At 72.3% G+C, this 55349-nt stretch carries 52 protein-coding genes and 8 tRNA genes (1 of these 60 only partly in view); 17 read left to right on the forward strand and 43 right to left on the reverse strand.

The window, feature by feature from the left end; genetic code table 11:
* Window positions 1–3: 3 nt before the first annotated feature.
* Window positions 4–1233: a DUF349 domain-containing protein gene (locus ACIG36_RS22390; RefSeq protein ID WP_399930500.1), complete on the forward strand. Its 1230-nt coding sequence runs from the start codon at window positions 4–6 to the stop codon at window positions 1231–1233.
* 75 nt (window positions 1234–1308) lie between these two features.
* Here ACIG36_RS22390 and ACIG36_RS22395 read toward each other — a convergent pair whose 3' ends face one another.
* From ACIG36_RS22395 to pgsA, 15 genes are all read right to left on the reverse strand, one after another.
* Complete coding sequence (locus tag ACIG36_RS22395) at window positions 1309–3840, reverse strand: RelA/SpoT family protein (protein WP_399930503.1); 2532 nt, start codon at window positions 3838–3840, stop codon at window positions 1309–1311.
* 182 nt (window positions 3841–4022) lie between these two features.
* Window positions 4023–4589: an adenine phosphoribosyltransferase gene (locus tag ACIG36_RS22400; RefSeq protein ID WP_399930506.1), complete on the reverse strand. Its 567-nt coding sequence runs from the start codon at window positions 4587–4589 to the stop codon at window positions 4023–4025.
* Window positions 4586–5698 (reverse strand): protein translocase subunit SecF, encoded by a 1113-nt coding sequence (gene secF / locus ACIG36_RS22405; RefSeq protein ID WP_399930508.1) that lies wholly within the window; start codon window positions 5696–5698, stop codon window positions 4586–4588. Before secF ends, ACIG36_RS22400 begins: the two co-directional genes overlap by 4 nt.
* A gap of 1 nt (window position 5699) precedes the next feature.
* On the reverse strand, window positions 5700–7505 hold the full coding sequence (secD, locus tag ACIG36_RS22410; protein ID WP_399930511.1) for a protein translocase subunit SecD: 1806 nt from the start codon (window positions 7503–7505) through the stop codon (window positions 5700–5702).
* A 149-nt stretch (window positions 7506–7654) separates the two neighbouring features.
* Window positions 7655–8170 (reverse strand): preprotein translocase subunit YajC, encoded by a 516-nt coding sequence (yajC, locus tag ACIG36_RS22415; protein ID WP_399930514.1) that lies wholly within the window; start codon window positions 8168–8170, stop codon window positions 7655–7657.
* 164 nt (window positions 8171–8334) lie between these two features.
* Entirely contained in the window at window positions 8335–9393 is a 1059-nt protein-coding gene (gene ruvB, locus ACIG36_RS22420) for a Holliday junction branch migration DNA helicase RuvB (RefSeq protein WP_399930517.1), read from the reverse strand.
* Between the two features lie 38 nt (window positions 9394–9431).
* Window positions 9432–10040 (reverse strand): Holliday junction branch migration protein RuvA, encoded by a 609-nt coding sequence (gene ruvA, locus ACIG36_RS22425; protein WP_399930519.1) that lies wholly within the window; start codon window positions 10038–10040, stop codon window positions 9432–9434.
* Window positions 10037–10585 carry a crossover junction endodeoxyribonuclease RuvC gene (ruvC, locus tag ACIG36_RS22430; RefSeq protein WP_399930522.1) on the reverse strand — a complete coding sequence of 183 codons (549 nt, stop codon included), beginning with the start codon at window positions 10583–10585 and terminating at the stop codon, window positions 10037–10039. The genes ruvA and ruvC overlap by 4 nt, the downstream gene beginning before the upstream one ends.
* A 122-nt stretch (window positions 10586–10707) precedes the next feature.
* On the reverse strand, window positions 10708–11460 hold the full coding sequence (locus tag ACIG36_RS22435) for a YebC/PmpR family DNA-binding transcriptional regulator (RefSeq protein ID WP_399930525.1): 753 nt from the start codon (window positions 11458–11460) through the stop codon (window positions 10708–10710).
* A 62-nt stretch (window positions 11461–11522) separates the two neighbouring features.
* The gene (pdxT, locus tag ACIG36_RS22440) at window positions 11523–12116 is read right to left on the reverse strand and encodes a pyridoxal 5'-phosphate synthase glutaminase subunit PdxT (protein WP_399930527.1); all 594 of its coding nucleotides are present in this window, start codon (window positions 12114–12116) and stop codon (window positions 11523–11525) included.
* 81 nt (window positions 12117–12197) lie between these two features.
* Window positions 12198–13109 (reverse strand): pyridoxal 5'-phosphate synthase lyase subunit PdxS, encoded by a 912-nt coding sequence (gene pdxS / locus ACIG36_RS22445; RefSeq protein ID WP_399931208.1) that lies wholly within the window; start codon window positions 13107–13109, stop codon window positions 12198–12200.
* A gap of 81 nt (window positions 13110–13190) precedes the next feature.
* Window positions 13191–13733, reverse strand: a complete 543-nt coding sequence (locus ACIG36_RS22450; RefSeq protein ID WP_399930530.1) for a hypothetical protein — start codon at window positions 13731–13733, stop codon at window positions 13191–13193.
* A 67-nt stretch (window positions 13734–13800) separates the two neighbouring features.
* On the reverse strand, window positions 13801–14961 hold the full coding sequence (locus ACIG36_RS22455; RefSeq protein ID WP_399930534.1) for a glycosyltransferase family 4 protein: 1161 nt from the start codon (window positions 14959–14961) through the stop codon (window positions 13801–13803).
* On the reverse strand, window positions 14958–15890 hold the full coding sequence (locus tag ACIG36_RS22460; RefSeq protein ID WP_399930537.1) for a phosphatidylinositol mannoside acyltransferase: 933 nt from the start codon (window positions 15888–15890) through the stop codon (window positions 14958–14960). The genes ACIG36_RS22455 and ACIG36_RS22460 overlap by 4 nt, the downstream gene beginning before the upstream one ends.
* A complete protein-coding gene (pgsA, locus tag ACIG36_RS22465; RefSeq protein ID WP_399930540.1) occupies window positions 15887–16552 on the reverse strand; it encodes a phosphatidylinositol phosphate synthase in 666 nt (221 codons plus the stop codon). Before pgsA ends, ACIG36_RS22460 begins: the two co-directional genes overlap by 4 nt.
* Window positions 16553–16829: 277 nt before the next feature.
* Between pgsA and ACIG36_RS22470 the strand changes: the two genes are divergently transcribed.
* Window positions 16830–19037, forward strand: a complete 2208-nt coding sequence (locus ACIG36_RS22470) for an elongation factor G-like protein EF-G2 (RefSeq protein ID WP_399930542.1) — start codon at window positions 16830–16832, stop codon at window positions 19035–19037.
* Window positions 19038–19203: 166 nt separating this feature from the next.
* A complete protein-coding gene (locus tag ACIG36_RS22475; RefSeq protein WP_399930544.1) occupies window positions 19204–20859 on the forward strand; it encodes a hypothetical protein in 1656 nt (551 codons plus the stop codon).
* Window positions 20860–20886: 27 nt separating this feature from the next.
* On the opposite strand, the gene ACIG36_RS22480 is transcribed toward ACIG36_RS22475, so the two are convergent.
* The 6 genes from ACIG36_RS22480 to ACIG36_RS22505 all read right to left on the reverse strand — a co-directional run bounded on the left by ACIG36_RS22480 (window position 20887) and on the right by ACIG36_RS22505 (window position 27620).
* The gene (locus tag ACIG36_RS22480; RefSeq protein WP_399930547.1) at window positions 20887–22119 is read right to left on the reverse strand and encodes a hypothetical protein; all 1233 of its coding nucleotides are present in this window, start codon (window positions 22117–22119) and stop codon (window positions 20887–20889) included.
* On the reverse strand, window positions 22116–22976 hold the full coding sequence (locus ACIG36_RS22485; protein WP_399930550.1) for a polysaccharide deacetylase family protein: 861 nt from the start codon (window positions 22974–22976) through the stop codon (window positions 22116–22118). Before ACIG36_RS22485 ends, ACIG36_RS22480 begins: the two co-directional genes overlap by 4 nt.
* A gap of 107 nt (window positions 22977–23083) precedes the next feature.
* Window positions 23084–23644, reverse strand: a complete 561-nt coding sequence (locus tag ACIG36_RS22490) for an HIT family protein (RefSeq protein ID WP_399930552.1) — start codon at window positions 23642–23644, stop codon at window positions 23084–23086.
* A 79-nt stretch (window positions 23645–23723) separates the two neighbouring features.
* Complete coding sequence (gene thrS / locus ACIG36_RS22495; protein ID WP_399930555.1) at window positions 23724–25703, reverse strand: threonine--tRNA ligase; 1980 nt, start codon at window positions 25701–25703, stop codon at window positions 23724–23726.
* A gap of 94 nt (window positions 25704–25797) precedes the next feature.
* Entirely contained in the window at window positions 25798–26991 is a 1194-nt protein-coding gene (locus ACIG36_RS22500; protein ID WP_399930557.1) for a hypothetical protein, read from the reverse strand.
* Window positions 26991–27620, reverse strand: a complete 630-nt coding sequence (locus ACIG36_RS22505) for a DUF4365 domain-containing protein (RefSeq protein ID WP_399930560.1) — start codon at window positions 27618–27620, stop codon at window positions 26991–26993. Before ACIG36_RS22505 ends, ACIG36_RS22500 begins: the two co-directional genes overlap by 1 nt.
* Before the next feature lie 165 nt (window positions 27621–27785).
* Between ACIG36_RS22505 and ACIG36_RS22510 the strand changes: the two genes are divergently transcribed.
* Window positions 27786–28511, forward strand: a complete 726-nt coding sequence (locus ACIG36_RS22510) for a 3'-5' exonuclease (protein ID WP_399930563.1) — start codon at window positions 27786–27788, stop codon at window positions 28509–28511.
* A gap of 71 nt (window positions 28512–28582) precedes the next feature.
* Here ACIG36_RS22510 and ACIG36_RS22515 read toward each other — a convergent pair.
* The 3 genes from ACIG36_RS22515 to ACIG36_RS22525 all read right to left on the reverse strand — a co-directional run bounded on the left by ACIG36_RS22515 (window position 28583) and on the right by ACIG36_RS22525 (window position 29405).
* Window positions 28583–28654, reverse strand: a tRNA-Val gene (locus tag ACIG36_RS22515).
* A 173-nt stretch (window positions 28655–28827) separates the two neighbouring features.
* A tRNA-Val gene (locus tag ACIG36_RS22520) sits at window positions 28828–28899 on the reverse strand.
* A 74-nt stretch (window positions 28900–28973) separates the two neighbouring features.
* A complete protein-coding gene (locus ACIG36_RS22525; RefSeq protein ID WP_399930566.1) occupies window positions 28974–29405 on the reverse strand; it encodes a TIGR02611 family protein in 432 nt (143 codons plus the stop codon).
* Between the two features lie 191 nt (window positions 29406–29596).
* Here ACIG36_RS22525 and ACIG36_RS22530 point away from each other — a divergent pair, with 191 nt between their 5' ends.
* Together ACIG36_RS22530 and ACIG36_RS22535 are read left to right on the forward strand one after the other, a co-directional pair.
* Window positions 29597–30010, forward strand: coding sequence for an SsgA family sporulation/cell division regulator (locus tag ACIG36_RS22530; protein ID WP_003959770.1), 414 nt, complete (start codon window positions 29597–29599; stop codon window positions 30008–30010).
* 216 nt (window positions 30011–30226) lie between these two features.
* Entirely contained in the window at window positions 30227–30760 is a 534-nt protein-coding gene (locus ACIG36_RS22535) for a CGNR zinc finger domain-containing protein (protein WP_399930568.1), read from the forward strand.
* 20 nt (window positions 30761–30780) lie between these two features.
* Here the strand turns inward: ACIG36_RS22535 and ACIG36_RS22540 are convergent, their stop codons facing one another.
* Both ACIG36_RS22540 and ACIG36_RS22545 read right to left on the reverse strand, forming a co-directional pair.
* Window positions 30781–30924: a hypothetical protein gene (locus ACIG36_RS22540; protein WP_399930571.1), complete on the reverse strand. Its 144-nt coding sequence runs from the start codon at window positions 30922–30924 to the stop codon at window positions 30781–30783.
* Window positions 30925–31013: 89 nt separating this feature from the next.
* Window positions 31014–31460, reverse strand: a complete 447-nt coding sequence (locus ACIG36_RS22545) for a hypothetical protein (protein WP_399930573.1) — start codon at window positions 31458–31460, stop codon at window positions 31014–31016.
* 167 nt (window positions 31461–31627) lie between these two features.
* Here ACIG36_RS22545 and ACIG36_RS22550 point away from each other — a divergent pair, with 167 nt between their 5' ends.
* Window positions 31628–32143, forward strand: coding sequence for a DsbA family protein (locus tag ACIG36_RS22550; RefSeq protein ID WP_399930575.1), 516 nt, complete (start codon window positions 31628–31630; stop codon window positions 32141–32143).
* A 21-nt stretch (window positions 32144–32164) separates the two neighbouring features.
* Here the strand turns inward: ACIG36_RS22550 and ACIG36_RS22555 are convergent, their stop codons facing one another.
* From ACIG36_RS22555 to ACIG36_RS22565, 3 genes are read right to left on the reverse strand one after another with little or no spacing between them, the layout of a single operon-like run.
* The gene (locus tag ACIG36_RS22555) at window positions 32165–32986 is read right to left on the reverse strand and encodes a GNAT family N-acetyltransferase (protein ID WP_399930577.1); all 822 of its coding nucleotides are present in this window, start codon (window positions 32984–32986) and stop codon (window positions 32165–32167) included.
* 40 nt (window positions 32987–33026) lie between these two features.
* On the reverse strand, window positions 33027–33848 hold the full coding sequence (locus ACIG36_RS22560; protein ID WP_399930580.1) for an aminotransferase class IV: 822 nt from the start codon (window positions 33846–33848) through the stop codon (window positions 33027–33029).
* On the reverse strand, window positions 33845–34897 hold the full coding sequence (locus ACIG36_RS22565; RefSeq protein WP_399931211.1) for a chorismate-binding protein: 1053 nt from the start codon (window positions 34895–34897) through the stop codon (window positions 33845–33847). Before ACIG36_RS22565 ends, ACIG36_RS22560 begins: the two co-directional genes overlap by 4 nt.
* A 168-nt stretch (window positions 34898–35065) precedes the next feature.
* Between ACIG36_RS22565 and ACIG36_RS22570 the strand changes: the two genes are divergently transcribed.
* The 6 genes from ACIG36_RS22570 to ACIG36_RS22595 all read left to right on the forward strand — a co-directional run bounded on the left by ACIG36_RS22570 (window position 35066) and on the right by ACIG36_RS22595 (window position 35621).
* Window positions 35066–35138, forward strand: a tRNA-Gly gene (locus ACIG36_RS22570).
* Between the two features lie 34 nt (window positions 35139–35172).
* Window positions 35173–35246, forward strand: a tRNA-Cys gene (locus tag ACIG36_RS22575).
* A gap of 1 nt (window position 35247) precedes the next feature.
* A tRNA-Val gene (locus ACIG36_RS22580) sits at window positions 35248–35322 on the forward strand.
* A 21-nt stretch (window positions 35323–35343) separates the two neighbouring features.
* Window positions 35344–35415 (forward strand) — tRNA-Val (locus tag ACIG36_RS22585).
* A gap of 38 nt (window positions 35416–35453) precedes the next feature.
* Window positions 35454–35528, forward strand: a tRNA-Val gene (locus tag ACIG36_RS22590).
* Between the two features lie 21 nt (window positions 35529–35549).
* Window positions 35550–35621 (forward strand) — tRNA-Val (locus ACIG36_RS22595).
* A gap of 232 nt (window positions 35622–35853) precedes the next feature.
* Here the strand turns inward: ACIG36_RS22595 and ACIG36_RS22600 are convergent.
* Entirely contained in the window at window positions 35854–36072 is a 219-nt protein-coding gene (locus tag ACIG36_RS22600) for a hypothetical protein (protein WP_399930582.1), read from the reverse strand.
* 682 nt (window positions 36073–36754) lie between these two features.
* On the opposite strand from ACIG36_RS22600, the gene ACIG36_RS22605 reads away from it, so the two are divergent.
* Window positions 36755–38014: a serine/threonine-protein kinase gene (locus tag ACIG36_RS22605; protein ID WP_399930585.1), complete on the forward strand. Its 1260-nt coding sequence runs from the start codon at window positions 36755–36757 to the stop codon at window positions 38012–38014.
* Window positions 38015–38033: 19 nt separating this feature from the next.
* Here ACIG36_RS22605 and ACIG36_RS22610 read toward each other — a convergent pair whose 3' ends face one another.
* The 8 genes from ACIG36_RS22610 to ACIG36_RS22645 form a co-directional block, all read right to left on the reverse strand.
* Complete coding sequence (locus ACIG36_RS22610) at window positions 38034–38852, reverse strand: TrmH family RNA methyltransferase (RefSeq protein WP_399930588.1); 819 nt, start codon at window positions 38850–38852, stop codon at window positions 38034–38036.
* Between the two features lie 64 nt (window positions 38853–38916).
* Entirely contained in the window at window positions 38917–40128 is a 1212-nt protein-coding gene (gene cobA, locus ACIG36_RS22615; RefSeq protein WP_399930591.1) for a uroporphyrinogen-III C-methyltransferase, read from the reverse strand.
* Between the two features lie 316 nt (window positions 40129–40444).
* A complete protein-coding gene (cobT, locus tag ACIG36_RS22620; protein WP_399930594.1) occupies window positions 40445–43960 on the reverse strand; it encodes a nicotinate-nucleotide--dimethylbenzimidazole phosphoribosyltransferase in 3516 nt (1171 codons plus the stop codon).
* A gap of 218 nt (window positions 43961–44178) precedes the next feature.
* A complete protein-coding gene (gene cbiE / locus ACIG36_RS22625; protein ID WP_399930596.1) occupies window positions 44179–45396 on the reverse strand; it encodes a precorrin-6y C5,15-methyltransferase (decarboxylating) subunit CbiE in 1218 nt (405 codons plus the stop codon).
* Between the two features lie 106 nt (window positions 45397–45502).
* Complete coding sequence (locus ACIG36_RS22630; RefSeq protein WP_399930601.1) at window positions 45503–46156, reverse strand: GNAT family N-acetyltransferase; 654 nt, start codon at window positions 46154–46156, stop codon at window positions 45503–45505.
* A gap of 167 nt (window positions 46157–46323) precedes the next feature.
* Complete coding sequence (locus tag ACIG36_RS22635; protein WP_399930604.1) at window positions 46324–47193, reverse strand: MetQ/NlpA family ABC transporter substrate-binding protein; 870 nt, start codon at window positions 47191–47193, stop codon at window positions 46324–46326.
* Between the two features lie 97 nt (window positions 47194–47290).
* Window positions 47291–48052, reverse strand: coding sequence for a methionine ABC transporter permease (locus ACIG36_RS22640; RefSeq protein WP_399930607.1), 762 nt, complete (start codon window positions 48050–48052; stop codon window positions 47291–47293).
* On the reverse strand, window positions 48049–49098 hold the full coding sequence (locus tag ACIG36_RS22645) for a methionine ABC transporter ATP-binding protein (protein WP_399930610.1): 1050 nt from the start codon (window positions 49096–49098) through the stop codon (window positions 48049–48051). The genes ACIG36_RS22640 and ACIG36_RS22645 overlap by 4 nt, the downstream gene beginning before the upstream one ends.
* A gap of 478 nt (window positions 49099–49576) precedes the next feature.
* Between ACIG36_RS22645 and ACIG36_RS22650 the strand changes: the two genes are divergently transcribed.
* Window positions 49577–49936, forward strand: a complete 360-nt coding sequence (locus ACIG36_RS22650; RefSeq protein ID WP_399930614.1) for a hypothetical protein — start codon at window positions 49577–49579, stop codon at window positions 49934–49936.
* A 1-nt stretch (window position 49937) separates the two neighbouring features.
* Entirely contained in the window at window positions 49938–50378 is a 441-nt protein-coding gene (locus ACIG36_RS22655; protein ID WP_399930616.1) for a hypothetical protein, read from the forward strand.
* A 201-nt stretch (window positions 50379–50579) separates the two neighbouring features.
* On the opposite strand, the gene ACIG36_RS22660 is transcribed toward ACIG36_RS22655, so the two are convergent.
* The 3 genes from ACIG36_RS22660 to ACIG36_RS22670 form a co-directional block, all read right to left on the reverse strand.
* Window positions 50580–51092 (reverse strand): GNAT family N-acetyltransferase, encoded by a 513-nt coding sequence (locus ACIG36_RS22660; protein WP_399930618.1) that lies wholly within the window; start codon window positions 51090–51092, stop codon window positions 50580–50582.
* 27 nt (window positions 51093–51119) lie between these two features.
* Window positions 51120–51635, reverse strand: a complete 516-nt coding sequence (locus ACIG36_RS22665; RefSeq protein WP_399930621.1) for an RNA polymerase sigma factor — start codon at window positions 51633–51635, stop codon at window positions 51120–51122.
* A 103-nt stretch (window positions 51636–51738) separates the two neighbouring features.
* Entirely contained in the window at window positions 51739–52902 is a 1164-nt protein-coding gene (locus tag ACIG36_RS22670; RefSeq protein ID WP_399930624.1) for a glycerophosphodiester phosphodiesterase, read from the reverse strand.
* 211 nt (window positions 52903–53113) lie between these two features.
* Here ACIG36_RS22670 and ACIG36_RS22675 point away from each other — a divergent pair, with 211 nt between their 5' ends.
* Window positions 53114–53791: a lysophospholipid acyltransferase family protein gene (locus tag ACIG36_RS22675; protein ID WP_399930626.1), complete on the forward strand. Its 678-nt coding sequence runs from the start codon at window positions 53114–53116 to the stop codon at window positions 53789–53791.
* A gap of 63 nt (window positions 53792–53854) precedes the next feature.
* Here the strand turns inward: ACIG36_RS22675 and ACIG36_RS22680 are convergent, their stop codons facing one another.
* Together ACIG36_RS22680 and ACIG36_RS22685 are read right to left on the reverse strand one after the other, a co-directional pair.
* The gene (locus ACIG36_RS22680) at window positions 53855–54685 is read right to left on the reverse strand and encodes an alpha/beta fold hydrolase (RefSeq protein ID WP_399930629.1); all 831 of its coding nucleotides are present in this window, start codon (window positions 54683–54685) and stop codon (window positions 53855–53857) included.
* A 205-nt stretch (window positions 54686–54890) separates the two neighbouring features.
* A protein-coding gene (locus tag ACIG36_RS22685) for an MFS transporter (protein WP_399931214.1) crosses the window boundary here: on the reverse strand, window positions 54891–55349 show its 3' portion. 1083 nt of this gene lie beyond the right edge of the window; only the last 459 of its 1542 coding nucleotides appear in the window; its start codon lies beyond the right edge, outside the window; it ends in the stop codon at window positions 54891–54893.

Here is a 55349-nt window from a genome sequence, read left to right on the forward strand (position 1 = left end):
GCTGTGAGCAGCGACCCGTGGGGCCGCGTCGATGAGACGGGGACCGTGTACGTGCGTACCGCCGACGGCGAGCAGGTCGTCGGATCGTGGCAGGCGGGGTCTCCCGAGGAGGCCCTGGCTTACTTCGAGCGCAAGTACGAGGGCCTGGTCGTCGAGATCGGCCTCCTCGAGCGCCGGGTCAAAACCACCGACCTGTCCGCCAAGGACGCGATGACCGCGATCGACCATCTGCGGGTCCAGGTGGACGAGCACCATGTGGTGGGCGACCTGGAGGCGCTGCGGAAGCGGCTGGACAAGCTGGTGGCCGACGTCGAGTCGCGCCGCGAGGAGCGCAAGGCGGCCAAGGCCAAGCAGTCCGAGGAGGCCCGCACGGCCAAGGAGGCGCTGGTCGCCGAGGCCGAGGAGCTGGCGGCGAGCGAGCAGTGGCGGTCGGCGGGCGAGCGGCTGCGCGCCCTGGTCGACATCTGGAAGGGCCTGCCCCGGCTGGACCGCAAGACCGACGACGAGCTGTGGCACCGCTTCTCGCACGCCCGCTCGGCGTTCTCCAAGCGGCGCAAGGCGCACTTCGCCTCGCTGGACGCCCAGCGCGAGGACGCCCGCAAGGTCAAGGAGAAGCTGGTCGCCGAGGCCGAGGGCCTGTCGGGCTCCACGGACTGGGGTCCGACGGCCGCGCGCTACCGCGACCTGATGTCCGAGTGGAAGGCCGCCGGGCGCGCCCAGCGCGAGGCGGAGGACGAGCTGTGGGCCCGCTTCCGGGGCGCCCAGGACGTCTTCTTCCAGGCGCGCAGCGAGGTGTTCGCCGAGCGCGACGCCGAGCAGCAGGGGAACCTCACGCTGAAGGAGGAGCTGGTCGTCGAGGCCGAGAAGCTGCTCCCGGTGACGGACCTGAAGTCGGCGCGGGCGGCGTTCCGTTCGATCAACGAGCGCTGGGAGGCGATCGGCCATGTGCCGCGCGACGCCCGCCCGAAGATCGAGGGCCGGATGCACGCGGTGGAGCGCGCCATCCAGGAGGCCGAGGAAGCCGAGTGGCGGCGGACGAACCCGGAGGCGCGGGCCCGTGCGGCCGGGCTGACCGGGCAGCTGCAGTCGGCGGTCGACAAGCTGCAGGAGCAGGTCGACAAGGCGCGTGCCGCGGGTAACGACGCCAAGGCCGACAAGCTGGCCAAGGAGCTCGAGGGCCGCAAGGCGCTGCTGGACCAGGCCCTGAAGGGCCTGGAGGAGTTCGGCGGCTGACGCCGCAGGACCCGGCGTAGCGAACGTAAGGGGCTCCGGCAACAACCGGAGCCCCTTACACATGTCCGCCGACGGTTACGGCCTGCGGGCCGACGTCACGCGGTAGACGTCGTAGACGCCCTCCACGCCCCGTACCGCCTTCAGGACGTGCCCCAGGTGCTTGGGGTCGCCCATCTCGAAGGTGAACCGTGAGGTGGCCACCCGGTCGCGGGAGGTCTGCACGGCGGCGGAGAGGATGTTGACGTGCTGGTCCGACAGGACGCGGGTGACGTCCGACAGCAGCCGGGAGCGGTCCAGCGCCTCCACCTGGATGGCGACGAGGAAGACCGACGACTGGGTGGGCGCCCATTCGACGTCGAGGATCCGCTCGGGCTGCTGCGAGAGCGAGTCGACGTTGACGCAGTCGGCGCGGTGGACGGAGATGCCGTTGCCGCGGGTGACGAAGCCGATGATCGGGTCACCGGGGACGGGGGTGCAGCAGCGGGCGAGCTTGACCCAGACGTCGTCGACGCCCTTGACGACCACGCCGGGATCGGCGCTGGTGCGGCGCTTGGAGCGGCCGCGGATCGGCGCCGCCTCCTCCTCGATGTCCTCGGTGGCCGCGTCCTCGCCGCCCAGGGCCTGCACCAGCTTCTGCACCACGCCCTGGGCCGCGACATGGCCCTCGCCGATGGCGGCGTAGAGGGAGGAGATGTCGGGGTAGCGCATCTCGTGGGCGAGGGTGACCAGCGAGTCGCCGGTGAGGATCCGCTGGATGGGCAGGTTCTGCTTGCGCATGGCGCGCGCGATGGCATCCTTGCCCTGCTCGATGGCCTCGTCGCGGCGTTCCTTGGAGAACCAGGCGCGGATCTTGTTGCGGGCGCGGGGCGACTTGACGAAGCCCAGCCAGTCCCGGGAGGGTCCGGCGCCGGGCGCCTTGGAGGTGAAGACCTCGACCAGGTCGCCGTTGTCGAGGGTCGACTCCAGCGGCACCAGCCGCCCGTTGACCCGGGCGCCTATCGTGCGGTGGCCGACCTCGGTGTGGACGGCGTAGGCGAAGTCGACGGGGGTAGCGCCGGCCGGGAGCGCTATGACGTCGCCCTTGGGCGTGAAGACGAAGACCTCGTTGCGGGAGAGGTCGAAGCGCAGGGACTCCAGGAACTCGCCCGGGTCCTCGGTCTCCTTCTGCCAGTCCAGCAGCTGCCGCAGCCAGGCCATGTCATTGACGGTGTCCTGGTTCTTGCCGGCGTTCTTCGGCACGTCCGTGCGGATCTTGGAGGCGCCGGCGACGGCCTCCTGCTTGTACTTCCAGTGCGCGGCGATGCCGTACTCGGCGCGGCGGTGCATGTCGAAGGTGCGGATCTGCAGCTCGACGGGCTTGCCGCTGGGCCCTATGACCGTCGTGTGCAGCGACTGGTACATGTTGAACTTGGGCATCGCGATGTAGTCCTTGAACCGCCCCGGCACCGGGTTCCACCGGGCGTGGACGGTGCCGAGCGCCGCGTAGCAGTCGCGGACGGTGTCGACGAGGACGCGGATGCCCACCAGGTCGTAGATCTCGGCGAAGTCGCGGCCCCGCACGATCATCTTCTGGTAGACGCTGTAGTAGTGCTTCGGGCGGCCGGTGACGGTGGCCTTGATGCGGGCGGCGCGCAGGTCGGCCTGGACCTCGTCGGTGACGACGGCCAGGTACTCGTCGCGCTTGGGGGCCCGCTCGGCGACGAGGCGGACGATCTCGTCGTACATCTTGGGGTAGAGGATCGCGAAGGCGAGGTCCTCCAGCTCCCACTTGATGGTGTTCATGCCCAGCCGGTGCGCCAGCGGGGCGTAGATCTCGAGGGTCTCGCGGGCCTTCTTCTCCTGCTTCTCCCGCTTGAGGTAGCGCATGGTGCGCATGTTGTGCAGGCGGTCGGCGAGCTTGATGACCAGGACGCGCGGGTCCTTGGCCATGGCGACGACCATCTTGCGCACGGTCTCGGCCTGGGCGGCCTCGCCGAACTGCACCCGGTCGAGTTTGGTGACGCCGTCGACGAGCAGGGCGACCTGGTCGCCGAAGTCGCGGCGCAGGTCCTCCAGGCCGTACTCGGTGTCCTCGACGGTGTCGTGCAGCAGGCCGGCCATCAGGGTGGCCGGATCCATGCCCAGCTCGGCGAGGATCGTGGTGACGGCGAGGGGGTGGGTGATGTACGGGTCGCCGCTCTTGCGCTTCTGGCCGCGGTGCCAGCGCTCGGCCACCTGGTAGGCGCGCTCGATCTGGCGCAGCGTGGTGGTGTCGGCCTTCGGATCGTTTCCGCGCACGATGCGCAGCAGCGGCTCGAGCACCGGGTTGTACGGGCTGGAGCGCTGGACGCCGAGGCGGGCGAGGCGGGCGCGGACGCGGCTGGAGGAGCCGGAACGGGCCGGGGCGCCCTGCGGGGCCGCGGAGCGGGCCGGGCCGGCGGCAGGGGGCTGCGGTGCGGCCTTGCGGTGCGCGTCGCCCGTCCGGTGCGCGGCGCCGCGGGGGTCGGCCGCAGGTGCGGGGCCCGTCGTGCTCCGGGTGGGGCCGGTGGGCGTGCCGGTGCCGGCCGCGGTCTCGGGAGACGGCTTGTCCGGTTGGGCGGCGGTGAGCGGCTGGACCTCGTCTGGCAAGAGCACTCCTCATGCGTTCCGGCCCCCCGATCAGGTCCGGACTGCCATGGTATCGATCCCGGCCACCGGACCGCCTACGCGCCTGCTCCGCGACGGGGGCCTGCCGCCATAACGCCGGACGGGCACCGGGAGCTTCCCCGGTGCCCGTCCCTGCGGTTCGGTGCGTGGTGCCGCGCGGCCGGTCAGACCGTGATCAGCGCCTCCAGCGGGGCGCCGCCGAGCTCCGCGGCCAGGCGCTCGCGGCCCGGCAGGAAGCCGAGCTCCATCAGCACGGCGACGCCGGCCACCTCCGCGCCGGCCCGGCGGATCAGCTTGAGCGAGGCCTCGGCGGTGCCCCCCGTGGCCAGGACGTCGTCGATGACGAGGACCCGGTCGCCGGGGACGAGCGCGTCGGCGTGCATCTCGATCTCGGCGGTGCCGTACTCCAGCTCGTAGGCCTGGGCCAGCGTGGCTCCGGGCAGCTTGCCGGCCTTGCGGACGGGCACGAAGCCGAGCCCGGCGCGCACGGCGACGGGGGCCGCGAGGATGAAGCCGCGCGCCTCCAGGCCGACGACCTTGGTGGCGCCGTACAGCCGGCACAGCTCGGCGAGAGCGTCCGTCAGCGCGGTGAACGCCTGGGCGTCGGCGAGCAGCGGGGTGATGTCCTTGAACATCACGCCCGGCTTGGGGTAGTCGGGAACGTCGTGGATGCGGCTGAGCAGCAGCTCGCGCAGCTCCTGGTCGGCGCCGGAGGCGCGGGTGGCGCTCATCGGCGCTTGCCCGAGGGACGGCCGCGGCCACCGCGGTTGCGGCCGGCCTCCTCGCCGCGCTGGCCGACCACGCCCGCGGCGTCCTGGACGTCGTCGTCCTCGGCCGCGGGGCCCCGGTCCCCGGCGGACTCGCCCTTGGCGGCGTCCGCGGCGCGGCGTGCCCGCACCCGCTTGGCCAGGGCCTTCATCTGCGGGTCGCGCTCCTTGAGGTCGGCGACCAGCGGGGTGGCGATGAAGATCGAGGAGTACGCGCCGGCCGCGAGGCCGACGAACAGGGCGAGCGAGATGTCGTTGAGCATGCCCGCGCCGAGGAAGCCGCCGCCGATGAACAGCAGGCCGGCGACCGGCAGCAGCGCCACGACCGTGGTGTTGATCGAGCGCACCAGGGTGCTGTTGAGGCTGCGGTTGGCGATCTCGCTGTAGGTGAAGCGGGTCTGCTTGGTGATGTCCTTCGCGCCCTCCTTGAGACCGTCGAAGACGACGACGGTGTCGTAGAGGGAGTAACCGAGGATGGTCAGCAGACCGATCACGGTGCCCGGGGTGACCTCGAAGCCGACGAGCGCGTAGACGCCGACGGTGATGGTGAGGTCGTGGATCAGCGCGATCAGGGCGGCCAGCGCCATCCGCCATTCGAAGGCGATGGCCAGGTAGATCACCACGAGGATCATGAAGATCGCCAGGCCGGTCCAGGCCTTGTTGGCGATCTGGTCACCCCAGCTGGGGCCGACGATGTCGGTGTTGATCTTGTCGACCGGGACGTCGAGCTTCTTGGCCAGCGCCTCCTGGGTCTTGCGCGACTGCTCGGTGGTGAGCTCGCTGACCTGGACGCGCAGGGTCTTGTTGCCCAGCTTCTGGACGACGGCCGCGTGGCCGGAGGTGTCCTCCGCCACGCGCTGGGCCTGGGAGGCGGAGACCGAGGTCGCGGGCGAGGTGAAGACCGCGCCGCCGGAGAACTCGATGCCCATGTTCAGGCCGCGCACCGCCAGGCCGACGATGGCCGTGATGGTGATCAGGATCGAGATGCCGTACCAGATCTTCCGCTTGCCGACGAAGTCGTAGCCGACCTCACCGCGGTACAGCCTGGCGCCGAGGGTGCCGAGTCGCGACATCTCACGCCTCCTTCGGGTCGACGGGGCCGGTGGAACGGCGGCGGGAGGCCCGCAGCGGCGGCTTGACGCCGAGCCGGGTCGGGTCCAGCCCGGACCAGGGGTGGCCGCCGGCGAAGAACGGGCGGCGGGCGAGGATCGTCATGAGCGGCTTGGTGAAGAAGAAGACCACGACGACGTCGAGGAGCGTGGTCAGACCGAGGGTGAACGCGAAGCCCTGCACCTTGCCGACGGTGACGATGAAGAGCACCGCGGCGGCGAGGAACGACACGAAGTCGGACACCAGGATCGTGCGGCGGGCGCGCGGCCAGCCGCGCTCCACGGCCGGACGCAGGGTGCGGCCCTCGCGGATCTCGTCCCGGATGCGCTCGAAGTACACGATGAAGGAGTCGGCGGTGATACCGATCGCCACGATGGCGCCACAGACGGCGGGCAGGTTCAGCGCGAAGCCGATGGCCGGGCCGAGCAGCACCATGATCGTGTAGGTGAGGACGGCCGAGCAGGCGAGGCTGGCCAGGGCGACGAGCGCGAGGCCGCGGTAGTACGCCACCAGGTAGACGATCACCAGGGCGAGGCCGATGGCGCCGGCGATCAGGCCGGCCCGCAGCTGCTCACCGCCGAGGGCGGCGGTCACGGTGGTCTCGGTGACGACGTCGAAGGACAGCGGCAGGGCGCCGTAGGAGAGCACGTTGGCGAGCTCGCTGGAGCTCTGCTGGGTGAAGCCGCCGGAGATCTCCGCCTGGCCGCCGCCGATCGAGGTGGACACGGACGGGTCGGAGACGACCTCGCCGTCCAGGACGATCGCGAACTGGTTCTGGGGGGACTGCTTGGTCGCCAGCTGGCCGGTGACGTCGGCGAACTTCTTGGCGCCGGTGGAGTCGAACTTCAGCTGGACGATCCAGCCCTTGCCCTGCTGGGTGTCGAAGACGGCGTCGGCGTCCTTGACGTTGGTGCCCTCGACGGCCACCGGGCCGAGGATCTCCTTGACCTGGCCGTCCTTGCGGCACGCGACGATCAGGTCGGTCGGCTTGGCGGCGGCAGCGGCCTCGTTGGCCTTGGCGCGGCCTTCCTTGGTGGTGCACTCGAGAGCGTCGAGCTTCTTCTGCAGCCCGGCCATGTCGCCGGCGCCCGGCGCCGGGGTGGGCGTCGGGGCCTTCTTCTCGTCCTTCTTCTCGTCGGCCTTGCCGGACGAGGAGGCGGAGGCTCCGGGAGTGGCGTCGGCCTTGTCGGCCTTCAGGGCGTCGGTGACCGGCCGGCCCTGGGGGCTGGCGCTGGCGGTCGGCGAGGGCGAGCCGGACGGCTTGGTCGTGGCGTCCTGCTTGGCCTTGTCGTCCTTGGCCTTCTCGTCCTTCGCCTTGTCCTTGTTGCCCGCGCTGGGCGCGGGCTCGGGGGCCTTGGCACCGGCGGTGGCGGTCAGCACCGGCCGGAAGCCGAGCTGGGCGGTGGTGCCGACCTGCTGGCGAGCCTGCTTCGCGTCCGTCCCCTTGGGGATGTTCACGATGATGTGATTCTCGCCCTGCGTCTGGACCTCGGCCTCGGTGACACCGAGACCGTTGACACGCCGCTCGATGATGCCGACGGCCGTGTTCATGTTGGTCGGGTTGATCGCGTTGGGCTTGCCGGGCTGGTTCTTGGCCTCCAGCGTGAAGCTCGTGCCGCCCGCGAGGTCGATGCCCAACCGCGGCGTGGTGTGCCCGGAGGCGAACATCCCCCCGGTGAGCGCCACCATGGCGATCAGGATCAGGGCCAGGACACGGCCCGGCCTCCCCTGGCCGCCCGGGGACCTGCGGCCCTTCTTCGGTGCTGCCACCTTGTCGTTTCTCCCTGTCCAACCGCCGGGCGTCGGGTGTTCGCCGGACGGCCACGATGTGTTGTGGGGACCTGCCCCCCGCCGGAGCCTAGACCGTAACGGAACCGCGGCGCACCGCTCGGTGGGTGCTCCGCGGTTCCGGAAAGGGGCTACTTCGCGTCGGTGTCGCCGTCCCGCTTGGTGTCCTTGGTGTCGGACTTGCCCTCGGCGTCGGACGTGTCGGCCTCGTCGGCCTTCTTCGTCTCGCTCTTCGCCTCGCCCTCGGCGGCCGGGGCGGCGTGCTTGCCCAGGTCGATCTTCTGCTCGGCCGGCGGCTCGCCGTGCTCGACGGCCTCGGTCAGCGCGGAGGCGTCGTCCGGGACGACCGGGGTCTCCTCGGGCTCCAGGCCGTGGACGATGCGGTTGTACTCCGCGTCCTCCAGCACGGCGCCGATGGCGTTCTTCGCGTAGATCGCGTGGACGCTGGGAGCGACCTCGAGGAGGACCGTGTCCTCGTGGATCTCCTTGACGGTCGCGTACATGCCGCCGATCGTCCGCACGCCGGTACCCGGCTGCATCTGGTCGCGCATCTGCATCGCCTGGCGCTGCTTGTTCTTGGCCGACCGGGTCATCAGGAACATGGCCCCGATGAGCACGATGAACGGCAGGAGAGTCACGATATTCACGGGACGGGGTTTCCTTCACACGACCGCTGGGGACGCGGCCTGGTCTACGGGGGTGGTATGCCGCACCGGTACGGACGGCATCGGCGGAGTCTAAGCGAGTCCGCACCTATGGAACAACGCCCAGCATGGCACCGTGGTTCCTGACCGGACCAGCCCCCGCGCCGTCACCGGGTGAAGAGTCCTTGCTGGCCGGGGGCCGGTCCGCCGTGCTGCGGCGGGGTCAGTCCCAGGTGCGACCAGGCCGCCGGTGTGGCGACGCGGCCCCTGGGCGTACGGGCCAGCAGCCCCTCGCGCACCAGGAAGGGCTCGGCCACCTCCTCGACCGTCTCGCGCTCCTCGCCCACGGCAACGGCCAGGGTGGACAGCCCGACCGGGCCGCCGCCGAAGAGCTTGAGCAGGGCGGTGAGCACGGCCCGGTCCAGCCGGTCCAGGCCGCGGGAGTCGACCTCGTACACCCGCAGGGCCTGGGCGGCGATCTCCTGCGTGACCACGCCGTCGGCCTTGACCTGGGCGTAGTCGCGCACCCGGCGCAGCAGGCGGTTGGCGATGCGGGGCGTGCCCCGGGAGCGGCCGGCGATCTCGGCGGCGCCCGCGTCCTCTATCTCCACGTCGAGCAGGCGCGCGGAGCGGTGGATGACGCGCTGCAGCTCGAGGGGGGCGTAGAACTCCATGTGGCCGGTGAAGCCGAAGCGGTCGCGCAGCGGGGGCGGCAGCAGGCCGGCCCGGGTGGTGGCGCCGACGAGGGTGAAGGGCGGCAGCTCCAGGGGGATGGCGGTGGCGCCGGGGCCCTTGCCGACGACGACGTCGACGCGGAAGTCCTCCATCGCCATGTAGAGCATCTCCTCGGCGGGCCGGGACATGCGGTGGATCTCGTCGAGGAAGAGCACCTCGCCCTCGGTGAGCGAGGACAGGATGGCGGCCAGGTCGCCCGCGTGCTGGATGGCGGGGCCGGAGGTGATGCGGATGGGGGCGCCCATCTCGGCCGCGATAATCATCGAGAGGGTGGTCTTGCCCAGGCCGGGGGCGCCGGAGAGCAGCACGTGGTCGGCGGTCGCGCCGCGGGCGCGGGCGGCCTTGAGCACGAGGTCCAGCTGTTCGCGCACGCGCTCCTGGCCGACGAACTCGGCCAGGTCCTTGGGCCGCAGGGCGGCTTCGACGGCCCGGTCCTCGCCGTCGGCGACCGTGCCGACGAGGCGGTCGGTCGTCGCGTCGTCCCAGTTCACGGGGTGTTCCTCACGCTCGTAGGGGTGGCGGCGCCGGGTCAGCGGGCCCGGTTGAGGGTCTGCAGGGCGGCGCGGAGCAACTGGCCGACCTGGGGGGTGCCGCCGGCGGCCTCGGCCTGGGGGGCGACGGCCGCGACGGCCTCGTCCGCCTCGCGGGGGGCGTAGCCGAGGCCGACGAGTGCGGCGTGCAGTTGGTCCTGCCAGCCGGCGGTGGCCGCCGGGGCCGGCGCTGCCACCGCGCCCCTGGGCGCGCCGAGCCGGTCCTTGAGCTCGAGCAGCAGCTTCTGGGCGCCCTTCTTGCCGATGCCGGGGACGGCGGTGAGCGCCTTCTCGTCGCCGGAGGCGAAGGCGCGGCGCAGCGCGTCGGGGCTGTGCACGGCGAGCATGGCCTGGGCGAGGCGGGGGCCGACGCCGCTGGCGGTCTGCAGCAGTTCGAAGGTCTGCCGCTCGTCGTCGTCGGCGAAGCCGTAGAGCGTCAGGGAGTCCTCGCGGACGACGAGCGAGGTGGCCAGCCGGGCCTGCTCGCCGACCCGGAGCGTGGAGAGGGTGCCGGGGGTGCACTGGACGGCCATGCCGATCCCGCCGACCTCGACGACGGCGGTGTCGGGGGCGAGGGCCGCGACCGGGCCGGAGACAGAGGCGATCATCGGGTGCCCTTCGGGAGTCGTACGGCGGTGGTGCGGCGGTGGGCGGCGGCGATCTCCTGGAGGCGGTTGGCCGCCGGGGCCCGCCAGATGTGACAGATGGCCAGCGCCAGCGCGTCGGCGGCGTCGGCCGGCTTCGGTGGCGCGTCGAGCCGCAGCAGGCGGGTGACCATGGAGCCGACCTGGGCCTTGTCGGCCCGGCCGGAGCCGGTGACGGCGGCCTTGACCTCGCTGGGGGTGTGCAGGGCGACGGGCAGTCCGCGGCGCGCGGCGCATAGCATGGCGACCGCGCTGGCCTGGGCGGTGCCCATGACCGTACGGACGTTGTGCTGGCTGAAGACCCGCTCCACGGCGACGTATTCGGGGCGGTGGGCGTCGAGCCACTCCTCGATGCCGCGCTCTATGAGGACGAGGCGGTCGGCGACGTCGGCGTCGGCGGGCGTGCGGACCACCCCGACCCCGATCATGCGCAGCGGACGGCCCGCGACGCCCTCGACCACTCCGACGCCGCACCGCGTCAGCCCCGGGTCCACGCCCAGCACCCGCATCGCGCCCCTCCCTCCGATCGCCCGGTCACCTGCCGCAGCAGGCTATCGGCTGCCACTGACAACGCGACGGGCCGGCGGGACCCGTGTCCCGCCGGCCCGTCGGCCGACCTCAGCCGGAACGCCTACGCGTCGACCTTCGCCATGACGTCGTCGGAGACGTCGAAGTTGGCGAAGACGTTCTGCACGTCGTCGCTGTCCTCGAGCGCGTCGATCAGCTTGAAGATCTTGCGCGCGCCGTCCTCGTCGAGCTCGACCTGCATGGTGGGCACGAAGTTGGCCTCGGCCGAGTCGTAGTCGATGCCCTGCTCCTGGAGCGCGGTGCGGACCGCGACCAGGTCGGTGGCCTCGCTGAGCACCTCGAAGTTCTCACCGAGGTCGTTGACCTCCTCGGCACCGGCCTCCAGGACCGCGCCGAGGACGTCGTCCTCGCTCAGCTCACCCTTGGGGACGATGACGACGCCCTTGCGGTTGAAGAGGTAGGACACCGAGCCCGGGTCGGCCATGGAGCCGCCGTTGCGGGTCATGGCGACGCGCACGTCGGAGGCGGCGCGGTTGCGGTTGTCGGTGAGGCACTCGATGAGCACCGCGACACCGTTCGGGCCGTAGCCCTCGTACATGATCGTCTCGTAGTCGGCGCCGCCCGCCTCGAGACCGCCACCGCGCTTGACCGCGGAGTCGATGTTCTTGTTCGGCACCGACTGCTTCTTCGCCTTCTGGATGGCGTCGTACAGCGTCGGGTTGCCCTCGATGTCGGTGCCGCCCATGCGGGCCGCGACCTCGATGTTCTTGATGAGCTTCGCGAAGAGCTTGCCGCGCTTGGCGTCGATCACGGCCTTCTTGTGCTTCGTCGTAGCCCATTTAGAGTGGCCGGACATCCGCCTGTCTCCTTCGCGTAACCAAATTCGTAACGAACGACAGAGATCCTACCGGGATCCCGCTACCGGGCCGCGCGCACCATCTCGACGAACAGGGCGTGCACCCGGTGGTCGCCGGTGAGCTCCGGGTGGAAGGACGTGGCCAGCACGTTTCCCTGGCGCACCGCGACGGTGTGGCCGTCGTAGGTGGCGACGACCTCGGCCGCGGCGCCCACGGACTCGACCCAGGGGGCGCGGATGAAGACGCCCTCGACGGGGCCGCCGTCGATGCCGGCCATCTCGACCGACGCCTCGAAGGACTCGTTCTGCCGGCCGAAGGCGTTGCGGCGCACGATCATGTCGATGCCGCCGAGGGTCTCCTGGTCCTCGCGGCCGTCCAGGATCTTGTCGGCGAGCATGATCATGCCCGCGCAGGTGCCGTAGACGGGCATGCCGGCCCGTACCCGCTCGCGCAGCGGCTCCAGCATCCCGAAGACGACCGCGAGCTTGGACATGGTGGTGGACTCGCCGCCGGGTATGACCAGGCCGTCGACCTCGGCGAGCTCCTCGGGGCGGCGGACCGGGCGGGCGAGGGCGTCGGCCGCGGCGAGGGCGACGAGGTGTTCCCGGACGTCGCCCTGGAGGGCGAGGACGCCGATGGTGGGGGTGGTGGACACGGGTGCGTACCTCTCAGGATCTACGACGCCGGTGGGCGGCCCGCGGACTGCCGCGGACCGCCCACCGGGACGAACGTGGTGTTACCAGCCGCGGTTGGCGTAGCGCTCGGCCTCGGGGAGGGTGTCGCAGTTGATGCCGACCATGGCCTCGCCCAGGTTGCGGGAGGCGTCCGCGATGATCTTCGGGTCGTCGTAGAAGGTGGTGGCCTTCACGATGGCGGCGGCGCGCTTGGCCGGGTCGCCGGACTTGAAGATGCCGGAGCCGACGAAGACGCCCTCGGCGCCGAGCTGGCGCATCAGCGCGGCGTCGGCGGGGGTGGCCACGCCGCCCGCGGAGAACAGCACGACCGGCAGCTTGCCGAGCTCGGCGACCTCCTTGACGAGCTCGTAGGGGGCGCGCAGCTCCTTGGCGGCGGCGTAGAGCTCGTTGTTGTCGAAGCCGCGCAGCTTGGCGATCTCGTTCTTGATCTGGCGCAGGTGACGGACGGCCTCGACGACGTTGCCGGTGCCGGCCTCGCCCTTGGAGCGGATCATGGCCGCGCCCTCGGCGATGCGGCGCAGGGCCTCGCCCAGGTTGGTGGCACCGCAGACGAAGGGGGTGGTGAAGGCCCACTTGTCGGAGTGGTTGATCTCGTCGGCCGGGGTGAGGACCTCGGACTCGTCGATGTAGTCGACGCCGAGGGACTGCAGGACCTGGGCCTCGACGAAGTGGCCGATGCGGGACTTGGCCATGACCGGGATGGAGACGGCGCCGATGATCTCTTCGATCATGTTCGGGTCGGACATCCGGGCCACGCCGCCGTCCTTGCGGATGTCGGCCGGAACCCGCTCCAGCGCCATGACCGCGACGGCGCCCGCGTCCTCGGCGATCTTGGCCTGCTCGGCGTTGACGACGTCCATGATCACGCCGCCCTTGAGCTGCTCGGCCATGCCGCGCTTGACGCGCGCGGTGCCGGTCTCGGGGTTCTGGGCGGAGGTGGGGGTGGACACGATGTGACCTCGCTATCAAGGGCGGTGAAGCTGCAGCGTCATCAAACCCAGGGCGCGAGGGCCGGGAAAAGGGCCAATTCGGGGTCAGTGGCCTGTGCGGTCGGCGAGCACGGCCGGAGGCTCGTCGTCCATCTCGAAGGCCATCGGGAACGGCGCGTGACCGGCCAGGCGGAACCAGCGCACCTTGCGGTGGCGGCGCAGCGCCCGCGCCGCGCGGACCGCGTCGTTGTGGAACCGCCGGGCCATCGGCACCCGGCGCACCGCCTGGGTCAGCTCCAGCAGCGACTCCTCGCCGCCGGGCGCCTGGCGCACCGCCTCGACCTGCGGCGCCTCGCCGAAGACGGCGCGCAGCGCCTGGCTCAGCTCGCTCTCGGCGACCTCGCGGTGCTCCTCCTCCGCCTGCCGCGCGGCGTGCGCGGCCTGGTAGAGGACGATCGAGGCGGCGGGATCGAGGACGCCGGCGGTGCCGAGCTCCTGGGCGACCGAGGCGCGCCGCAGCAGCTGGGCGTCCAGGGCCGCCCGCGCGGCGTCGATGCGGCTGTGCAGCCGGTCAAGCCGGCCGGCGGTCCAGCTCAGGTAGACGCCGATGACGACCAGGGCGGCCGCGATCCAGATCAAAGTGGTCACGCGAGGTCACGTTACCGGCGCGGACCGGCGGCCCGTGCCGCCGCCGGCCGCGGGGCGGGAGGCGGGATCAGTCCCGGGCGAGCCCGAAGCGGGCGCGCAGGCCGGTGCGTTCGTCGGCGGCCACCGACGCCGCGCCTGCGGTGACCGTCTCGTAGACGGCCAGGATGTCGGCACCGACCGTGGACCAGTCGAAGCGCCGCACGTGCCTGCGCCCGCGGTCGCTCAGCTCCGCCCGGCGCCCGGGGTCGCCCAGCAGCCGCAGGGCCGCGGCGGCCAGCGCGTCCGCGTCCTCGTTGGCGAACAGCTCGCCCGCCGCGCCCCGGTCCAGGACCTGGGCGAACGCGTCCAGGTCGCTGGCCAGGACGGGCGCGCCCGCCGACATGGCCTCGACCAGGATGATGCCGAAGGACTCGCCGCCGGTGTTGGGCGCGACGTAGACGTCGACGCTGCGCAGCAGGCGGGCCTTGTCCTCGTCGCTGACCATGCCCAGGAACTCGACACGGGCACGCATCTCGGGGGGCAGCGCGGCGACGGCCTCCTCCTCGTCGCCCCGCCCGGCGACCAGCAGCCGGACGTCGGGGCGCTCGGCGAGGATCCGCGGCAGGGCGCGCATCACGACGGGCAGACCCTTGCGGGGCTCGTCGATGCGGCCGATGAAGCCGATGGTGGCGCCCTGCCACTCGGGCCGCGGCTCGGCCCGTGCGAAGAAGTCCACGTCGACGCCGTTGGGGATGACGACGGCGTCGCCGCCCAGGTGCTCGACCAGGGTGCGGCGGGCGTACTCGCTCACGGCGATGCGGGCGCTGATCTTCTCCAGCGCCGGCTGCAGGATCGGATAGGCAGCGATCATGGCCCGGGAGCGCGGGTTGGAGGTGTGGAACGTCGCCACGATCGGGCCCTGCGCGGCCCAGCAGGACAGCAGGCCCAGCGAGGGCGAGGTGGGCTCGTGGATGTGGATGACGTCGAAGTCGCCCTCGTGCAGCCAGCGACGCACCCGCGCGGCCGACAGGAAACCGAAGTTCAGGCGGGCCACCGAGCCGTTGTACGGCACGGGCACGGCCCGGCCGGCGGAGACGACGAACGGCGGCAGCGGCGTCTCGTCGTCCGAGGGCGCCAGGACCGACACCTCGTGGCCCAGCCGGATCAGGTGCTCGGCCAGGTCACGGATGTGGAACTGCACGCCCCCGGGGACGTCCCACGCGTACGGGCAGACGATCCCGATCCTCACGGCTTCTCCCCTCCGGAGCTCTTCTCGCGGCCGGGCCGCGGCCGCCGGTCGACGTCGGCGAGCCACAGCCGCTGGAGCATGTGCCAGTCCTGCGGGTGCTCGGCGATGCCGGCGGCGAAGGCGTCGGCCACCCGCTGGGTCATCACCGCGGCCCGCTCGGCCCGGGTGCCGTCGGCGGGCATCTCGACGGGGTCGTGTATGCGGCCCCGCATCACCGGCGAGTCGTCGTACCAGAGCGTCACCGGCAGCAGCACGGCGCCGGTCCGCACGGCGAGCATCGCCGGCCCCGCGGGCATCTTCGCGGCCTCGCCGAAGAACTCCACCTCCACCCCCGAGGAGGACAGGTCCCGGTCGGCCACCAGGCACACCAGCCCCCCGGCCCGCAGCCGCCGGGCCAGAGTGCCGAAGGCGCTGCCGCCGGCGTGCGGCAGGACCTCCATGCCGAGCGCCTCGCGATAGGCGACGAACCGGTCGTAGAGCGTCTCGGGCTTCAGCCGCTCGGCGACGGTGGTGAAGGGCACCCCGAGCCGGGTGGTGACCCAGGCGCCGGCCAGGTCGTAGTTGCCCATGTGGGGCAGGGCGACGACGACGCCGCGCCCGCTCGCCAGGGCCTTCTCCAGATGGTGGACGCCCTCCGGCGCGAAACCGGCGCGGATGCGCTCCTCGCTCCACACCGGCAGCCGGAAGGACTCCATCCAGTAGCGCATGTACGAGCGCATGCCCGCCCGGGACAGCCGGGCCAGCCGCTCGGGCCCGGCGTCGGGCACCACCCGGGCGAGGTTGGCCTCCAGGCGCAGCACGCCCTGGCCGCGCCGCTTCCAGGCGGCGTCGGCGATGCGTCGCCCCAGGGCGTCGGCCACCGGCTCGGGGAGCCGCTTGACCGTGCCCCAGCCCAGCCCGTACAGCGCGTCCGTCAGCCGTTCCCTCACCCGGCGTCGCCCCCGCCCGCGGTGAGCGCCGCCGCGTCCGCCTCGGCGGACTCGCGGCGCACGGTCACCACCCGCTGGATCAGGGTGACCAGGCTGCCGGCGGCCACCGCCCACAGCGCGATGGGCAGCAGGATGTCGATGTGCGGCACGCCGAACTTGTGCAGCCCGGAGAAGCCGCAGGCCACCAGCGAGATCACCAGCCGCTCGGCGCGCTCGACCAGGCCGTTGACATTCACCGGCAGGCCGATGCTCTCGCCGCGCGCCTTGGTGTACGACACCACCTGGCCGCTGGCCAGGCAGAAGATCGCCACCGCGCACAGCGCCACGTCGTCGCCCCGCCCCGCGTACCACAGGGCGAGACCGCCGAAGATCGCCGAGTCGGCGACGCGGTCGAGGGTGGAGTCGAGGAAGGCGCCCCAGCGGCTCGAGCGGCCCAGCTGGCGGGCCATGTTGCCGTCGACGAGGTCGGAGAAGACGAACAGCGTGATGACGACCGTGCCCCAGAAGAACTCCCCCTGGGGGTAGAAGACCAGCGCTCCCGCCACCACACCACCGGTACCGATGAGGGTCACCGCGTCGGGGCTGACCCCCAGGCGGATGAGCAGGGCGGCGAACGGTGTGAGAACACGCGTGAAGAAAGCACGCGCGTACTTGTTCAGCATGGCCTTCCCGGAAGGTAGTGATCGGGCCGGGTGGTCGGAAGGCCACCGGCTGGCCCATCGTAGCCAGCCCGCCCCACGCCACCGCGCACGCGTCGCTCCCCCGGCCCACGACGCAGGTCACGCACGTGACGCCCGCCTCCCGGCGGCGGCTCACTCGGGGGGCGGACGGTTGCGCCGCCGTGTGCGACGTATGGACGCAGCGTGACCACGGTGGAAAGCTCGAAGGACCGCAGGTAGAGCTCGAAGGACCGCAGGTGTCGACCGGAAGGCGGGACACATGGGCGAGAAGACGAGTACACACCCAGGGGCCGCGGGCAGAGCAGTGGCGGCCGACCGGCCGGGCAATATCCGCAACGTGGTGCTGGTCGGCCACAGTGGCTCCGGCAAGACCACGCTGGTCGAGGCGCTGGCCCTGGCCACCGGGGCGCTCAACCGGGCGGGCCGGGTCGAGGACGGCGCGGCCGTGTCCGACTACGACGAGATCGAGCACCGCCAGCAGCGCTCCGTGCAGCTGTCGCTGGTGCCCGTCGAATGGGCCGGGATCAAGGTCAATCTGCTCGACACACCCGGCTACGCCGACTTCGTCGGCGAACTGAGGGCCGGTCTGCGCGCCGCGGACGCGGCCCTCTTCGTCGTCTCGGCGGCGGAGGGCATCGAAGGCGTCACCGGCGCCACCCGCCTGCTGTGGGAGGAGTGCGCGGCGGTCGGCATGCCGCGCGCCATCGTCGTCACGCACCTGGAGGCGGCGCGGGCGGACTTCGACCAGATGACGCGGACCTGCCGCGACGCCTTCGGCGGCGACTCCCCCGACAGCGTGCTGCCCCTCTACCTCCCGCTGCACGGCACGGAGGGCCCCGACGGCCACAAGCCGGTGGCCGGGCTGATCGGGCTGCTGACCCGGCGCGTCTTCGACTACTCCTCCGGCACCCGCACCGAGGCCGAGCCGGGCGAGGACCAGCTCCCGCTGATCGAGGAGGCCCGCAACCGGCTCATCGAGGGGATCATCGCCGAGAGCGAGGACGAGACCCTCATGGACCGCTACCTCGGCGGCGAGGAGATCGACGTCAAGACCCTCATCGAGGACCTGGAACGGGCCGTGGCCCGCGGCAGCTTCCACCCGGTCCTGGCCGCCGCCCCCGCGGCCGAGGGCACCCGGCAGGGCCTGGGCACCGTCGAGCTGCTGGAGCTGGTCACCGGCGGCTTCCCGACCCCGCCCGAGCGCACGCCCCCCGAGGTCACCACCCCCGACGGCACCCCCCGCCCCGCACTGACCTGCGACCCGGCCGGACCCCTGGCCGCCGAGGTCATCAGGACCGCCTCGGACCCCTACGTCGGCCGCATCTCCCTGGTCCGCGTCTTCTCCGGCACCCTGCGCCCCGACGAGACCGTGCACGTCTCCGGGCACGGCCTGGAGGACCGCGGGCACGAGAGCCACGACGTCGACGAGCGCATCGGCGCCCTGTCCTCACCGTTCGGCAAGCAGCAGCGGCAGCTGGCCCAGGCCATCGCCGGTGACATCGCCTGCGTCGCCAAGCTCGCCAGCGCCGAGACCGGGGACACCCTCTCCGCCAGGAACGACCCCCTGCTGATGGAACCCTGGCTGATGCCCGACCCGCTGCTGCCCGTCGCCATCCAGGCGCACAGCAAGGCCGACGAGGACAAGCTCTCCCACGGCCTGGCCCGGCTGGTCGCCGAGGACCCCACCATGCGCCTCGAGCACAACCCGCACACCCACCAGGTCGTCCTGTGGTGCCTGGGCGAGGCCCACCGGGACGTGGCCCTGGAACGGCTGCGCACCCGCTACGGCGTCCAGGTCGACGTGGTGCCCCACCGCGTCTCCCTCCGCGAGACCTTCGGCTCCCGGGCCACCGGGCGCGGCCGGCACGTCAAGCAGTCCGGCGGCCACGGCCAGTACGCCATCTGCGAGATCGAGGTCGAGCCGCTGCCCGGCGGCAGCGGCATCGAGTTCGTCGACAAGGTCGTCGGCGGCGCGGTCCCCCGCCAGTTCATCCCCTCGGTGGAGAAGGGCGTACGGGCCCAGGCGGCACGCGGCGTCGCGGCGGGCTACCCGCTGGTCGACGTGCGGGTGACCCTCCTCGACGGCAAGGCGCACTCGGTGGACTCCTCGGACGCCGCCTTCCAGACCGCGGGCGCCCTCGCCCTGCGCGAGGCCGCCGGCGAGACCCGCATCCACCTGCTCGAACCGGTCGCCGAGGTACAGGTGCTGGTCTCCGACGAGTTCGTCGGCCCGGTCATGAGCGACCTGTCCGGGCGGCGGGGCCGCGTCGTCGGCACCGAGCAGTCCGGCTCCGGACGGACCCTCGTCCGCGCCGAGGTGCCGGAGATCGAGATCGGCCGGTACGCGGTGGACCTGCGCTCGCTCTCGCACGGCACCGGACGGTTCAGCCGCTCCTACGCCCGGCACGAGCCCATGCCGCCGCAGCTCGCGGACCGCATTCGCGAACAGGCCGAGAACGGCGCATAGTTCGCAAGCCGCCCGTCCCAACTCGCTTGGGGCGGGCGGCTTTCCGATCTCCCACGACAGGCGGCACCCCACCCCATTACGCTGAGCACGCGGCCCATGACACAGACAGTGGGCGGTAGTCGGGAGCAGGCCGGCGCACCGGAAGCGCACGGCATTGGGGGCAGCAGTGGCAGGAGACGGGTACGACTTCAGCCCGGGTGCGCAGATCCCGGTCTCGGGCGGCGCCGGCGGCACCGCCGCGACACAGGCCCTGGCCTCGGCCGCCTACCGGGACGGCCCGGTCGACGAACTCCTCAAGGCCAACTCCGACTGGGCCACCTCGGAGGTGAAGAAACCCCGCATCTCCCTCTTCGAGCCCAACCTGGGCGAGGCCTTCGCCCGCGCCGTCCAGACCCGCATGCTCGGCGGCGGCCGCAAACCCCTCATCCAGTCCTTCGGCCTCGAACCCCAGGTCATCGTCGAGCACTGCCTGGCCGCCTCGCGCATCCGCAAACTGCGCGACGCCCGCCTCACCCTGATCATGGCCGTCTTCGGGCTGCTCTTCCTGCCCGGCGTCCTGCTCTGGTTCGGCGCCTTCCAGCTGCGCCGCAGCCTCGCCGGCGCCCAGAACAAACGCGCCGGCGCCCTGGGCACCACCCTGCTGACGGCCCTCGCCGTCGTGGTCGTCATCGCCATGGTCAAATCACCGGTGCACGGCTTCTGGGGCCTCTACCTGCGCGCCATGGTCATCGCCCCCGTCATCGGCGGCGTCTGGGCCAAGGCCGTCTGCGAACGCACCGCCAAGGACCTGCGCGAGCGCTGGACCGGACTGCTCGACGGCGGCGCAGTCGCCGCCAAGATCCCCGAGAGCGTCCCCAGCGCCCCGGGCGAGAGCGCCGCCGAACAGCTCCGCCAGAACCTGGAGAAGCTCTCCGCCGAGCAGCAGAGCAACGTCGTCTTCTACGCCGGCCCCAAGGGCATACTCGGCATGGGCACCCGCTGGGGCAGCTGGCAGCTCGCCGAGGACCTCGTCCCCCTCGACCCCGGCCGGGAGATCAACCCCTTCCGCAGCTGGGACATCGCCCGCGCCGTCCACGACCAGCTCAAGCTCCTCGAGCGCACCCCCATCAACACCGGCGGCCTCACCGCGCCCCACGTCGAGCACTGGGTCGTCGTCCCCATCGGCGAGGGCGCCTCCGCCGTCTCCCGCCCCGGCGGCAACGACGCCGCCTCCTACCGGACAACGGGCGCCAAGCTCCAGGAGATCTGCGACAAACAGCACTTCGGCAGCGGCGACCGCCACTACCTCGGCGTCCAGTTCGTCCTCTGGGACGGCCAGCTGGTCATCAACCTCCTCATCAACGTCACCGTCCTGCACAAGACCCTGCGCATCGAGGTCACCGGCTACGCCCTCGGCCCCACCCACGCCGTCTTCAACGGCCGCCCCAAGAACCGCACCAAGACCTTCAAAAAGGGCCTCAAGTTCTGGGAGACCTACACCCGCACCCTGCCCGTCGTGCCGCCCAAGGAGGTCGTCCGGCTCGCCGCCCGCGCCCCCCTCACCTGGTACCCGCCCCTCCTCGAGTACTGGGGCGGCAAGCTCGTCCTGCCCGAACCCTTCGGACTGCGGCACGCCTGGGCCGACAAGCCCTGGCGCCACCGCTTCATGGCCGACGACGCCCTGCGCGCCGCCACCCCCGTCCTGCGCGTCGTCCACGAGGCCGCGCTACGGGTCCTCAAGGAGAACGGCGTCGACACCGCCAAGTTCGACTCCCGCGCCGGCAGCCTCAGCGGCTCCGTCCAGGACGCCAAGCCGGGCAAGGTGGACGTCTACGACGCCTGACGCCCACCCGCCCGCCCTCGCTGGGCCTCACCGGAAGATGCCGGTGTGGCCCAGCGAATACCGCCCCGGCTGCGGATAGACGGCCAGGCCGTGCGGACCGTCACCCACCTTGATCCGGGCGATCTGATGCCCGTCGGTGGTGTCGATGGCGTACACCTCACTGTTGTAACGGCCCGACAGCCACAGCACCTTGCCGTCCGCCGACACCCCGCCCATGTCCGGACTACCGCCGTCCGGCAGCTCCCATTTCTTCACCAGCTTGCGACTGGGCAGGTCCAGCACCGAGATCGAGCCCTCGCCCCGGTTGGAGATGTACATCGACTTCGAGTCCCGGCTCACATACAGCCCGTGCGCGCCCTTGCCCGTCGGCATCAGCCACGGCTCGGTGAACTTGTCCCCGTTCAGCACCCACACACCGTCGGCCATCATGTCCGCGACGTACCAGGTCTTCCCGTCCGAGGCGATCTTCACGTCCTGCGGCATCGCCCCGTCGAACGGCAGCTTCTGCTGGGCGATCACCTTCATCCGCGCCGTGTCGACCTTCAGCAACTCCCCCGAGAACTCGCACGAGACGATGAAGTACCGCCCGTCCGGCGAGAAATCGGCGTGATTGACCCCCAGGCAGTTCACATGCTCGGTCTTCATCCGCTTCATCGTGTGCGCGTCCCGGAAGACCAGCTCCCGGTCCATCGACGCCATCACCACTGCGTACTTGCCGTCCGGCGTGAAGTAGAGGTTGTACGGGTCGTGCACCTCCACCGTCTTGCCCGCCTTGCCGGTGGCCGGGTCGATCGGCGTGAGCGTATGACCCCGGTCGTTGTTGACCCACAGCGTCTTCATGTCCCACGACGGCACCACATGCTGCGGCTGCTCGCCCACCGGGATCGTCTCGATCACCTTGTACGTCTTCGGGTCGATGACACTGACCGTGTCGGACTCCGTGTTCGGCACGTACACCCGCGACGGGAAGTCCTTCACCACCGGCGACAGCGCGTTGGGCCGGTCCGCCGCGTACAGGTCGTTGGGGTCCAGCAGCGGCGGCATCCCCGGCAGCCCCTGCGGAACACCCCGCGCCGCGCCCTGGCTGTGCGTCCCCTGACGCGGCTGACGGTCGGCACCGGAATCCCCGCCGCCGCCACAGCCGGCCGCCGCCAGCATCGTGCAGGCGACCGCGAACAGCGCGGCCCCGTGCCGCCCGCGCGAGCGGAAGGGGAAGCCGGGGAGAGAGCGTCGAGGACGGTGATGCGAGAACGGGATCATCGTGTCAGCAGCTCCGTAGTCGTCACCGCGCGCAGGCCGCGGCGGTGCAGGCCGTCGAGGATCGCGGGCATCGCGGCGACCGTGCCGGCGTGCCCGAAGTGCAGACTCACGACCGACCCTGGCCGTACCGCGTTCAACACGGTACGCCGGACCACCTCGGCACCGGGGTCGGTGAAGTCGAGAGAGTCCACGTCGTACGACAGGACGTGCGGGTAACCGGCCTTTCGCGCCAGACGCACCACCTGGTCGGTGGCCCGCTGCGCGCGCGAGGGCCGGAACCAGCGGCCGATCCCGCCCGTGAGCCTGCGCAGCCGGTCGGCGCACTCGGTGATCTCGGCGTAGGCCGCCTTCGCCGGCATCGAGCAGATGTTCAGATGCCGCATGGTGTGGTTGCCCAGCTCGTGTCCGCCGTCCAGCACCCGCCGGGCCATCCGCGGCTCGGCGTCGAGCCAGTCGCCGACGGCGAGGACCGTCACCCGGGCCCCGGCCCGCTCGGCCTCGCTCAGTACCGCGGTGGCCGACCTGGCGTCGCCCCGGCCGTGAAAGGTCAGGGCCACCGAGCGGCCGCGCCGGGGCCCGTGGTCGATCTGCGCCGGCAGCCCGGACGGCAGCCTGGCCAGCAGCAACGGCGGACCGGGCGGTGGTCCGGGCGGCACCGACGCCCGCGCCGCCGCGGCCTTGCGGGACGCTCCAGCCGATGACCCGGCCGACGGTCCCGCCGACGCGGACGCCCGCTGCCGGGCCTCCTGGGCGGCGGACCGCTCACTGTCGCAGCCCGCGACGGCGGCCCCGGCGACACCACTGAGGGCGCCACCGGCGGCCGCGCGCAGCACGGTACGACGGTGAAGAAAGGTCACCGTCCTATTAGAGCTTCTTTAAGAAGAATTGGTGAGATTTGCCCGTTTTTGAGCGGGGTGTGTCCTGTCCGGTCGTCATACGACCGGATCTGCCAAGGTCTACCGGCTCAGACAGTGGGCCACACGTCGGCCAGCATCTTCCGGGTGTCGGCAAGGAGTTGCGGCAGCACCTTGGTGTGCCCGATGACGGGCAGGAAGTTGGTGTCGCCACCCCAGCGCGGCACGACGTGCTGATGCAGATGGGCGGCGATGCCGGCACCGGCTACCCCACCTTGGTTCATCCCCACATTGAAACCGTGCGCCCCGGAAGCCTCACGAAGGGCACGCATCGCGCGCTTGGTGAACGCGGCCAGCTCGGCGGTCTCCGCCTCGTCGAGATCCGTGTAGTCGGCGATGTGCCGGAACGGGACGACCATGAGGTGGCCCCCGTTGTACGGGTAGAGGTTGAGGACCGCGTAGACGAGCTCGCCCCGGGCGACGATCAGCCCGTCCTCGTCGCTCTTGGCAGGGATGGAGCAGAAGGGACAGCCGTCTTCGGCACCCGGGCCGGTCGGCTTGCCCTCGCCCTGAATGTAGGCCATCCGGTGAGGCGTCCAAAGGCGCTGAAAGGCGTCTGGCGTCCCCACCCCGAACTGCTGCTCCGGCTCACTCGTCATGTTGTGCAGCATATGCGCCCGGGTGGGGGTGAACGCGAAGAGGGGCGGCCCTTGGGGGCCGCCCCTCACCTCCGCCTGCGCGGAGACTGCGTCACACCTGGACGCGGCGCTCCACCACGTCGAGGAGCTTGGCGATCGCCTGCTCGCGCGGGATGCCGTTCTCCTGCGAACCGTCGCGGTAGCGGAAGGAGACGGTACCGGCGTTCATGTCGTCGTCACCGACGATGACCATGAAGGGGACCTTGGCCTTCTGGTGGTTGCGGATCTTCTTCTGCATCCGGTCCGACGAGGCGTCCACCTCGACCCGCAGGCCCTTCTGCTTCGCCTCGTCGGCGAACGTCCGCAGGTACTCGACGTGGGCGTCACCGACCGGGATGCCGACAGCCTGGACCGGGGCCAGCCAGGCCGGGAACGCGCCCGCGTAGTGCTCCAGCAGCACACCGAAGAACCTTTCGATGCTGCCGAAGAGCGCACGGTGGATCATGACCGGCTGCTGGCGCGAGCCGTCCGCCGCCGTGTACTCGAGACCGAACCGCTTGGGCTGGTTGAAGTCGACCTGGATGGTCGACATCTGCCAGGACCTGCCGATCGCGTCGCGAGCCTGCACGGAGATCTTCGGGCCGTAGTACGCGGCGCCACCCGGGTCCGGGACCAGGGGCAGCCCCTGCTTCTCGGCCGCCAGGCGCAGCGCCTCGGTGGCCTCCGCCCAGTCCTCGTCGGAGCCGATGAACTTGTCCGACTCGGGGTCGCGGGTGGACAGCTCCAGCTCGAACTCGTTCAGACCGTAGTCGCGCAGCAGGTCGAGCACGAAGGTGAGGAGCGTGTCGAGCTCCTCCGGCATCTGCTCCTTGGTGCAGTAGATGTGCGAGTCGTCCTGGGTGAAGCCGCGCGAGCGGGTCAGGCCGTGGACGACGCCGGACTTCTCGTACCGGTAGACCGTGCCGAATTCGAACAGCCGCAGCGGCAGCTCACGGTACGAGCGCCCGCGCGACTTGAAGATCAGGTTGTGCATCGGGCAGTTCATGGCCTTGAGGCGGTAGTTCTGCCCGTCGAACTCGATGGGCGGGAACATGCCCTCCGCGTAGTGCGGAAGGTGCCCGGAGGTCTCGAAGAGGTGCTCCTTCGAGATGTGCGGGGTGTTCACGAACTCGTAGCCGGAGACCTCGTGCCGCTTGCGCGAGTAGGTCTCCATCTCCTTGCGGACGATGCCGCCCTTGGGGTGGAACACCGCGAGGCCCGGACCCAGCTCGTCGGGGAAGGAGAAGAGGTCGAGCTCGGCGCCCAGCTTGCGATGGTCCCGCTTCTCGGCCTCGGCCAGGAACTCCAGGTACGCCTTCAGCTCGTCCTTGGTCGGCCAGGCGGTGCCATAGATGCGCTGGAGCTGCGGGTTCTTCTCGCTGCCGCGCCAGTACGCCGACGCGTTCCGCATCAGCTTGAACGCCGGGATGACCCGGGTGCTCGGCAGGTGCGGACCCCGGCAGAGGTCCTTCCAGCACAGCTCGCCGGTCTTCGCGTCCAGGTTGTCGTAGATGGTGAGCTCGCCCGCGCCCACCTCCACGTCCGCGCCGTCGTCGTGCGAGGCGGAGCCCTTGAGGCCGATCAGCTCGAGCTTGTACGGCTCGTCGGCCAGCTCCTCGCGCGCCGCCTCGTCGGTGACCACGCGCCGCGAGAAGCGCTGGCCGCGCTTCTGGATCTCCTGCATCTTCTTCTCGATGAGCTTGAGATCCTCGGGCGTGAACGGCTTCTCGACATCGAAGTCGTAGTAGAAGCCGTCCTTGACCGGCGGGCCGATGCCCAGCTTGGCCTCGGGGAAGAGCTCCTGCACGGCCTGGGCCATAACGTGGGCGGTCGAGTGGCGCAGGATGTTCAGGCCGTCCTCGGAGGTGATCTCGACGGGCTCGATCTCCTCGCCGTCGGCGACCGCGTACGCCAGGTCCTTCAGCTCGCCCCCGACGCGCGCGGCGACGACGGTGCGCTCACCGGCGAAGAGCTCGGCGGCCGTAGTGCCCGTCGTCACCACGCGCTCTTCCCGCTCGGAATCGCGTTGGATGATCACACGGACGTCTGACACCGGTCTCTCCTGACTTATGGGGCGCGGTAGCGGTCGCTACGCGCCTGAATCGTACCGAGCCCGGCGCCTTGGTCGCTAAACGGTTTCCCGGTGGTCAGACGGTGTCCTCCCCGTCGTCCTCCCCGCCATGCTTCTCGCCGAGGAGATCGAGGTTCTCGTGGAGGGTCTTGAGCAGCCGGTCGCGCTCGGCCTCGTCAACTGCGACGGGTGCGAGGTCCCGGGCGCCGGCCAGCCTGCGGAAGCCGCTGCGGCTCTCCAGCCGCCCGCTCACCCTGACGGGCAGCCCCGCCAGGTGGGCGTGGCCGGCGGTGCGGTAGTCGTCCTCGTCGAGGACGGCCCGCACCTGGGTGACGTCCGCGCCCTCGAGCACGCGCAGCCGTACGGTGCCCGGCCCGCCCGGGGCCTCGCGGCGCAGCCGCAGCACGGTGCCGGTCAGCCGTACGGGCTGGGCGGGCTCGTCCCGCACGTAGCGGGCTCCGGCCTCGCGCAGAGCGGGGAGGTCGCCGGGGGAGAACTCCACGGGGCCGGGCCGGGCGGCGAAACCTTCCGGCGGTCCGGCGGCGGGGGCCCACTCGACGGTGATCCGGATGCCCTGTGTCCCTGTGGTCAGGGTGACGAGGGCGTCGGTGAGCTCCTTGCAGACGCCCGCCGCCACGGCGGCGTCGAAGGCGTCCGTCCTGCCGGTGGCCCGCCGGTAGTCGGTGGCGTCCCGGGCCGTCTGCAGGGCGCGCAGCAGGCCGGCGGCGAGCCGGGGGGCTTCCGCCGGGCCGCCGGGCGGGGTGACGGGCACGAAGACGGTCAGTTCGCGGCCGCCGGGGGCGCGCCCGGCGAGCAGGGGTTCCAGGGCGGTTCCGGCGCGGCGGCGGTGGCGGGCGCCGTGGTGTCCGGCGGGGGCGGTGGTGGCGAGGGCCGCGGCGATCAGCATGGCGCGTGCTCCGGTGCGCAGCCTCTCCTGGGCGGTCCAGGCGGCGGGGGCGGTGGTTCCGGGGATCTCGCGGTGCCAGCGGATCTCGTCGCTGGGGGTGCGCAGGGCGGTGAGGACGTCGCGCGCGGAGGGTGCGGGGCAGTGTTCGAGGGCGGTGAGGGCCTCGGTGAGCAGTTCGCCGCTGTCGGGGAAGGCGCGGCCGGTCGGTACGAGGAGGCTGGTGCCGGCGCCGGGGCCCTCGGGGGGTGTCCAGCGGCTGTAGCGCCCGGGTTCTCCGCCGCGTCGCCGCCAGCCGTGGCGGGCGAGCAGGGCGCCGAGGACGGCGGGGTCGGGCTGGTGGGGGTCGTCGGTCGGCCGGTGCATCAAGGTCTCCCTCCCGCCCCGACCCGGGTCATGATCTCGCAGAGCGCGCGGTCGTCGAAGACGCGTGAGGTCGGGATCCGCACGGTGGTCCTGCGCCGGCCGGTGACGGGGTGGCCGGCGAGGTTGGTCCAGTAGCAGCAGTGCCGCAGTGCGAGGTGGTCGTGGCCGGCGCGCAGCCAGTCGTCCCGGTCGCGGGGGACGATCATCACGACGAGGATCTTGTGGACCGAGACGGGGGTGCGGGCCAGCTTGGCCAGGTGATCGTTGTCGAGGGTGAAGCCGAAGGTCCGGGCCGGCGGGTGGGAGCCGGCGGTACCGGAGGGGCGGGGGCCGGGTCCGGTCGCCGGGTGGTGGGGGCCGAGCTGGTAGGTGCTCTTGAGCTGGACCTTGATGGTGACCTCGTCGTCGGCGCGGTGGCCGGGGGCGCTGTGGCTGACGTGCCAGTCGATGCCGTTGTCGGGGAAGGGCTGGGCGAGGGAGCAGCCGGCGGCGGCCGCGACGGCGTGCAGGTAGGCGATCTGGAGCGTCTCCATGCACGCGGTGACGGCGAGGGTGCCGCGTGAGGGTGCGAGCTGCCCGAGGGGCCGGCCGCCGAGGGGCGTGGCCGGGTCGGGCTGAGCGAGCGCCATGTCCGAAAAACCTTCCGGGCTCGCCGGTGCGTTGGCCGTACATCTGTGTTGTCTCCACGTGAACTGCCCGGCAAACAGCGGCGGTTCGGGCATCGGTGTGGCCGGGTATCACCTGGCGGGGAGGGCAATCCCGCCATCTGCCGGACGAGCGCGAGGAGTTGTGTCATGCCGTGCTGGCTCGAGGGGCCGCTGGCCGCCTTCGACACCGAGACGACCGGGGTGGACGTGGAGCACGACCGGATCGTGTCGGCTGCCTTTGTGACGCAGTCACAGGCGGGGGCCGCTCCCGTGGCCACCCGCTGGCTGGTGAATCCGGGAGTGCCCGTGCCCGCCGAGGCGACCGCGATACATGGCCTGAGCGAGGAGCATCTGCAGCGCCACGGGCGGTGGCCGGCGCCGGTGATGGAGGAGGTGGCGCGGGCGCTGGCCGGGCACGCGGCGCGGGGTGTGCCGCTGGTGGTGATGAACGCGCCGTTCGATCTGACGTTGCTGGACCGGGAGTTGCGGCGGCACCGGGCGTCGTCGCTGGCCGACTATCTGGGCGGTGCGCCGCTGTGCGTGCTGGACCCGTGGGTGCTGGACAAGCATCTGGACCGCTACCGCAAGGGCCGCCGGACGCTGTCGGATCTGTGCGCCGAGTACGGGGTGGAGCTGGCGGGGGCGCATGACGCGGCCGCCGACGCGGCGGCGGCGCTGGAGGTCGTACGGGCGGTGGGGCGGCGCTTCGCCTCGCGGCTGGAGCGGCTGAGCCCGGCGGAGCTGCACACGCGGCAGGCGGTGTGGCACGCGGCGCAGGCGCGGGGGCTGCAGGCGTGGTTCGCGCGCAACGGCTCGGAGGAGCAGTGCGATCCGGCGTGGCCGTTGCGGCCGGAGATGCCGGCCGCGGCGTGAGGCGGCGGGTGGCCGGGGTGGGCAACGCGAAAGGCCGGTCCGTCGGTTGACGGACCGGCCTTCACCGGGCGTGGGCGATACTGGGATCGAACCAGTGACCTCTTCGGTGTGAACGAAGCGCTCTCCCGCTGAGCTAATCGCCCGGCTTTTCCTCTGGGGTTTCCCCCGGGAACGCACTGAACAATACAGGTCGCGGCGGCCCCGCATCAAATCCCCTCCGGCCCGCCCCCTCGGCGGGCATCCGGAGGCCCGCCGGGCATGCCAAAAGGACCGGGGGTCCGCGTGGTGTGAACCTCGCGGACCCCCGGTCCGTGTGTGGGCGATACTGGGATCGAACCAGTGACCTCTTCGGTGTGAACGAAGCGCTCTCCCGCTGAGCTAATCGCCCCGGGCGCACCGCAAACATTACCGCATGTCAGACGGCGCCTCGAACCACCCGTGCCTGGTCAGGGGCGGTGGGGGTCAGCCGCCGACCTTCCAGGGCATCTGGAGGCCGTACTTCGCGACGTAGATCCCCACGAGCACGGCGACGATCACGAGGCCGATGACGGTGAGGGTGATGTTGCGGCGGCGGACCTTGGGGTCGAGGGCGCGCTGGGCGGCCTCGGTGACCTTGCGCTTGGTCCAGCGCAGGACGAGCTGGGCCCAGACGAACTCGGTGGCCCAGATCGCCATGCCGCCGAAGATCACCAGCCAGCCGGGGCCGGGCAGGGGCAGCATGATGATGCCGGCGACGACGACGGCGAGGCCGACGACGAAGACGCCGACCTGCCAGCTGATGTGCAGGGGCCGGGATCTCTTGATGAAGTGCGGGGCCCGGGAGCCGAGGGGCTTGACCGGCTCGCCGTCACTGTCCGCATGAGCGGATCTCCGCTCGTCACTCTCCGCGTTCATGGAGCACAACGTACCCGACGGCCGGGACCTCACCCGTTCAGCGGTATGAGCGGCGCGAACGCTGGGCCGTACGAGGTATCCGAAGAGTCTCAAAACGGGCAGAGGGGTTTACAACGGCACCGTAGGTGGCATGTCGATTTCGCCGACGTGCGAATCCCCGAGCGCACACTGAGCGAAAGGCCTTGGCGCTTATGAACACCACGGTCAGCTGCGAGCTGCACCTGCGCCTCGTTGTGTCGAGCGAATCCTCACTGCCCGTACCCGCGGGCCTGCGGTACGACACGGCCGATCCGTATGCCGTGCACGCCACCTTCCACACCGGAGCCGAAGAGACGGTCGAGTGGGTCTTCGCCAGGGACCTGCTCGCGGAGGGCCTGCACCGGCCCACCGGGACGGGCGACGTCCGCGTCTGGCCGTCCCGCAGCCACGGCCAGGGCGTCGTCTGCATCGCGCTGAGCTCGCCCGAGGGCGAGGCTCTACTGGAGGCCCCGGCGCGAGCCCTGGAGTCCTTCCTCAAGCGGACGGACGCCGCCGTTCCGCCAGGCACCGAGCACCGTCACTTCGATCTGGACACCGAGCTCTCACACATCCTGGCCGAGAGCTGATGCCCGGCCGGAGCTGATCCGGGCGCGCCGGCCCACTCGGGGAGGCCGCGCGCCCCTCACGCGAACATCGCGCATACCGGCAGCACGGCACGGCGCCGTCGTCCGCGGATCCACCGCGGACGACGGCGCCGTCGCGTCGCGAAGCCGCTAGAGTCTGCTCCCCGCGGTCGAACAATTGCCGCCCTCCGTCCGTCCGGCCAGGGAGCGAACTGTTCCGTGCTGATCAACCACGACACCCGCCGCACGCTCGACGCCGTCGTCGACCTGCTGAACATGGAGCTCGAGGACCTCGCGGCGCTGCGGGCCTTCGTCGAGCGCCATGAGATCAGTGGCATCGAGGTGCTGCGGGAGCGTGATCTGGCCGCCGTGCGGTCCATACGGGACCGCTTCGGCCAGGCGTTCGACACCGAGGACGGGCAGGCCGTCGCGGCGCTGCTGAACGCCCTGGTCGCCGAGGCGGGCACCACGCCCCGGCTGACCGATCACGACGGTTACGACTGGCACGTCCACTACTTCGCCCCCGGGGCCTCCCTCGCCGAGCACCTCGCGGCGGACGGAGGGATGGCGCTGGCGTTCCTGCTGGTGGAGGGCGAGCGCGAGCGGCTGCGCCGGTGCGCGGCACCGGACTGCGGACGGGCCTTCGTCGATCTCTCCCGCAACCGCTCGCGGCGCTACTGCGACGGTCGCACCTGCGGGAACCGGCTGCACGTGGCCGCGTACCGGGCGCGTCGCCGGGGGGCCGCGGACTGACGGCCGCCGCGCCGGCGGGGTCACCAGCGGTACAGGTCGTGCACGGCGGTCAGCAGGACCAGCGTGCCGACGAAGGCGAGGAAGAACATCAGGGGCGGCTGAGAGAGCGCGAACAGGCAGCCGCGCGGCTCATCGGTGATCTGGGCCGGTGGTTCGTCGTTCATCTCCGACAGATCATGGCGCAGCGGGGGGCCGGTCCGCGGCCCAACGCGGCAACTCCCGGCGGGAGTTCGTCAGGTCCGACCGGTTCCCGTCAGATCCCGTGCTTCTTGAGGATCGCCTCGATGTCCGAGAAGTCCTCCGCGTCGCGGGCCGGGGCCTTCGTCCCGCCGGTCGCCGTGCGGTCCCCCGCGCGGCCGGAGCCCAGCGAGGGGGCGGAGGCCGTGGGGGCCACGGCGCCGGCCCGCCCGGCGGCCGCGGCCCGGCGGTCCTCGCGGGTGCCGCCGCGGCGCCGCTCCACGGCGCGGCTGATCATGAACAGCAGGGCGGAGAGCGCGAGCACGCCGAAGCCCGCCCAGACGCTGGGCTTGAGGACGACGTCCCGCACCCAGTCGACGATCCCCGTCAGCACCAGGCCGATGGGGACGAGGGACCAGGCCGCGATCCGGGTCGCGGCGAGGAAGCGCTTGCGGTACGCCGTCAGCAGGGCGATGCCCAGCCCGGCCGCGGACACCGCGGCGCATACGGTCGAGGTCAGCATCCGGTCCTCCTGCCGGTGACGGTCTCCTGTGTCCATCGTGCACCGGCCGCGGCCGGACGTGCCACGACCGGCGCCGGGTATCGGGGGGATCTCCGGGTCGGCGGCGGGTGCGCCTCCTCCCCGGGGAGGGGAGCACCCGTGTCCGGCCGGGCTGGAAGACTGGCCCCATGAGCGATACCGACACCACCAGCGCCTCGCACGCCGTTCTCGACGTCTGGTGCGACCTGCAGTGCCCCGACTGTCACCAGGCCCTCGAGGACCTGCGGGCGCTGCGCGCCCGCTACGGCGACCGGCTGGAGATCCGGCTGCGGCACTTCCCGCTGGCGAAGAACAAGCACGCCTACGCCGCCGCGCAGGCCGCCGAGGAGGCGGCGGACCAGGGGCGGGCGTGGCCGTACGCCGAGGCCCTGCTGGCCCGGACCGCCGACCTGGGCGCCCGCGGCGAGAAGCTGCTCGTCGAGGTGGCGGGCGACCTGGGCCTGGACGCCGAGGAGGTGGACACCGCGCTGATCGACGGGCGGCACATGCTGGCCGTCGACGCCGACCAGGCCGAGGGCAAGGCGATCGGGGTGAGCGGCACGCCCACGTACGTCATCGGCGGTGAGCGGCTGGACGGGGGCAAGAGCCAGGAGGGTCTGCGGGAGCGGATCGAGGAGATCGCCGACCGGCTGCTGGCGGAATAGGGCCGCCGCCGGAAGGGGGCGTCACAGCAGCGTCTTGTAGAGGTGGAACGCGGTCGGCCGGTAGCCGAGCGATGCGTACAGCCGCAGGGCCGCCGTGTTCCCCGCGAAGACGTTGAGGCCGAGCGTGGCCGCCCCGGCCGCCAGGGCCTCCCGCTCGGCCAGGAGCATCAGGGTGCGGCCGTGTCCCCGGCCCCGGTGGGCTCCGGCGACCTCGACGTCGTAGACGTACGGGGCGCCGTCGCGCCGCCCCAGCCACAGGGTGCCCACGTCCTCGCCGTGGTGGGCCAGTACCCGCAGGACGGCACCGGGGCTCGCCGCGCCCCGCGGCAGCAGGTCGGCGTGGTCGCGCTCGGCCTTGGCCTGGGCCTGGGGGCGCGGCACGCCGCGGTCCGCCCACTCCCCCGCGTTGCGTTCCCGCGAGTGTGCCGACCACGGCCCGAACTCGGCCTCGCCCATGGGGCGGGGCACGCTGCCGTCGGGGAGTGCGGGGGCCCGGTCCAGCGGCTTGGACAGGGTGCGGCTGCGCTCGGTGTAGCCGAGCGCGCCGGCCAGCCCCAGCGCGGTCCCCGCGCTCGCCGGGACGCTCACCGCGACCTGGCGGCAGCCCCAGCCGCGCAGCACTTCCTCGGCGGCGAGCGCGGCCACGGTGGCGCGGCCGCGGTGCCGGTCGCGCTCGTTGATGGCCAGGTGGGTGATGCGCCCGAAGGCCGGTCCGAGCCGGGGGTCGGTGGAGATGTCGATCGTGCCGACGCGCCGGCTGTTGACGCAGACCTCGTAGGGACGGGACCGGCTGCCGTCGTCGGTGCGCTGTTCGGGTGCGGTGGGCCGCAGGGTGGTGGTCACCTTCGTGTTGTACCGGCCCGGCCCCGCCGCGTCACCCGGTTCACGGATCGAGGTCCGCGCCCGCTCGCTCGTCGAAGATCCGCATCGCCTTCGCGGTCACCGGGCCCGGCGCGCCGGGCAGTTGGCGGCCGTCGAGGGCGTGGACGGCCTGGACGTCGCGGAGGCTGGAGGTCAGGAAGATCTCCTCGGCGCGCCCGAGGACGTCGAAGGGCAGGTCGGTCTCCTTGGCGCCGGTCCATTCCAGGACCAGGGCGCGGGTGATGCCGGGCAGGCAGCCGGAGGAGACGGGCGGGGTCAGCAGCTCGCCGTCGAGGACCACGAAGACATTGGAGCCGGTGCCCTCGCACAGTGCGCCGACGGTGTTGGCGAACAGTGCCTCGGTGGCGCCCTGGCGCCGGGCCCGGTCGAGGGCGACGACGTTCTCGCCGTAGGAGGTGGACTTCAGTCCGGCGAGGGCTCCGCGCTCGTTGCGCGTCCAGGGGACGGTGACGGCGGCCGTGGTGTCGGGGCGGTGGGTGGTGGGGGTGAGGGCCACGACGAGGGTGGGGCCGGTGGTGCCGCGGTCGGAGCCGAGGGGGGAGAGCCCACCGGTGTAGGTGATCCGCAGCCGGCCCAGCGGCACGGGGTTCGCCGCGAGGACCTCCGCGCAGGCGTGGCGCACCTGGTCCAGGTCGGGCTCGGGCAGGCCCAGGCCCTGGGCGCTGCGGGTGAGCCGGGCCAGGTGGCGGGTGAGGGCGAAGGGCCGCCCGTCGGTGGTCTTGAGCGTTTCGAAGACGCCGTCGCCGACCGTCAGTCCGTGATCGAAGACGGAGACATGGGCGTCGTCCGCGTCGCGCAGTGCGCCGTCGAGCCAGATTCTCACCGTTTCGTCCCTTCGAGCGGCCGGTGTGTTCCCGACGCTATCGCGAGCAGCCGGGAGGCCTTGAGCTCCGTCTCGGCCCACTCCCGCTCGGGGTCGGACCCCCAGGTGATGCCGGCGCCGGTGCCGAAGCGCAGCACGGGGCCGCCGGTGGCCGCGCGGTCGATCCAGAAGGTGCGGATGCCCACGGCCAGCTCGCCGGTGCCGCGGTCGGCGTCCACCCAGCCGACGCCTCCGCAGTACGGGCCGCGGGGCGCGGTCTCCAGGGAGTCGATGATGTCCAGGGCGCTGGCCTTGGGGGCGCCGGTCACCGAGCCGGGCGGGAAGGTGGCGGCGAACAGCTCCGCCCAGCCGGCACCGTCGGCGATCTCCCCCCTGACGGTGGAGACGAGGTGGACCAGGCCGGGGTGCTGCTCGACGGCACACAGCTCGGGGACGGTCACGGAGCCGGTGGCGCAGACCCGCCCCAGGTCGTTGCGGACCAGGTCCACGATCATCACGTTCTCGGCGTGGTCCTTCTCCAGCAGGTCCGCGGCGGTGCGCCCGGTGCCCTTGATCGGACCGGACTCCACGGTGCGGCCGGAGCGGCGCAGGTAGAGCTCGGGGGAGGCGGTGGCCACCTCCACCCCGTGGGCGGGCAGCCGGACCGTTCCGGCGTAGGGGGCGGGGTTGCCGCGGGCGAGGAGGGCGGTCAGGGCGTCCACGTCGGCGGCGTCCGGGTCGGGCAGGGGCGCGCTCAGGACGCGGCAGAGGTTGGCCTGGTAGACCTCGCCGGCGGCTATGTGCTCGCGTATGCGCCGCACACCCGCGACGTAGGCGGCGCGGTCCAGGGAGCTGGTCCAGTCCTCGGGTGCCGGGCCCCGCCAGCGGCCCGGCACGGGGGCGGGCGCGGGGGCGGGGCGGACGTCACCGAAGCGTGCGCACGTCAGACCCCCCTCGAAGTCGGCGACCACCGCCCACCAGCCCGCGGATTCCAGGGCCGCCGGGTCGCTGGTGACATCGCGCAGGTCAGTGGCGATCAGGCCGCCGAAGCGGGCCATCGGGGAGGACATCGGGGGGAGGCTCTGCACGTCATCGAGTCTATGGCGCGGGGTCCGGCAGCGGCCGGGCGGCGGGATCAGCGCAGCACGCTGGGCAAACGGAATTTGAGCTGGCGCCGGAATCCGCTAAAGTTCAACACGTCGCCGGGACGCGGAAGCGAAACGGAGCAAACGACAAGTGCGGACATAGCTCAGTTGGTAGAGCACCACCTTGCCAAGGTGGATGTCGCGAGTTCGAGTCTCGTTGTCCGCTCGAGTGGGGGATCTTCCCGAACCCCCGCACTCCTGGTGGAGTGGCCGAGAGGCGAGGCAACGGCCTGCAAAGCCGTCTACACGGGTTCAAATCCCGTCTCCACCTCCAAGGACGATTAGCTCAGCGGGAGAGCGCTTCCCTGACACGGAAGAGGTCACTGGTTCAATCCCAGTATCGTCCACCAGGATCCTCACGGATCTTGCCCGCGCGATTAGCTCAGCGGGAGAGCGCTTCCCTGACACGGAAGAGGTCACTGGTTCAATCCCAGTATCGCGCACGCGTCACACGTCGCCATCGGCGGCGTAGCCACGTCCCGGACGATTAGCTCAGCGGGAGAGCGCTTCCCTGACACGGAAGAGGTCACTGGTTCAATCCCAGTATCGTCCACCAGGATCCCCATGGATCTTGCCCGCGCGATTAGCTCAGCGGGAGAGCGCTTCCCTGACACGGAAGAGGTCACTGGTTCAATCCCAGTATCGCGCACGTCGAACGGCCGGTGGCCGGGCCCTCGGGCTCCGGCCACCGGTCTTTTTTCGTCCCCGCGCCCCTCGCTCCGCCTGTGGGTGTGGATGCGGGAGGCCCTGCCCGCGGATACGCGACGGCCGGGCACCTCCCCAGGTACCCGGCCCGTCGTGCCGTCCGCCGCACCCCCGTCCCCACGGGGTTATGGCCGTCGTGCCCCGGTCCGGGCCGCTCTCCCGGACCCGGGGCGCGCTCAGCGCCCCAGCATTCCGGCCACGGACGACGCTTGTGTGACGACGGCGTCCCAGCCGCCGAAGGCGACGGCCAGGAAGGCCGCCAGCGGCAGCACCATGGCCGCCGCGACCAGCGGGTGCCGGGTGGGAGAAGGACGCTGACCGAACACGTCCAGGACGTCCGTGGACTGCCGGACGGTCCGCGCCCGGCCGCCGGGGCGTTCCGTGGAGTACGCCATCGTTCTTCTCCTCTCCCCTGTTGCCGCTGTTCCCGCCGATGCCGGCGGATGCGTTGCGTATATGGGGCGGCGGGCACCTGACCTCGGGGGACGAGTATGCGCACCCGCCGCTTGCCCTCAACACTAGGCGCGGGGCGACGGCCCGGCGTCATGCCCTCGTACCGCTTGACGGTTCTCCCCGAGGATGAGGCCGGGGCTCCGCGGCTACTCCCGTGGGTGTAGTCCCCTCCCCCTCCTCTCGGGGGTCCTCCCCGAGAGGGTGCGCGCGGCCGGCCGCGGGAACAGCCCTCCCCCAGGTGATCTCGATCACTTCCGGCACGTCCCCGCGGACGGTCGGCGGCGACCGTCGGCCGGCCCCGTCCACCACCGCTTCATACGTTCGAGTCCCGCCCCGGGCGTCCGGGGCCGTCCCGGACCGGCCACCCTTCAGGCCGTCAATCCCCCTTCACCAGCGGTCCCTTGAGTCCCCGGTCCGGGGCCGTGAGCGGGCCCCGGCCGTCTCGCGCGCGTGCCGTGGGCGTCCCGCCGGGCACCGGTAATCCACTTGCCGACGCATGCGCGGCCTATCAGCGCGACCGTCCGTCAATCCGTAAGCTGTGCCACGTCAGAGGCCGGGCGGCCAACGGGCCGGGCGGCCAACCGGCAGCGAGTGGGGCAGCCCCACCGGAGGTAGGGGACCAAGATGACGATGATGCGGCTCCGGCGCGAGGACCCGCGTGTCGTCGGCTCGTTCCGGCTGCACCGCAGGCTCGGTGCCGGCGGCATGGGCGTGGTCTACCTGGGCTCCGACCGGCGCGGGCAGCGGGTCGCACTGAAGGTCATTCGCCCGGACCTCGCCGAGGACCAGGAGTTCCGCTCCCGCTTCGCCCGCGAGGTCTCCGCCGCCCGGCGCATCCGCGGCGGCTGTACGGCGCGGCTGGTGGCCGCCGACCTCGAGGCGGACCGGCCCTGGTTCGCCACGCAGTACGTACCGGGGCCCTCCTTGCACGACAAGGTGAACGAGGAGGGGCCGCTGTCGGCCGCTCAGACCGCGTCCATCGGCGCGGCGTTGGCCGAGGGCCTGCTGGCCGTGCACGACGCCGGCGTCGTGCACCGCGACCTCAAGCCGTCGAACATCCTGCTCTCCCCCAAGGGCCCGCGCATCATCGACTTCGGGATCGCCTGGGCCACGGGTGCGAGCACGCTCACCCATGTGGGGACGGCGGTGGGCTCGCCGGGCTTCCTCGCCCCCGAACAGGTGCGCGGCGCCGCCGTGACGCCCGCCACGGACGTCTTCGCGCTGGGCGCCACGCTCGCCTACGCCTCCACGGCGGACTCCCCGTTCGGCCAGGGCAGTTCGGAGGTCATGCTCTACCGCGTCGTGCACGAGGAACCGCAGCTCATGGGCGTGCCCGACGCTCTGGCCCCGCTCATTCACGCCTGTCTGGCCAAGGATCCGGAGGAGCGGCCGAGCACGCTGCAGCTGTCCCTGCGGCTCAAGGAGATCGCGGCCCGCGAGGCCCACGGGCTCTCCGAGGGCCGTCCGCCGTCGCCCCGCCGCGAGCCGGACCGGCCGTCCGCGCGGCGGGCGGCGGAGTACGAGCGGCAGCGCACCGAGCGACGACCCGGCAGCGCGCCCACCCCGCGGCCCCACCCGCCGAAGGGCGCCGCGCGCACCGCCGTCGACCCGCGGGGCGCCGCCAGGGCACAGCGTGACGTCCGGGGAGGCGGCTCCCGCACCGGTGCCCGCACCCGGCCGGGGGCCGGCGCCGGTGCCCGGCGACCGGGCCCGGACCGCAAGCTGCTGCGGCAGCGGCTCATCGTCTTCGTCGTGGTGACGCTGCTGGTCGCACTCGGCATCGCGGCGGCGCAGGGGTGCCAGGGGCCTGCGCGGAGTGCCGGAGCCGTGCCGGTGGCGCCGGTGGCTTCTTCGGGCTCGGGTGGGGTGTCCTTCGGGCCGTAGATCGTTTTCCGCCTCGGCGTCAGTGCGCCGGGCGGCCCGTCGTCACCGCGTAGAACGCCACGGCCGCCGCGGCGCCCACGTTCAGCGAGTCGACGCCGTGGGCCATCGGGATGCGGACCCACTCGTCCGACGCGCGCAGCGCCCGTTCCGACAGGCCGTCACCTTCCGCACCGAGCATGAGCGCGACGCGGTCCAGGCGGTGCGGGGCGGCCTCGTCCATCGACGTGGCCCGCTCGTGCGGAGTGAGGGCCAGCAGGCGGAACCCCGCCTCCCGAACCGTCTCCAGGTCGCGCGGCCACGTCTCCAGGCGGGCGTAGGGGACGGCGAAGACGGCCCCCATCGAGACCTTCACCGAGCGGCGGTAGAGCGGATCGGCGCAGTCCGGGGAGAGCAGGACCGCGTCCATGCCGAGGGCGGCGGCGCTCCGGAAGATCGCCCCGATGTTGGTGTGGTCCACCAGCGACTCCAGCACGGCCACCCGCCGGGCGTCGCGCAGCAGTTCCCCCGCCGCGGGCAGCGGCTTGCGGGCCATGGAGGCGAGCGCGCCGCGGTGCACGTGATAGCCCGTCACCCGCTCCGCCAGGTCCGGGGTCACCGTGTAGACGGGGGCGGCGCTGTCGTCGATGACATCGCGCATCACCTCCGTCCACTTGGGCGTCAGCAGCATCGACCGCATCTCGTAGCCGGCCTCCAGGGCGCGCCGGATCACCTTCTCGCCCTCGGCGATGAAGAGGCCCTCGGCGGGCTCGCGGCGGCGGCGCAGCTCCACGTCGGTCAGGCCGGTGTAGTCGTGCAGGCGCGGGTCGCCGGGGGCGTCGATGGTGATGAGTTCGGCCATGGGTGTGTGCCTTGATCTGCTGGGCTTCTGGTGTGGTTGCGGTGCCGGGTCCTGCGTCCCCGCGCTACGGGGCCACCGTCACGACCTCGCCGATCACGATGACGGCCGGTGGGCGTATGCCTTCCGACTTGACCCGCTCCCCCGCCGTCGCCAGGGTCGCGTCCACGCGGCGCTGGGCGGCCGTGGTGCCTTCCTGGACTATCGCGACCGGCGTCCCGGCCGGGCGGCCGTGCTCCATGAGGCGGGCCGCGATCGCGGCGATGTTCTCCACCGACATCAGCAGGACGAGCGTGCCGTGCAGGCGGGCCAGCGCCTCCCAGTCGACGAGCGAGCGCGGGTCGTCGGGCGCGACGTGGCCGCTGACGACGGTGAAGCCGTGGGCCACTCCGCGGTGGGTGACCGGGATGCCGGCCGCGCCCGGCACGCTGATCGAGCTGGAGATGCCCGGTACGACCGTGCAGGGGATGCCGTGTTCGGCCAGGGCCTGGACCTCTTCCATGCCGCGGCCGAAGACGAACGGGTCGCCGCCCTTGAGGCGGACGACCGCCTTGCCGGCCTTGGCGTGCTCGACGAGGGCGTTGTTGATGGCCTCCTGGGCCATGAAGCGGCCGTAGGGGATCTTGGCCGCGTCGATGACCTCGACGTGCGGGGGCAGTTCGTCGAGGAGGTCGCGGGGGCCGAGGCGGTCGGCGATGACGACGTCCGCCTCGGCGAGCAGCCGGCGGCCGCGCACGGTGATCAGGTCGGGGTCGCCGGGGCCGCCGCCGACGAGGGCGACGACGCCGGCGGCGCGGGTGCGGTGGTGAGGGGCGGCCAGGGAGCCGTCGCGCAGGCCTTCGACGACGGCGTCGCGGACGGCGGCGGAGCGGCGGGGGTCCTGGCCGGTGAGGACGGCGACGGTGACGCCCGCGGCGCGGCCGGTGGCCGGGGTCCAGGCGGAGGCGGCGCCGGCGTCGTCGCTGCGTACGGCCCAGACGCGGCGGGCCTCGGCCTCGGCGGAGGCGGCCTCGTTCGCGGCGGGGTCGTCGGTGGAGATCAGGGCGTACCAGGCGCCGTCCAGGTCGCCGTCGCGGTAACGGCGGCGCTCCCAGCGCAGTTCACCGGCCTCGGCCATGGCCTCGACGGAGGGGGTGGCGGAGGGCGAGATCAGCAGGACGTCGGCGCCGGCGGCCAGGAGGGCGGGCAGGCGGCGCTGGGCGACCTGCCCGGCCCCGAGGACCACTACCCGGCGCCCGGCGAGGCGCAGTCCGACGGGGTAGGCGGGGTGCTCGGCCATGGTGCTCTCCTCGTACGAATGCGCTGGTGGGGCCACCTTACGTGGGTGCGGGTTTGTTGTGGGGCGGGGCCGGGTCGGTCTGGGACGGGCCCTTCTGGGGCTGGATTATTTACGGCCCCCCTCCTGCGCAGAGGTGGGCCGGAACGTCGCCGCAAATAACCCTTACGCCCCTGCCAGGGCCCATCCCAGCCCGCCCCGGCCCCTCACGCCGCCTGCTACCTGCGGGTTGTGGGCAGTCGTTCCGCTGGGGCGGAACGGGTGGGCACAACCGGAACGACGGCCCGCACCCTAGGCGGTAACCCCGGTGCCGGGCACGTCAGCCCTTCTCGGTCACCCCAGCGGTGTCGAACGTCGCCACTTCGTGCATCGCGCGCGCAGCGCTTTGCACCACCGGCAGCGCCAGCAACGCCCCCGTGCCTTCGCCGAGGCGGAGGTCGAGGTCGACCAGCGGGCGCAGCCCCAGCTTGGTCAGGGCCGCCACATGCCCCGGCTCCGCGCTGCGGTGCCCGGCGATGCAGGCCGCCAAGGCCTCCGGCGCGATGGCCCGTGCGACGAGCGCCGCCGCCCCCGCGCTCACACCGTCGAGGATCACCGGCGTGCGCAGCGACGCACCGCCCAGGATCAGGCCGACGAGCGCGGCGTGCTCCAGACCGCCGACCGCGGCCAGGACGCCGATCGGGTCCTCCGGGTCCGGCTGGTGGAGTTCGAGGGCGCGCCGGACCACGTCGATCTTGCGGGCGTGCATCTCGTCGTTGATGCCCGTGCCCCGTCCGGTGATCTCCGCCGGGTCCGCGCCGGTGTAGACGGCGATCAGGGCGGCCGACACGGTGGTGTTGGCGATGCCCATCTCGCCCGTCAGCAGGGCCTTGTTGCCGGCCGTCACCAGGTCGCGGGCCGTCTCGATGCCCACCTCGACGGCCTGCAGCGCCTCCTCGCGGGTCATCGCGGGGCCGCTGGTGAAGTCGTTGGTGCCGGGACGGATCTTGCGCGGCAGCAGGCCCGGCGTACTGGGCAGCTCGCCCGCGACGCCCACGTCCACGACGCAGACCTCGGCACCCACCTGGTTGGCGAAGGCGTTGCACACCGCGCCGCCGCCCAGGAAGTTGGCGACCATCTGCGAGGTGACCTCCTGGGGCCAGGCCGTGACGCCCTGGTGGTGCACCCCGTGGTCCCCCGCGAAGATCGCGACGGCGGCCGGCTCCGGGATCGGCGGCGGGCACTTGCGCGACAGGCCGCACAGCTGCGCCGAGATGATCTCCAGCATGCCGAGCGCGCCCGACGGCTTGGTCATCCGCTTCTGGCGCTCCCACGCCTCGCCGAGCGCCTTGGCGTCCAGCGGGCGGATGCCGCGCAGGGTCTCGGCGAGCAGGTCGTGCGGGTCCTCGCCGGGCAGCGCCCGGCGGCCGTAGGCCTCCTCGTGGACCACCCAGGACAGGGGGCGGCGCTTCGACCAGCCGGCCTGCATCAGCTCGGGCTCGTCCGGGAATTCGTCGACGTAGCCCACGCAGAGGTAGGCCACGACCTCGAGGTGCTCGGGCAGGTCCAGCGCGCGGACCATCTCGCGCTCGTCGAAGAAGCTGACCCAGCCCACCCCCAGGCCCTCGGCGCGGGCCGCCAGCCAGAGGTTCTCCACGGCCAGCGCGGAGGAGTACGGCGCCATCTGGGGCTGGGTGTGCCGCCCCAGCGTGTGACGGCCGCCCCGGGTCGGATCGGCGGTCACCACGATGTTGACGGGCGTGTCGAGGATGGCCTCGATCTTCAGTTCCTTGAACTGCTTGGCCCGTGCCTTCGGGAGCGACTTGGCGTATGCCTCGCGCTGGCGTGCCGCCAGCTCGTGCATGCTGCGGCGCGTCTCCTCGGAACGGATGACGACGAAGTCCCACGGCTGCGAGTGCCCCACGCTGGGCGCCGTGTGCGCGGCCTCCAGGACGCGCAGCAGCACCTCGTGCGGGATCGGGTCGCGGCGGAAGCCGTTGCGGATGTCGCGGCGCTCCCGCATCACGCGGTGCACGGCCGCGCGCTCGGCCTCGTCGTAACCGACGGCCGGGGGACCGGCCGGCTCGGCCTCCGGCTCGGGCGCGGCTTCGGGCGCCGTCTCCGGTTCGGGGGCGGGCTCGGGTGCCTGCGCCTGGGCCGGGACGACGGCGGGCGCCTGCGGCTCCGCCTCGGTCGCTTCCGGCTCGGACGGTACGAGGCGGATGTGGGCGGGCTCGGGGGCGGGCTCCGGTTCCGGCACGGGCGCGGCCTCCGGTGTCTGCGCCGACACCGGCTCCACGGGCCCGGCCGGCGGTGCCGCCTCCTCCGGTACCGGCTCGGCGGCCACCTCGGGCGCGCGCTGCGCGGGCACGACGACCGGTTCCGTGACGGGTTCCACGACCTGTTCCGCCATCGGTTCCGCGACCGGTTCCGCGGCTGTTTCCGGTACAGCGGTCTCCATCGGGGCCGGCTCTGCCGCGACCGGCTCCACCGGGGCGGGCTGCGGGATTGTCTCCGCGACGGGTGCCGCAACCGGTTCGGCAACGGGTTCAGCAACGGGCTCGGCGACCTGTTCGGGCGTCACCTCCCCCTCGGGCATGGCCGGGACAGCGACAGCGGGCTCCGCGACGGGCTCGGCGGCCGCCACGGGCTCGGCCGGTTCCGGAACCGCCACCGGCGCGGCGGCCTCCGCCGCCTCGGGCTCGGCCGGTACGGCCGGCTCCGACGGGACGTCAACGGGCGCTTCCGGCAACGCGACGGCCGGCACCTCGGCCACCGGGGCCTCGACCACGGGAGCCGCCGGCACCTCACCGACCGCAGCCGCGGGCGCCTCGGCCACCGGAGCGATCGGCACCTCGGCAGCGTCGGCCACCGGCACCTCGGCAGCCTGCTGCTCCGGCTCGGGAGCCGCAGCCGGTTCCGGGGCGGGCACGCTCTCCGGGGCCGCTTCCGCGACCGGCGCGGCCGACGCCTGCTCGGCGACGGTCTGCGTCAGGGCGGCCGCCTCCTGGGTCGCCCTGGCGATGACGGCCTGTGCGGCATCGGCGCCCGGCACGGGCGGCACCGGCTGCGCGGTCTGCGCCGGCTCGGGCGGCACGACCGGAGCCTGCGGCTCCGGGGCGGGTTCGGGGGCCGGGACGGGCGCGGCCTCCGCGACCGGCTCGGAGCCGAGGTCCAGGCCACCGCCCACCGGCTCGGCGGGCGGGACCACTGCCGCTGAAACCGCGTCAGCCTGCGGTGCCGGCGCGGTGCTCTCGGGGGACTCCCCGGCGTCTATTTCGTGCCCGGCCACGGCCGGGACGGGCGCGGCCTGCGGGGTGAGGCCGCCGGTGTTCTGCGACGGCACGAAGGCCACCGCCGGCGCGTCCTCCGGCGTGGTGTCCAGGTACTCCACGCCGCCCACCTGCGGGGCCGGCGGGCGGACCGGGGAGCCGACGGGCTGCTGCTGGGTGGCGGGGCCGCGGTCGGCGAGGGAGCGGACGACGCCGGTGTTGGGCTCCGGCACGGGCGGGCCCATGTGCAGCGGGCGGCGCGGCGGGGGCGCGGCGGCGGACGCCTGGGGCGGGGTGCGCACACCGGTGTAGTCGAGCGAGCCCGTGTCGCGGCCGCCCGTCTCGTGCGTTCCGCCCTGGACCGGCGGCTGCTCCATCCAGGCGCCCTGGGCGCCCGGCATCAGCAGGAGGTCGTCCTCGTCCGCGGTGTCCTGGTCGAGGAAGGCATACGTCGAGTGAGCCGCGGGTGCTGCGGGGACTCCGGTGTCGGCAGGGGCTGCGGCGTCCGCGGGATGCGGGTGGCCGGGCAGTGCGCCTGCGTTCTCCGGCTGTCCCTCGTCCGGGAACCGGCCGGTGTCGGTCATGCGTACCCCTCGCCCATCGGTAGTGCTCCTTCCAACCGCTCACGCCCATAGACAAGAACGAGCGTGCATGCCTCGCGGCACGTTGTGTGCCGTCCGGTGCCACCTTGCCCTGTACGCGCCAATCGAGGGGGGCGTTCGGAGCATTGGCGACTGTGGTGTCGGACACCGACCGGCTGCACAACGATCCGCCAGCCTACCCTTAGCCCCTCCGGGGGGCCTCAGGGGTGCGTTCGACGGCCACTCAGGAGAAAGGCTACGGCGCGCTCGCGCTCCGTCCAGGCGCTTGTGTCGAGTTCCACTGCCTGGAGCAGCGTGCACTCCACCGTGTAGCCGCCCTCGGCCAGCGCCCGGCCGATGGCCTCGGCCTCGTCGCGGGTGGTGGCGTGGGCGACGATGCGCTCGGGGCGGCGGTCGGCGCAGGCCGCGACGACGGGCGCGCCGCCGGCGCCGACGCGGACCACGTCGGGTTCGGGGAGGTCCTCCAGGACCAGGGGCGCGGTGCCCTGGACCACCTGCAGCTGCACGGCGTGCCGGCGGGCCGCGGCGGCGGTGCGGCGGCAGGCCTCGGGGTCGCGGTCGACGGCGATGACGGCGGCGCCGAAGCGGGCGGCCTCGACGGCGGCGGCGCCGCTGCCGGAGCCGATGTCCCACACCAGGTCGCCCACGCGCGGGCCCAGTCGTGCGAGTTGGGCGGCGCGCAGTTCGGTGGACTCGCCCTCGCCGGGGCCGCCGGGGCCGTAGGCGTCGGCGGGCAGTGCCCAGCCGCGGACGGCCGAGGGGTAGCCGGGGTCGCGGCCGGCGATCCAGCCGCCGCCCTGGACGGAGGGCTCGCCGAAGCCGCCGATGACGATGACGACGTTGGGGTCGCGCCAGGCGTGGTCGACGGCCCGGTCGGAGGTGACGACGGTGACCTGTTCGCGTTCGGTGCCCAGTTCCTCGCAGATGACGAAGGTGCGGTGGACCGGTCCGAGGAGGAGGGCGAGTTCGGCGGGGCCGGCGCCGGGCGAGGTGAGGACGGCGACCTTGGGGTGGGCGCGGCAGACGTTGACGGCGCGCCGCAGGTCGCGGCTGTGGGCGACGACGATCTGGGCGTCGTCCCAGGGCATGCCGGCGCGGGCGAAGGCGGTGGCGACGGAGGAGACGGCGGGGACCACCTCGACCTCGAGGCCGTGTTCGGGGGCGCGCAGGGTGCGGACGACGCCGAAGAAGCCGGGGTCGCCGTCGGCGAGGACCACGGCCGAGCCGCGGTGCTGGGCGATGCGGCGGGCGGCGAGGTCGACGCTGCCCAGGCGGATGCGCTCGGCGGTGGGCGGGACCTCGGGCAGGGCCAGGTGGTGCGCGGCGCCGGCCACCAGGGTGGCGGCGCCCAGGGCGGAGCGGGCCGCGTCCGTCAGCGGTGAGCCGTCCCATCCGATCACCGTGACCCGGTCGGCCATCGTCGTCAGTCTCCTGGGCTTGTCTCGGGGCGGTGCCCGCGGGGCGCGGGCAGGGTGAGGTTACCCCGGCCGGTGCGGGCCGGGGCGGGTGGCGGGCGGGGCCCGCTCAGCGCCATTCGGGGAAGGTCGCGGCGTAGTCCGTGTAGCCGTATCCGCCGCCCGTGGTGGGCTCCCGGAACTCGTCGATGTCCTCGGGCAGCAGGCTCCAGACGATGAGGTCGGTGCGGATCTCGGTCCAGCCGGCGTCCTCGGTGCGGCTGCGCGCTATCCACGCGCTGCGCAGGACGCCCTCGCTGACGCAGCCGATCTTCTGGGCGACCTGCTGGGCGGCGGTGTTGTCGGCCGCGGTGCGCAGTTCGAGGCGTTCGAATTTCTGGTCGCGGAAGAGCCATTCGGCGACGGCGAGCACGGACTCGCAGGCGTAGCCCTCGCCGCGGGCCCAGGGGGCGGTGACGTAGGAGACCTCGGTGGCCAGGGTGCGCCAGTCGGTGTTGCGCAGGTGGAGGGTGCCGACCAGGCGCTGGGTGAGGAATTCGGTGACAGCAAAGACGATTCCGCGACCGGAGATGCGTTCCGAGGGGGCGCGTCGCAGGGCCCAGTCGCGGGCGTCGGCGGTGGTGTAGGGGTGGGGCGCGGAGGTCCAGGCCGTGATGAGCTCGTCGTTCATCATCTCGGCCAGCGGGGAGACGTCCCCGGCTTCGAACGGGCGCAGCACCAGCCGGTCCGTACTGATGGAGATGTCCGGAAAGGTGGATGTCATGTGCTGCTCCAACGCCGGTGCGAGGTGGCTCGGGGGTGGTACCGGTCTGGCTCGGGTGCACCAGCATGCAGCATCGGCAGGTGGATACGCCAAGTGTCAGGCCCCGCGCACGGGCGGTTCGTGTGCGCGGGGCCTGCGACCGTACGAATGGCCGAGGTTACAAGGTGTCAGCTCTTCGGGGCGCCGAAGGCGGGGATGACGGCGCCGTTGCTGAACTTCTCCTGGATGAACTTCTTGACCTCGTCGGAGTTGAGGAGCTTGGCGAGCTTGGCGATGCGGGGGTCGCCCTCGTTGCCCTTCTTGACGGCGAGGAAGTTGGCGTAGGGGTTGCCCTCGGCCTTCTCCAGGGCCAGGGAGTCCTTGGCGGGGTTGAGCTTGGCGCCGATGGCGAAGTTGCCGTTGATGACGGCGGCGTCGACGTCGGCCAGGCGGGAGGGGATCTGGGCGGCCTCGAGCTCGGTGAACTCCACGCCCTTCTTGTCCTCGATGTCGGAGAGCTTGGCCTCGGCGCCGACGCCGGCCTTCAGCTTGATGACGCCGTTGTCGGCGAGGAGCTTGAGGGCGCGGCCCTCGTTGGTGGCGTCGTTGGGGACGGCGATGGTGGAGCCGGAGCCCAGGTCGCCGACCTTCTTGCCCTTCTTGGAGTACAGGCCCAGCGGCTCGATCTCGACGTTGACGACGGGGACGATGTCCGTCTTGTTCTTCTTGTTGAAGTCGTCGAGGTAGGGCTTGTGCTGGAAGAAGTTCGCGTCGACGTCGCCGTTCTGGGTGGCGGTGTTGGGGAGCACGTAGTCGTTGAACTCCTTCACCTCCAGGTTCAGGCCGGCGTCCTTGGCGAGCTTGTCTCTGACGAAGTTGAGGATGTCGCCGTGCGGGGTGGGGCTGGCGGCGACGACGAGCTTGGCGGCCGGGTCGGCGTCCTTGCCCTTCTTGGAGGAGCTCGAGGAGGTGTCGGAGGGGGCGCTGCAGGCGCTCAGGCCGAGGGTGAGTGCGGCGGCCGCGGCGAGGGCGGAGGTGAGCTTGACGGTGGTACGCACGAAGAGTGCCTCTTTCTTGTTCTCACGAGGTGTTGCCGCCCGGCAAAGGGTCCGGGCTTCGTGGGTTCTGGGGGGTGCGGCCGGTTCGGCCGTGGGCTCATGCGGCCTTGGTGGGCTCCGGGGCCGCTTCGGCGGCCGGGCGGGGCCTGGGCACGGCGGGGGCCCAGAGCCGGCGCAGGCCCACGGCCGCGGCCTGGCGGCCGCTGCGCCGGGTCAGGCGTCGTACGGTCAGGTCGCCGGCGACCTGGACGACCGTGACTATGACGATCAGCAGCACGATGGTGACGTTCATCAGGTCGGTCTCGTGGCGCATGTAGCCGTAGGTGATGGCCAGGTTGCCCAGGCCGCCGCCGCCGACCGCGCCGGCCATGGCGGAGTAGCCGAGCAGGGCGATGACGGTGGTGGTCAGGCCGGCGATGAGGGAGGGCAGGGCCTGCGGCAGGAGGACCTTGAAGACGACGGTGAAGGTGCCGCCGCCCATCGACTGCGCCGCCTCGATCAGCCCGTGGTCGACCTCGCGGATGGCGGTCTCCACCAGGCGGGCGAAGAACGGCACGGCGCCGATGACCAGGGCCACCACGGCCGCGCTGGGGCCGATGGAGGTGCCGACGATCAGCCGGCTGAGGGGGATCAGCCAGACGAGCAGGATGATGAAGGGCAGCGAGCGGCCGAGGTTGACGATCACGCCGATGACCTTGTTCACCACGACGTTCTGCAGCAGGGCGCCGCGGTCGGTGAGGACCAGCAGCAGGCCCAGCGGGATTCCGCCGATGACCGCCCAGACGGTGGACCACCACACCATGAAGAGGGTGTCGAGACAGGCGTCGCGCAGCAGGGGCTGCATCTCGGTCCAGGTCACTTGGCACCTTCCTTCAGGAGCGCGTCGGCGGGTGCCGGGCTTTTCACGTCGGCGACGTCGACCTGCAGGCCCTGCTCGCGCAGGAAGCCGATGGGGACGACGTTCTCCTCGAAGCGGCCGGGCAGCTCGATGCGCATCCGGCCGACCTGCTTGCCGGCGACGGTGTCCATCGCGGCGCCCAGGATCGAGATGTCGATGTTGTACGTACGGGACAGCTGGGAGATGACCGGCTGGGTGGCCGCCTCGCCGTGGAAGGTGACGTCCACGACGGTGCGGTTCGGGCCGGAGGGCTCGCCGCCGACCGGGAAGAGCTCGGCGGCGAGCTCGGAGCCGGGGGTGGCCAGGATCTCGGAGACGGTGCCGTGCTCCACGACGCGGCCGCCCTTCATCAGGGCCGCGGAGTCGCAGATGGTCTTGACGACCTCCATCTCGTGGGTGATGAGGAGGACGGTCAGGCCCAGCTGCTGGTTGAGGTCGCGCAGCAGCTGGAGGATGGAGCGGGTGGTCTCGGGGTCGAGCGCGGAGGTCGACTCGTCGGAGAGCAGCACCTTGGGGTCGCCGGCCAGGGCGCGGGCGATGCCGACGCGCTGCTTCTGGCCGCCGGAGAGCTGGGCCGGGTAGGCCTTGGCCTTGTCGGACAGGCCGACGAGGTCGAGGAGTTCGAGGGCCTTGCGCTCGCGCTCCTTGCCGGAGACGCCGAGGATCTCGAGCGGCAGTTCGATGTTGCTCTGCACGGTGCGCGAGGAGAGCAGGTTGAAGTGCTGGAAGACCATGCCGATGCGGCTGCGTGCCTTGCGCAGTTCGGAGCCCGCGCGGGGGCCGCGGCCGGCGAGTGCGGTGAGGTCCTGGCCGTCCACGGTGACCGTGCCGGAGCTGGGGCGCTCGAGCAGGTTGACGCAGCGGATGAGGGTCGACTTGCCGGCGCCGCTCTGTCCGACGACGCCGTACACCTCGCCCTCACGGACGTGCAGATCGACGCCGTCGAGGGCGGTGACCTCGCGGCCGCGTGAGCGGTAGACCTTTGTCAGGCCCGTAGTGGTGATCACAGGGGGTTTCCGTCACTGTCGAGTGCGCGGCGGTGAATGCCGGGCACGGGCAATTCATTGCGGAACGCGGCATAGGTGTCCCCGTCGTGCGCCGGGGGCGCGGATCGGGGGTCCTGGTGACGCGGGGCGGGAGCCTGCCGTTCCGGCTGCTGTGGCCGGGTACGGGGGCGCTACGGGGTCTCGCTTCGGGGCGCGAGGCACGGACGGGGGCCCTCAGCAGTCACACATTCGACACATGCGACGAGCAGCACCGGGCGTGTTCATCGCCTCGGTCGCAAGGATGCGGGTGCTCGTCGTGGTCATGCGGGCCAGTAAAACAGAAGTGCGTGCGAATAAGCCAAGCCTGTCCGAATAGCGGACACGGTGGATCAGTCCGTGGACGCGGCGGGCCCGCGCACGGGCGCCCCCGCGCGGGCGATTAGAGTCGTCCCATGCCTGTCACGCCCCGTCCGCACACCCGCGCCGTCCGGGGGCCGCGGTGATCGACGCGCTGACGCTCGCGGCCGGTCTGGCCGCCCTCGTACTGGCCGCCTGGTGCGGCTTCGCCTTCTCCCGTGACCAGCCCACCAAGGACTGGCACTTCATCGGCATGGCCGTGGTCTCCCTGCTGGCCCTGGTGCAGCTCGTCATCGGCGTGGTGCGGCTGGCCGGCGGCGACCGGCCCGAGCAGGGCACGGCGATCTTCGTGGCGTATCTGCTGGGCGCGGCGGCCGCGGTGCCCGCGGCGGGCTTCATGTCCCTGGCCGAACGCACCCGCTGGGGCTCGGCCACGGTGTCGGCCGGCGCGGTGATCCTGGCCGTGCTCGAGGTGCGGCTCTACGACATCTGGGGAGGCTGACATGACCGAATCCACCGACGCGCGCCGGCGGTCCGGCTTCGACCTGGGCCAGGGCCCCGGCCGGCTGCTGGTCTGGCTGTACGGGGTGTTCACCGTCGCGGCGGCGTCCCGCTCGGTCGTCCAGATGATCCTGGACTTCGGCAGGGCGCCGCTGGCGTACGTCCTGTCGGCGGCCGCGGCCGTGGTCTATGCCTTCATCACCTACTCGCTGGTGCGCGGCGGGGAGTCGGCCCGCCGGGCGGCGCTGGTGTGCTGCGCGGCCGAGTTGGCCGGCGTACTGGTCGTGGGCACGTGGACGCTGCTGGAGCCGTCCGCCTTCCCCGACGCCACGGTCTGGTCGGACTACGGCATGGGCTACCTCTTCATCCCGGTCATCCTGCCGGTGACCGCGATGGTCTGGCTGCGCGGGGCGAACCGGAGCCGGGAGGCGACGAGCGCCTAGGGTCTGTCGTCACATTGCCGTCGTCGCCCGGAGGGCGGCCCCGCGGCGTCTGGTGCGTGCTCTCGGCGTGCCGGGCGGAAGTCCTCGTACTGGACGTACTTGGGCTTTCGCCCGGTGCGGCGAGTGGGGGCGCCCCCTGCTCGAAGAGCTCGGGGGAGCGTGCCAGGCGTCGCGGGGCAGACGGGAATGTGACGACAGGCCCTAGGCACTCGTGGCATAGACGGGCTCCCCGGCGGGCCGGGCCTCCTTCTCGAGCGTGACGAGCGTGAGCTTGCGGCTCACTTCCTCGGTGCCCGTGCGCTCGTAGCCCCACTTGCGGTACAGCCGCAGATTGCCCTCGCTGCGCCGGCCGGTGGCCAGCCGGTAGCGCTTGGCCGACCAGTCCCGCGCCAGCCGCTCCTCGAGCGCGGCGAGCAGGCGGCCGCCCAGGCCGTGCCGCTGCATCCGGGGGTGCACGATGAGGCCGGTGATCACGGCCGTGCCCTCGGCGTCGACCGCCCCGCGCACCGAGCCGACGACCTCCGCGCCGAGCCGGGCCACGAGCACGCAGCCGCCGCCCAGTTCGGCGCGCAGGTCGTCGAGGGTCTGGGTGAGGGGCTCGATGGAGTAGTCGCCGTAGAGCTCGGCCTCGCTCTGGTAGCAGAGATACTGCAGCTTGAGGATCTGCTCGGCATCGGTCCCGGCCGCGGCCGAGATGGTCACGCTCATACCCATGTGCGCATGCCTCCCCTGGTGGGTCGCTTAACGCTCCTTTCCCCCGGGTGAAGGAGCCGCAATCTCTGGCATGAGCATTCTGCGCAGGCATCCCAGGCAACGGGAACGTACCGGCCCCAGAGATCCTTGTGACATTCCCAACTTCCCTGCGATTTCCCGGTAGGTCGGGTCATGGCCCGACAGCAGGGCGCCCAGCAGCCCCGGGCAGCGGCCGGGCAGCCGGCGGACCGCCGCCCGCAGCTCCCGGCCGGCCTCGGCGGCCAGGACCGCCTGTTCGACGCCGGCCACCACGCCGGGCGCCGCCTCGGCCGTCGGGTCGTACGGCACCTCGCGCCGCGCCCGGCGCCGCGCCGCACGGGCCTCGGCCCGCACGGTCGCCCGTAACCGCACCGCCGTCACGGCGGTGCGGCCCTCGCTGAGCAGCCGCAGCCAGACGCCCTGTTCGAGGTCGGCGGCCTCCACGCCGCCGGCGGCGGCCGCCTCGGCGGCGCACTCGGCCCTCAGCAACGGCCCCAGCCGGTCCACAAGATCACTCTGTGTCACGGGACCGGGGACGCCGTCCCCGGTCCCCCGGTTTCCGCGGCACCCTCGAATCACCCGTCCGGGAGCAGCGGCCGCTCAGGGCTTGACGGCCGGCCCTTGACGGTCAGCCCTTGACGAAGTCGGCGCGGGCGAGGGCGCCCGTGTCGGGGTTGTCGGTGAAGATGCCGTCGATGCCCGTGGCGAAGTACGTCCTGAACGCCGCGAACGCGTCGCCGTAGGCGTTCGGGTCGCTGCCGCGCCGGAAGTCGGCCGGCAGGAAGCTGTTCTCGTTGCGCATCGTGTACGGGTGCACGATCAGGCCCTTGGCGTGCGCGTCGCGCACCAGGGTGGTCGGCTTGGTGAGCCGGTCGTTCTTGTCTCGCGGGATGACCAGGTTCAGCCACGGGCCGATGCCCTGGGCGAAGCCCGCGACCCACGCCAGGCCCTTGGGGGTGATCAGGTCGGCGACCGTGCGCGGGTCCTTGGCCTCGACGAAGTCCCACGGCTGCGTGGTCAGGTCGTCCAGCAGGAGCACCTTGGGGCAGTCGACGCCCAGCCGGTTCAGCCGCTGCAGGCTGCTCGGCTCGAACGACTGCAGCAGCGTGTACGCGTTGCGGCCGGAGCGCCCGTAGCGGCGCAGCAGCTTCGCCAGCCGCTCCTCCAGGCCCAGGCCGGCCTTGCGGAAGTAGGTGGGGTGCTTGGTCTCGATGTGCAGCCATATCCGGCGCCCGCGCTTGCGGCCCTCGGCCTCGGCCCACTTGAGGACCTCCTCGAAGGTGGGCACCTGCCAGCGGCCGTCGTAGAGGGTGTTGTGCGGGCGGGTGGCGGGGATGCGCTCCTTGGCGCGCAGCGTCCTCAGCTCGGCGAGGGTGAAGTCCTCGGTGAACCAGCCGGTGTGGGCCTCGCCGTCGACGGTCTTCGTCGTTTTGCGGGAGGCGAACTCCGGGCGCGAGGCGACGTCGGTGGTGCCGGTGATGTCGTTCTCGTGACGGCAGACCAGGTGGCCGTCCTTGGTGGGGACGAGGTCCTGCTCGATGACGTCCGCGCCGTTGTCCAGGGCGAACTGGTAGGAGCCGAGGGTGTGCTCGGGCCGGGAGCCGCTGCAGCCGCGGTGTCCGACGACGGTCGGCACCGGCAGGTCCTTGTACGAACCGCCCGTACCCCTGCCCGCCGCGGCCGGGGCCGCCACCGCCGGGGCCGCCCCGCCGCCGAGGACGACCGCTCCCGCGCCGAGGGCCGCCGCGGCCCCCAGCACCGTGCGCCTGCCCGGCCGCTGCTCCTGCTGCATGAACTCTCCTCGTTCCGTGGTGTTGCGTTGGCCGGGCGATCGTATGCGGGTACGACTTCCGTCCTGAAGAACGGCGGTCGAACGGAGTGAAAAGTCACGTCAACACTCTGTTTCGACTCGGTCAACCACGCGTGCGCCCGGTCGTACTCACGAGTATCGTCAGCGACCGCGCCCCGTGCGCCCGACCGAACATCACGACCGGAGGATCCCGTTGTCCCGCATCCTGCTCAAGGCGTTCCTCGGATTGCTCATGCGCGTCCTGTACCGCCCCACGGTGGAGGGAGCCGAGCACATCGCGGGCACCGGGCCGGTGATCCTCGCCGGCAACCACACGACGTTCATCGACTCGCTGTTCCTGGCCCTGGTCGTCAAGCGCCAGGTGTTCTTCATCGGCAAGGACGAGTACGTCACGGGCAAGGGCCTCAAGGGCCGGCTGATGGCCTGGTTCTTCAGCTCGTCGGGCATGATCCCGGTGGACCGGGACGGCGGCAACGGCGGTGTGGCCGCGCTGATGACGGGGCGCCGGGTGCTGGAGGAGGGCAAGATCTTCGGCATCTACCCGGAGGGCACCCGCTCCCCCGACGGCCGTCTGTACCGGGGCCGTACCGGCATCGCCCGCCTGACGCTGATGACGGGCGCGCCGGTGGTGCCGTTCGCGATGATCGGCACGGAGAAGGTGCAGCCGAGCGGCAAGGGCCTGCCGCGCATCGCGCCGGTGACGGTGCGCTTCGGCGAGCCGCTGGACTTCTCCCGCTACGAGGGCATGGACCGCGACCGCTATGTGCTGCGCGCCGTCACCGACGAGGTGATGAGCGATGTGATGCGTCTGTCGGGCCAGGAGTACGTGGACATGTACGCCACCAAGGCGCGCGCGGCCAAGGCCGCCTGACGCCTTTCCTCCCGGCCCCGGTGAGGGCCGGGACCGGGCCCCGCCGGACCGGGACCGGCCGGATCAGGCGCCGCCGAGGCAGCGGGGCTGGAAGCCGGGGTCGGCCGGGCCCTTGCGGCCCAGGGCGTTGAGCACCCACTGGGCGACGACCGGGTCCTTGGTGGCCTGGTCGTGCATGTAGAGGTCGAGCGGGCACTTGTCCTGCAGGACGACGTTGGTCAGCCGCTCGGCCGGGCCGGTCAGCAGGGCGCTGGTGTAGGGGATGACCACCTCGTCGTAGCGGGTGGTGACGACGGTGTAGTCGGGGCCCTCGGGGGTCTCGGTGCCGTCGTTGAGCTTCTTGAGCAGGTCCGAGCCCCAGCGCTGGTCGACGCAGGACGGGCAGAAGGTCCAGCCGGCCGGTATGGCGAGCGGGTTCTTGGTGCCGTGGTTGGAGGGGACGATGCCCACGAGGTCGTCGACCTTGTCGGCGCCGCCGAGGAACTTCACGTAGTAGCGGGGCAGCATGCCGCCCTGGCTGTGCCCGACGATGTCGACCTTCTCCGCGCCCGTCGCGCCGCGCACGGCCTCGACGAAGTCCTTGAGCTCGGCGGCCGACTGCGGGATCGGGTCGGTCTCCATGTTCCCGTAGTTGAAGGCGAAGACGCAGTAGCCCGCGTCCTTGAGCGCCGGGGAGAGCTTGGACCAGTTCTCCACCATCAGCTTGAACGTGCCGTTGACCAGCACGACGGGCTGCGGGTGCGCGGAATCCGGCTTGCAGGACCAGTCGTTGGCGCCCTTGGGCGGGATGTCCAGGGGCGAGGCGGCGGCCGGGGACGCGTTGAGTCCCATGAGGCTCAGGGCGGCGGTGGCCGCGGCGGCGACCAGGAACCGTGCGGTGGTGCGCAGACGCATGTGGGGGAATCCTTTGAACACGGCGCCGCGACTGCGCGGACGCCCTCGTCCGAACCACGTTCGACAATGTCGACCGGTGAACGTGATGTTCTCCGGAGCGTAAAGACCGCGTCAATAGAGTTACCCGCCGGTAAAATTCACAGGGGCCGGGGCTTGCCAGCCCCGGCCCCTGTGCGGTTTGCTGCTCATTCGAGCCCTACCCGGCTCAGCCGCCGTACCCTTCCTCCAGCCGCTGACCGCGCAACAGGAACCAGGCCGCGACGGCCGTCGCCAACAAGACCACGGCGCCGACCCCGGAGGCGATCCGCAGCCCCTCGACGAAGGCCTCCTGAGCGGAGGACAGCAGCACCCCACCGGTGTCGGCCGGCAGCGTGGCCGCGGACTCGACCGCGCCGCCCAGCGACTCCCGGGACTCGGTCGCCTGCGCCACCGGCACGCCCGCCGGGACGGTGAAGTCGCGGTAGACGCCGGTGACGATCGAGCCGAGCAGCGCGATGCCCAGCGCGGCGCCCAGCTCGTACGCCGTCTCCGAGACCGCCGAGGCGGCGCCCGCCTGTTCCTTGGGCACGCTGGAGAGGATCACGTCGGCGGTGACGGTGAAGGAGAAGCCCGCGCCGACACCGACGACCAGCAGGACAGTGCCCAGCACCGGGTAGCCGGTGCC

The sequence above is a fragment of the Streptomyces sp. NPDC053048 genome (assembly GCF_044547045.1).
In the GTDB taxonomy this organism is placed as follows: domain Bacteria; phylum Actinomycetota; class Actinomycetes; order Streptomycetales; family Streptomycetaceae; genus Streptomyces.

Bases quoted from the DNA above. Each gene is read 5' to 3' on its own strand.
- ACIG36_RS22400 (WP_399930506.1), bottom strand. From the start codon at position 4,589: ATGAGCGCCACCCGCGCCTCCGGCGCCGACCAGGAGCTGCGCGAGCTG.
- secF (WP_399930508.1), bottom strand. From the start codon at position 5,698: ATGTCGCGACTCGGCACCCTCGGCGCCAGGCTGTACCGCGGTGAGGTC.
- ruvA (WP_399930519.1), bottom strand. From the start codon at position 10,040: ATGATCGCCTCTGTCTCCGGCCCGGTCGCGGCCCTCGCCCCCGACACC.
- ruvC (WP_399930522.1), bottom strand. From the start codon at position 10,585: ATGCGGGTGCTGGGCGTGGACCCGGGGCTGACGCGGTGCGGCGTCGGA.
- ACIG36_RS22435 (WP_399930525.1), bottom strand. From the start codon at position 11,460: ATGTCCGGCCACTCTAAATGGGCTACGACGAAGCACAAGAAGGCCGTG.
- pgsA (WP_399930540.1), bottom strand. From the start codon at position 16,552: ATGCTGAACAAGTACGCGCGTGCTTTCTTCACGCGTGTTCTCACACCG.
- ACIG36_RS22470 (WP_399930542.1), top strand. From the start codon at position 16,830: ATGGGCGAGAAGACGAGTACACACCCAGGGGCCGCGGGCAGAGCAGTG.
- ACIG36_RS22480 (WP_399930547.1), bottom strand. From the start codon at position 22,119: ATGATCCCGTTCTCGCATCACCGTCCTCGACGCTCTCTCCCCGGCTTC.
- ACIG36_RS22490 (WP_399930552.1), bottom strand. From the start codon at position 23,644: ATGCTGCACAACATGACGAGTGAGCCGGAGCAGCAGTTCGGGGTGGGG.
- ACIG36_RS22500 (WP_399930557.1), bottom strand. From the start codon at position 26,991: ATGCACCGGCCGACCGACGACCCCCACCAGCCCGACCCCGCCGTCCTC.
- ACIG36_RS22505 (WP_399930560.1), bottom strand. From the start codon at position 27,620: ATGGCGCTCGCTCAGCCCGACCCGGCCACGCCCCTCGGCGGCCGGCCC.
- ACIG36_RS22510 (WP_399930563.1), top strand. From the start codon at position 27,786: ATGCCGTGCTGGCTCGAGGGGCCGCTGGCCGCCTTCGACACCGAGACG.
- ACIG36_RS22525 (WP_399930566.1), bottom strand. From the start codon at position 29,405: ATGAACGCGGAGAGTGACGAGCGGAGATCCGCTCATGCGGACAGTGAC.
- ACIG36_RS22530 (WP_003959770.1), top strand. From the start codon at position 29,597: ATGAACACCACGGTCAGCTGCGAGCTGCACCTGCGCCTCGTTGTGTCG.
- ACIG36_RS22540 (WP_399930571.1), bottom strand. From the start codon at position 30,924: ATGAACGACGAACCACCGGCCCAGATCACCGATGAGCCGCGCGGCTGC.
- ACIG36_RS22545 (WP_399930573.1), bottom strand. From the start codon at position 31,460: ATGCTGACCTCGACCGTATGCGCCGCGGTGTCCGCGGCCGGGCTGGGC.
- ACIG36_RS22550 (WP_399930575.1), top strand. From the start codon at position 31,628: ATGAGCGATACCGACACCACCAGCGCCTCGCACGCCGTTCTCGACGTC.
- ACIG36_RS22565 (WP_399931211.1), bottom strand. From the start codon at position 34,897: ATGTCCTCCCCGATGGCCCGCTTCGGCGGCCTGATCGCCACTGACCTG.
- ACIG36_RS22600 (WP_399930582.1), bottom strand. From the start codon at position 36,072: ATGGCGTACTCCACGGAACGCCCCGGCGGCCGGGCGCGGACCGTCCGG.
- ACIG36_RS22605 (WP_399930585.1), top strand. From the start codon at position 36,755: ATGACGATGATGCGGCTCCGGCGCGAGGACCCGCGTGTCGTCGGCTCG.
- ACIG36_RS22610 (WP_399930588.1), bottom strand. From the start codon at position 38,852: ATGGCCGAACTCATCACCATCGACGCCCCCGGCGACCCGCGCCTGCAC.
- cobA (WP_399930591.1), bottom strand. From the start codon at position 40,128: ATGGCCGAGCACCCCGCCTACCCCGTCGGACTGCGCCTCGCCGGGCGC.
- cobT (WP_399930594.1), bottom strand. From the start codon at position 43,960: ATGACCGACACCGGCCGGTTCCCGGACGAGGGACAGCCGGAGAACGCA.
- cbiE (WP_399930596.1), bottom strand. From the start codon at position 45,396: ATGGCCGACCGGGTCACGGTGATCGGATGGGACGGCTCACCGCTGACG.
- ACIG36_RS22630 (WP_399930601.1), bottom strand. From the start codon at position 46,156: ATGACATCCACCTTTCCGGACATCTCCATCAGTACGGACCGGCTGGTG.
- ACIG36_RS22655 (WP_399930616.1), top strand. From the start codon at position 49,938: ATGACCGAATCCACCGACGCGCGCCGGCGGTCCGGCTTCGACCTGGGC.
- ACIG36_RS22660 (WP_399930618.1), bottom strand. From the start codon at position 51,092: ATGGGTATGAGCGTGACCATCTCGGCCGCGGCCGGGACCGATGCCGAG.
- ACIG36_RS22670 (WP_399930624.1), bottom strand. From the start codon at position 52,902: ATGCAGCAGGAGCAGCGGCCGGGCAGGCGCACGGTGCTGGGGGCCGCG.
- ACIG36_RS22680 (WP_399930629.1), bottom strand. From the start codon at position 54,685: ATGCGTCTGCGCACCACCGCACGGTTCCTGGTCGCCGCCGCGGCCACC.